This window comes from Blastococcus sp. SYSU D00695 (assembly GCF_054050555.1).
Window position 1 is genome coordinate 56,848 of record NZ_JBJGZP010000014.1, and the last position, 53,700, is coordinate 110,547.

The 53,700-nt window shown below is 76.5% G+C and carries 56 protein-coding genes, 1 tRNA gene and 1 riboswitch (1 of these 58 only partly in view); of the genes, 22 read left to right on the top strand and 35 right to left on the bottom strand.

Annotated features, from left to right (window positions below; genetic code table 11):
• From leuA to ACI781_RS11325, 3 genes are all read right to left on the bottom strand, one after another.
• On the bottom strand, positions 1-330 hold the start of the coding sequence (gene leuA / locus ACI781_RS11315; RefSeq protein WP_456566197.1) for a 2-isopropylmalate synthase. It extends 1,404 nt beyond the left edge of the window; 330 of the gene's 1,734 nt are visible here — the first part of the coding sequence; it begins with the start codon at positions 328-330; its stop codon lies off the left edge, out of view.
• Positions 331-519: 189 nt separating this feature from the next.
• Positions 520-1,149: a helix-turn-helix domain-containing protein gene (locus ACI781_RS11320; RefSeq protein ID WP_456566198.1), complete on the bottom strand. Its 630-nt coding sequence runs from the start codon at positions 1,147-1,149 to the stop codon at positions 520-522.
• 188 nt (positions 1,150-1,337) lie between these two features.
• Positions 1,338-2,957 carry a phospholipase D family protein gene (locus tag ACI781_RS11325; RefSeq protein ID WP_456566199.1) on the bottom strand — a complete coding sequence of 540 codons (1,620 nt, stop codon included), beginning with the start codon at positions 2,955-2,957 and terminating at the stop codon, positions 1,338-1,340.
• Positions 2,958-3,031: 74 nt separating this feature from the next.
• Between ACI781_RS11325 and ACI781_RS11330 the strand changes: the two genes are divergently transcribed.
• The 3 genes from ACI781_RS11330 (at position 3,032) to ACI781_RS11340 (ending at position 6,750) form a co-directional block, all read left to right on the top strand.
• Positions 3,032-4,297: an aspartate kinase gene (locus ACI781_RS11330; protein ID WP_456566200.1), complete on the top strand. Its 1,266-nt coding sequence runs from the start codon at positions 3,032-3,034 to the stop codon at positions 4,295-4,297.
• Positions 4,294-5,337 carry an aspartate-semialdehyde dehydrogenase gene (locus tag ACI781_RS11335; RefSeq protein ID WP_456566201.1) on the top strand — a complete coding sequence of 348 codons (1,044 nt, stop codon included), beginning with the start codon at positions 4,294-4,296 and terminating at the stop codon, positions 5,335-5,337. The genes ACI781_RS11330 and ACI781_RS11335 overlap by 4 nt, the downstream gene beginning before the upstream one ends.
• A 126-nt stretch (positions 5,338-5,463) precedes the next feature.
• The gene (locus ACI781_RS11340; RefSeq protein WP_456566202.1) at positions 5,464-6,750 is read left to right on the top strand and encodes a glycosyltransferase 87 family protein; all 1,287 of its coding nucleotides are present in this window, start codon (positions 5,464-5,466) and stop codon (positions 6,748-6,750) included.
• Here ACI781_RS11340 and ACI781_RS11345 read toward each other — a convergent pair.
• The 5 genes from ACI781_RS11345 to ACI781_RS11365 form a co-directional block, all read right to left on the bottom strand.
• Positions 6,683-8,503, bottom strand: a complete 1,821-nt coding sequence (locus ACI781_RS11345) for a prolyl oligopeptidase family serine peptidase (RefSeq protein WP_456566203.1) — start codon at positions 8,501-8,503, stop codon at positions 6,683-6,685. The genes ACI781_RS11340 and ACI781_RS11345 overlap by 68 nt on opposite strands.
• A gap of 4 nt (positions 8,504-8,507) precedes the next feature.
• Positions 8,508-9,596: a hemolysin family protein gene (locus ACI781_RS11350; RefSeq protein ID WP_456566204.1), complete on the bottom strand. Its 1,089-nt coding sequence runs from the start codon at positions 9,594-9,596 to the stop codon at positions 8,508-8,510.
• Complete coding sequence (locus tag ACI781_RS11355) at positions 9,593-10,918, bottom strand: hemolysin family protein (protein WP_456566205.1); 1,326 nt, start codon at positions 10,916-10,918, stop codon at positions 9,593-9,595. Before ACI781_RS11355 ends, ACI781_RS11350 begins: the two co-directional genes overlap by 4 nt.
• Before the next feature lie 87 nt (positions 10,919-11,005).
• Positions 11,006-11,082: transfer RNA gene (locus ACI781_RS11360), tRNA-Pro, on the bottom strand.
• Positions 11,083-11,145: 63 nt separating this feature from the next.
• On the bottom strand, positions 11,146-12,057 hold the full coding sequence (locus tag ACI781_RS11365) for a metallophosphoesterase (RefSeq protein ID WP_456566206.1): 912 nt from the start codon (positions 12,055-12,057) through the stop codon (positions 11,146-11,148).
• A gap of 52 nt (positions 12,058-12,109) precedes the next feature.
• Between ACI781_RS11365 and ACI781_RS11370 the strand changes: the two genes are divergently transcribed.
• The 4 genes from ACI781_RS11370 (at position 12,110) to ACI781_RS11385 (ending at position 16,863) form a co-directional block, all read left to right on the top strand.
• A complete protein-coding gene (locus ACI781_RS11370; RefSeq protein WP_456566207.1) occupies positions 12,110-12,586 on the top strand; it encodes a GatB/YqeY domain-containing protein in 477 nt (158 codons plus the stop codon).
• A 148-nt stretch (positions 12,587-12,734) separates the two neighbouring features.
• Complete coding sequence (locus ACI781_RS11375) at positions 12,735-13,682, top strand: LLM class flavin-dependent oxidoreductase (protein WP_456566208.1); 948 nt, start codon at positions 12,735-12,737, stop codon at positions 13,680-13,682.
• Positions 13,683-13,744: 62 nt separating this feature from the next.
• Entirely contained in the window at positions 13,745-14,275 is a 531-nt protein-coding gene (locus ACI781_RS11380) for a cupin domain-containing protein (protein ID WP_456566209.1), read from the top strand.
• The gene (locus tag ACI781_RS11385; RefSeq protein ID WP_456566210.1) at positions 14,272-16,863 is read left to right on the top strand and encodes an alpha/beta fold hydrolase; all 2,592 of its coding nucleotides are present in this window, start codon (positions 14,272-14,274) and stop codon (positions 16,861-16,863) included. Before ACI781_RS11380 ends, ACI781_RS11385 begins: the two co-directional genes overlap by 4 nt.
• A 57-nt stretch (positions 16,864-16,920) precedes the next feature.
• Here the strand turns inward: ACI781_RS11385 and ACI781_RS11390 are convergent, their stop codons facing one another.
• From ACI781_RS11390 to ACI781_RS11400, 3 genes are read right to left on the bottom strand one after another with little or no spacing between them, the layout of a single operon-like run.
• Positions 16,921-19,206, bottom strand: coding sequence for a transglycosylase domain-containing protein (locus tag ACI781_RS11390; RefSeq protein WP_456566211.1), 2,286 nt, complete (start codon positions 19,204-19,206; stop codon positions 16,921-16,923).
• 41 nt (positions 19,207-19,247) lie between these two features.
• Positions 19,248-20,465, bottom strand: coding sequence for an ArsA family ATPase (locus ACI781_RS11395; RefSeq protein WP_456566212.1), 1,218 nt, complete (start codon positions 20,463-20,465; stop codon positions 19,248-19,250).
• Positions 20,462-21,457, bottom strand: coding sequence for an ArsA-related P-loop ATPase (locus ACI781_RS11400; protein ID WP_456566213.1), 996 nt, complete (start codon positions 21,455-21,457; stop codon positions 20,462-20,464). Before ACI781_RS11400 ends, ACI781_RS11395 begins: the two co-directional genes overlap by 4 nt.
• Before the next feature lie 77 nt (positions 21,458-21,534).
• Between ACI781_RS11400 and ACI781_RS11405 the strand changes: the two genes are divergently transcribed.
• The 3 genes from ACI781_RS11405 to ACI781_RS11415 are packed head-to-tail and all read left to right on the top strand — an operon-like array spanning position 21,535 to position 22,980.
• Positions 21,535-21,708, top strand: a complete 174-nt coding sequence (locus ACI781_RS11405) for a hypothetical protein (RefSeq protein ID WP_456566214.1) — start codon at positions 21,535-21,537, stop codon at positions 21,706-21,708.
• Between the two features lie 7 nt (positions 21,709-21,715).
• A complete protein-coding gene (locus tag ACI781_RS11410; protein ID WP_456566215.1) occupies positions 21,716-22,189 on the top strand; it encodes a RidA family protein in 474 nt (157 codons plus the stop codon).
• The gene (locus ACI781_RS11415; RefSeq protein ID WP_456566216.1) at positions 22,186-22,980 is read left to right on the top strand and encodes an NUDIX hydrolase; all 795 of its coding nucleotides are present in this window, start codon (positions 22,186-22,188) and stop codon (positions 22,978-22,980) included. The genes ACI781_RS11410 and ACI781_RS11415 overlap by 4 nt, the downstream gene beginning before the upstream one ends.
• Positions 22,981-23,154: 174 nt before the next feature.
• On the opposite strand, the gene ACI781_RS11420 is transcribed toward ACI781_RS11415, so the two are convergent.
• Together ACI781_RS11420 and ACI781_RS11425 are read right to left on the bottom strand one after the other, a co-directional pair.
• The gene (locus ACI781_RS11420; protein WP_456566217.1) at positions 23,155-23,829 is read right to left on the bottom strand and encodes a Crp/Fnr family transcriptional regulator; all 675 of its coding nucleotides are present in this window, start codon (positions 23,827-23,829) and stop codon (positions 23,155-23,157) included.
• Positions 23,830-23,991: 162 nt separating this feature from the next.
• Positions 23,992-24,222, bottom strand: a complete 231-nt coding sequence (locus tag ACI781_RS11425) for a hypothetical protein (RefSeq protein WP_456566218.1) — start codon at positions 24,220-24,222, stop codon at positions 23,992-23,994.
• 147 nt (positions 24,223-24,369) lie between these two features.
• On the opposite strand from ACI781_RS11425, the gene nth reads away from it, so the two are divergent.
• The 5 genes from nth to ACI781_RS11450 are packed head-to-tail and all read left to right on the top strand — an operon-like array spanning position 24,370 to position 28,155.
• Positions 24,370-25,164, top strand: coding sequence for an endonuclease III (gene nth / locus ACI781_RS11430; protein ID WP_456566219.1), 795 nt, complete (start codon positions 24,370-24,372; stop codon positions 25,162-25,164).
• Positions 25,161-25,727: a TlpA family protein disulfide reductase gene (locus tag ACI781_RS11435; RefSeq protein ID WP_456566220.1), complete on the top strand. Its 567-nt coding sequence runs from the start codon at positions 25,161-25,163 to the stop codon at positions 25,725-25,727. The genes nth and ACI781_RS11435 overlap by 4 nt, the downstream gene beginning before the upstream one ends.
• Positions 25,724-26,473 (top strand): NUDIX hydrolase, encoded by a 750-nt coding sequence (locus ACI781_RS11440; RefSeq protein ID WP_456566221.1) that lies wholly within the window; start codon positions 25,724-25,726, stop codon positions 26,471-26,473. The genes ACI781_RS11435 and ACI781_RS11440 overlap by 4 nt, the downstream gene beginning before the upstream one ends.
• The gene (locus ACI781_RS11445; RefSeq protein WP_456566222.1) at positions 26,470-26,964 is read left to right on the top strand and encodes a plastocyanin/azurin family copper-binding protein; all 495 of its coding nucleotides are present in this window, start codon (positions 26,470-26,472) and stop codon (positions 26,962-26,964) included. Before ACI781_RS11440 ends, ACI781_RS11445 begins: the two co-directional genes overlap by 4 nt.
• A gap of 9 nt (positions 26,965-26,973) precedes the next feature.
• Complete coding sequence (locus ACI781_RS11450; protein ID WP_456566223.1) at positions 26,974-28,155, top strand: MarP family serine protease; 1,182 nt, start codon at positions 26,974-26,976, stop codon at positions 28,153-28,155.
• Positions 28,156-28,228: 73 nt separating this feature from the next.
• On the opposite strand, the gene ACI781_RS11455 is transcribed toward ACI781_RS11450, so the two are convergent.
• From ACI781_RS11455 to acs, 3 genes are all read right to left on the bottom strand, one after another.
• Positions 28,229-29,158: an alpha/beta fold hydrolase gene (locus ACI781_RS11455; protein WP_456566224.1), complete on the bottom strand. Its 930-nt coding sequence runs from the start codon at positions 29,156-29,158 to the stop codon at positions 28,229-28,231.
• Positions 29,159-29,172: 14 nt separating this feature from the next.
• On the bottom strand, positions 29,173-29,676 hold the full coding sequence (locus tag ACI781_RS11460; RefSeq protein WP_456566225.1) for a phage holin family protein: 504 nt from the start codon (positions 29,674-29,676) through the stop codon (positions 29,173-29,175).
• Positions 29,677-29,867: 191 nt separating this feature from the next.
• Positions 29,868-31,820, bottom strand: a complete 1,953-nt coding sequence (gene acs, locus ACI781_RS11465; protein WP_456566226.1) for an acetate--CoA ligase — start codon at positions 31,818-31,820, stop codon at positions 29,868-29,870.
• A gap of 155 nt (positions 31,821-31,975) precedes the next feature.
• On the opposite strand from acs, the gene ACI781_RS11470 reads away from it, so the two are divergent.
• A complete protein-coding gene (locus tag ACI781_RS11470) occupies positions 31,976-32,689 on the top strand; it encodes a (2Fe-2S)-binding protein (protein ID WP_456566227.1) in 714 nt (237 codons plus the stop codon).
• 73 nt (positions 32,690-32,762) lie between these two features.
• Positions 32,763-33,614, top strand: a complete 852-nt coding sequence (ygiD, locus tag ACI781_RS11475; RefSeq protein WP_456566228.1) for a 4,5-DOPA-extradiol-dioxygenase — start codon at positions 32,763-32,765, stop codon at positions 33,612-33,614.
• Here ygiD and cobA read toward each other — a convergent pair.
• From cobA to ACI781_RS11530, 11 genes are all read right to left on the bottom strand, one after another.
• Positions 33,611-34,861, bottom strand: a complete 1,251-nt coding sequence (cobA, locus tag ACI781_RS11480) for a uroporphyrinogen-III C-methyltransferase (RefSeq protein ID WP_456566229.1) — start codon at positions 34,859-34,861, stop codon at positions 33,611-33,613. The genes ygiD and cobA overlap by 4 nt on opposite strands.
• Positions 34,858-35,952, bottom strand: a complete 1,095-nt coding sequence (cobT, locus tag ACI781_RS11485) for a nicotinate-nucleotide--dimethylbenzimidazole phosphoribosyltransferase (protein WP_456566252.1) — start codon at positions 35,950-35,952, stop codon at positions 34,858-34,860. Before cobT ends, cobA begins: the two co-directional genes overlap by 4 nt.
• Positions 35,949-37,028: an Rv2231c family pyridoxal phosphate-dependent protein CobC gene (gene cobC, locus ACI781_RS11490; protein WP_456566230.1), complete on the bottom strand. Its 1,080-nt coding sequence runs from the start codon at positions 37,026-37,028 to the stop codon at positions 35,949-35,951. The genes cobT and cobC overlap by 4 nt, the downstream gene beginning before the upstream one ends.
• Positions 37,025-37,384 (bottom strand): cobalamin biosynthesis protein, encoded by a 360-nt coding sequence (locus ACI781_RS11495; protein WP_456566231.1) that lies wholly within the window; start codon positions 37,382-37,384, stop codon positions 37,025-37,027. Before ACI781_RS11495 ends, cobC begins: the two co-directional genes overlap by 4 nt.
• Positions 37,381-38,226, bottom strand: coding sequence for an energy-coupling factor ABC transporter ATP-binding protein (locus tag ACI781_RS11500; RefSeq protein WP_456566232.1), 846 nt, complete (start codon positions 38,224-38,226; stop codon positions 37,381-37,383). The genes ACI781_RS11495 and ACI781_RS11500 overlap by 4 nt, the downstream gene beginning before the upstream one ends.
• Positions 38,223-38,960, bottom strand: coding sequence for a cobalt ECF transporter T component CbiQ (gene cbiQ, locus ACI781_RS11505; protein WP_456566233.1), 738 nt, complete (start codon positions 38,958-38,960; stop codon positions 38,223-38,225). Before cbiQ ends, ACI781_RS11500 begins: the two co-directional genes overlap by 4 nt.
• On the bottom strand, positions 38,957-39,283 hold the full coding sequence (locus tag ACI781_RS11510) for an energy-coupling factor ABC transporter substrate-binding protein (protein WP_456566234.1): 327 nt from the start codon (positions 39,281-39,283) through the stop codon (positions 38,957-38,959). Before ACI781_RS11510 ends, cbiQ begins: the two co-directional genes overlap by 4 nt.
• Entirely contained in the window at positions 39,280-39,966 is a 687-nt protein-coding gene (locus tag ACI781_RS11515) for an energy-coupling factor ABC transporter permease (protein WP_456566235.1), read from the bottom strand. Before ACI781_RS11515 ends, ACI781_RS11510 begins: the two co-directional genes overlap by 4 nt.
• On the bottom strand, positions 39,953-41,362 hold the full coding sequence (locus tag ACI781_RS11520) for a cobyrinate a,c-diamide synthase (protein ID WP_456566236.1): 1,410 nt from the start codon (positions 41,360-41,362) through the stop codon (positions 39,953-39,955). Before ACI781_RS11520 ends, ACI781_RS11515 begins: the two co-directional genes overlap by 14 nt.
• 103 nt (positions 41,363-41,465) lie before the next feature.
• Complete coding sequence (cobO, locus tag ACI781_RS11525) at positions 41,466-42,080, bottom strand: cob(I)yrinic acid a,c-diamide adenosyltransferase (RefSeq protein WP_456566237.1); 615 nt, start codon at positions 42,078-42,080, stop codon at positions 41,466-41,468.
• 1 nt (position 42,081) lies between these two features.
• A complete protein-coding gene (locus ACI781_RS11530; protein WP_456566238.1) occupies positions 42,082-44,154 on the bottom strand; it encodes a putative cobaltochelatase in 2,073 nt (690 codons plus the stop codon).
• 73 nt (positions 44,155-44,227) lie between these two features.
• A riboswitch (cobalamin riboswitch) is annotated at positions 44,228-44,352 on the bottom strand.
• A gap of 105 nt (positions 44,353-44,457) precedes the next feature.
• On the opposite strand from ACI781_RS11530, the gene ACI781_RS11535 reads away from it, so the two are divergent.
• The 4 genes from ACI781_RS11535 (at position 44,458) to ACI781_RS11550 (ending at position 46,758) form a co-directional block, all read left to right on the top strand.
• On the top strand, positions 44,458-44,904 hold the full coding sequence (locus ACI781_RS11535; RefSeq protein ID WP_456566239.1) for a hypothetical protein: 447 nt from the start codon (positions 44,458-44,460) through the stop codon (positions 44,902-44,904).
• Complete coding sequence (locus ACI781_RS11540) at positions 44,901-45,203, top strand: transcriptional regulator (protein WP_456566240.1); 303 nt, start codon at positions 44,901-44,903, stop codon at positions 45,201-45,203. Before ACI781_RS11535 ends, ACI781_RS11540 begins: the two co-directional genes overlap by 4 nt.
• Positions 45,204-45,337: 134 nt before the next feature.
• A complete protein-coding gene (locus ACI781_RS11545) occupies positions 45,338-46,393 on the top strand; it encodes an AbrB family transcriptional regulator (RefSeq protein WP_456566241.1) in 1,056 nt (351 codons plus the stop codon).
• Positions 46,394-46,476: 83 nt separating this feature from the next.
• The gene (locus tag ACI781_RS11550) at positions 46,477-46,758 is read left to right on the top strand and encodes a hypothetical protein (RefSeq protein WP_456566242.1); all 282 of its coding nucleotides are present in this window, start codon (positions 46,477-46,479) and stop codon (positions 46,756-46,758) included.
• Positions 46,759-46,765: 7 nt separating this feature from the next.
• On the opposite strand, the gene ACI781_RS11555 is transcribed toward ACI781_RS11550, so the two are convergent.
• Positions 46,766-47,470 (bottom strand): class I SAM-dependent methyltransferase, encoded by a 705-nt coding sequence (locus ACI781_RS11555; RefSeq protein WP_456566243.1) that lies wholly within the window; start codon positions 47,468-47,470, stop codon positions 46,766-46,768.
• A gap of 45 nt (positions 47,471-47,515) precedes the next feature.
• Complete coding sequence (locus ACI781_RS11560; RefSeq protein ID WP_456566244.1) at positions 47,516-48,091, bottom strand: type II toxin-antitoxin system PemK/MazF family toxin; 576 nt, start codon at positions 48,089-48,091, stop codon at positions 47,516-47,518.
• 151 nt (positions 48,092-48,242) lie between these two features.
• On the opposite strand from ACI781_RS11560, the gene ACI781_RS11565 reads away from it, so the two are divergent.
• On the top strand, positions 48,243-48,440 hold the full coding sequence (locus tag ACI781_RS11565) for a hypothetical protein (protein WP_456566245.1): 198 nt from the start codon (positions 48,243-48,245) through the stop codon (positions 48,438-48,440).
• Positions 48,441-48,458: 18 nt separating this feature from the next.
• Here the strand turns inward: ACI781_RS11565 and ACI781_RS11570 are convergent, their stop codons facing one another.
• The 6 genes from ACI781_RS11570 to ACI781_RS11595 form a co-directional block, all read right to left on the bottom strand.
• Positions 48,459-48,884: a VOC family protein gene (locus tag ACI781_RS11570; RefSeq protein WP_456566246.1), complete on the bottom strand. Its 426-nt coding sequence runs from the start codon at positions 48,882-48,884 to the stop codon at positions 48,459-48,461.
• A 42-nt stretch (positions 48,885-48,926) separates the two neighbouring features.
• On the bottom strand, positions 48,927-49,532 hold the full coding sequence (locus ACI781_RS11575; protein ID WP_456566247.1) for an MSMEG_1061 family FMN-dependent PPOX-type flavoprotein: 606 nt from the start codon (positions 49,530-49,532) through the stop codon (positions 48,927-48,929).
• Between the two features lie 19 nt (positions 49,533-49,551).
• On the bottom strand, positions 49,552-51,072 hold the full coding sequence (locus ACI781_RS11580; protein ID WP_456566248.1) for a cobyric acid synthase: 1,521 nt from the start codon (positions 51,070-51,072) through the stop codon (positions 49,552-49,554).
• On the bottom strand, positions 51,045-51,710 hold the full coding sequence (locus ACI781_RS11585) for a lysophospholipid acyltransferase family protein (protein WP_456566249.1): 666 nt from the start codon (positions 51,708-51,710) through the stop codon (positions 51,045-51,047). Before ACI781_RS11585 ends, ACI781_RS11580 begins: the two co-directional genes overlap by 28 nt.
• Positions 51,711-51,807: 97 nt before the next feature.
• On the bottom strand, positions 51,808-52,101 hold the full coding sequence (locus ACI781_RS11590; RefSeq protein WP_456566250.1) for an ANTAR domain-containing protein: 294 nt from the start codon (positions 52,099-52,101) through the stop codon (positions 51,808-51,810).
• 189 nt (positions 52,102-52,290) lie between these two features.
• Positions 52,291-53,700: aminotransferase-like domain-containing protein (locus ACI781_RS11595; protein WP_456566251.1), on the bottom strand; the 1,410-nt coding region annotated here is incomplete at its 5' end.

Here is a 53,700-nt window from a genome sequence, read left to right on the forward strand (position 1 = left end):
GACGTCGTCGGGGACCAGGTCGTCCTCGATCAGCTGCCGGACGAAGTCGAAGTCGGTCTGGCTGGCCGCGGGGAACCCGACCTCGATCTCCTTATAGCCCATCCGGACCAGCAGCTCGAACATGCGCCGCTTGCGGTCGGGGGTCATCGGGTCGATCAGGGCCTGGTTGCCGTCGCGCAGGTCGACGGCGCACCAGCGGGGGGCGACCGTGGTGGTCTTCTCCGGCCAGGTGCGGTCGGGCAGCGCGATCGGGGTGAACGGCGCGTACCGGTCGAACCGCATCGGCGACGGCTGCTGGGGGGTGCGGGCGTGCGGGTGGTTCTCGTGCATGGCGGGAGGGCTCCTCGAGCGCGGGCTGGACTCAGCTCCGGTGGGCGGTCAGCTGGCGCCGGGGACGCGCTCCGTCGGGGAGGGTGACGTCACGGCAGGACACCGCGGCGAGGGGGCCGACCTAGGAGAGGGCCTCGCCGCGGCGGGTAAGCAGGAGGCTGCCGCGCACCGGACCACCGTAGCAGCGCGTCAGCCGATGTCGCACGCACACGCGCAGCCGTCGATGTGCCGGGGGCGCCCGCTGGCCAGTCCGGTGTCGCAGCTGGACGGGCAGCCGCACACAGGGTCGACCAGCGGCGGCAGGTCCCTTGCGGTCCCGAGCCGCTCCCGTTCGGCGCGCCTCTGCCGACGGGCCGCGTCCTGCCGCGCGGCGTGGCGCTCCTCGGGGGAGTCGCCGGGTCGGGATGCGAGGTGGTCGTCTGGCGTGCCCCGCCGCGCACGGAGGGCGTCCCGCCTGGCTCGGTCCCGGTGGGCGGTGTAGACGGGGAACGGCCGGTCCCTGCGGTACTCCCGGACGTCGACTGCGTCGTCGCCCACCTCGGTGTCCAGGTGCGCGGGGAAGCGCCGCCCGGCGCCGTCGCGGACGGTGCCCGCCGACATGGCCGAGACCTCCCGGCCCTCGGGGTCGAGGAGAGCCAGGCGCAGGCCGGCGAGCGCTGCCGCGGCGACGAGTGTGTCCACGTCGATGCCTCTCGTGCCGGCCTCGAAGGCCGCGACCCCGGACTTGGAGATCCCCAGGCGTTCGGCCAGTTGCCGCTGCGAGAGGTCCGCGAGGCGGCGGATGCGGCGCAGTGCGCCTGCCTGGGCCCAACCGGTCATGCCGGCACACTGACGGCGCTCGGGCGCGGGTGAGCCCCAGTGCGGTCCTGCTGTGGACGGCCCCTGCCCGTCCACAGCAGGAGCGCCGACGACCTCCGGCTCGCTCTGCCAGTGCCCACGGGCAGTGGGCATTGGCAGAGCGGGGGCCCAAGGCGCTGAGGCCGGCGTGGTCCGTGTGCGTGCGGCGGTCAGAACCCGCGTCGTAGGCGGAGCTCGAGCGGCCGGCCGTCGGGGTCGTCGAGGAGGCGGTACACCGGCGTGGCCCACAGCCGGGTGAACAGCGACAACCGCTCGGGATCGTGCCGGCGCAGCCGCCCGCGGGGTCGCGGACCCACCCGGCCACCGGCGTGCCAGGCGTCCAGGGCCTCGGCGGCGGCCTCCAGCGTCGCCACGAACGCGGCGGGGTCGATCAGCGCGTCGTCCTCGGCGCCGTCCGGGTCGCGGTCGGTGTGCTCCCGGGCCAGCCGCAGCCGCAGGTCGCGGGCGAAGACCCGCGCGCCGTCCCCGGTGCCCGAGGGGTCGCGCGGCTCCCGCTCGTCGCGCGTGGTGTCCAGGACGGCGCTGGACAGCTCGCTGTCGTGCGTCCAGGAGCGGCGGTTGAAGTTGTCGCTGCCGACGCTGGCCCAGACGTCGTCGACGACGCAGACCTTGGCGTGCACGTAGACCGGCGTCCCCTCGTGGTTCTCCACGTCGAACACGTGCACCCGCTCCGGGCCCGCCCGCCGGCACAGCTCCAGCGCCTGCCACCGGCCGACGTTCTGCGGCCGCGAGGCGAAGGCGCCGTCCTGGTCGGGCACGCGCGGCACCACGACGACCAGGTGCAGGTCGGGGTGGGCGCGCAGCGCGTCGGCGAACAGTCGGGCCACCTCGGCCGACCACAGGTACTGGTCCTCGAGGTAGATCAGCCGCCGCGCCCGTTCGATCGCCTTGCTGTAGCCGCGCGCCACCGACCGCTCGCCCCTCGGCGCGAAGGGGTACGGCGGGCGGATCGCCGGATAGGTCCGCAGGGTCTGCACGAGCATCGGCCCGCACGGCGGCGGGGGCGGCAGCTGCGGCGGCAGCGGGTCGCCGGTGGTGCGGCTGCGGTGCAGGCGGTCGCGCACCCAGGCGATCGGGTGGTCGGTGTCGGCGTCGTGCGGGTCGTCCCAGCGCTCGCGGAAGACGGTGTCGAGCACGTGCACCGCGGGCCCGCGCAGCTCCAGCTGCACGTCGTGCCACGGCGGGGTCGGCCCGTACACCGCGGCCATCGCCAGCGCCTGCGGGTCCCCGCGGTGCCCGGCGTCGTCACGCCGGCCGTGGCACAGGTCGATGCCGCCGACGAACGCGACGTCGCGCGTGGCGTCCTGGTCGTGGCGCAGGACGACGAACTTCTGGTGGTGCGAGCCGAACCGGCGCACCCGCTGGTCGAGGATCACCTCGCCGCCGCCGTGCTCGACCTCCTTGTCCAGCGCGCGGTTCTCCTCCTTGCTGAACGACGCGCCGTCCACGTGCGAGCGCCACACCAGCCCGCGCACCGTCACCCCGCGGCGCACGGCCTCGGTGAACAGCTGCGCCACCGTGGGGCCGCCCGGCCGCAGCTGCTCGTCGGGGTCGCCGCGCCAGTCGGTGAAGAACAGGTGGTCGCCCTCGTCGAGCGCCTCGACGGCCTCGACGAGCCGGTCGAAGTACTCCGACCCGTGGACCAGCGGGACGCACAGGTTGCCGGTGGTCCACGCGGGCACCGTCGTCGCCGGGTTGCCCCGCTGCGCGCCGCTGAGCAGCCACCGCTCCGGGTCCTCGCCGCTCAAGTGGTCCTCGGGGGCGCCCATCGGGTGATCACAACGCGCCCCGGGCGGGGACGCAACCACGGCGCCCGCCGGGGACGTCGGTAACCTGCTACCCCGTGGCCCTCGTCGTCCAGAAGTACGGCGGCTCCTCCGTCGCCTCCGCCGCGCACATGAAGCGCGTCGCCGAGCGGATCGTGGCCGCCAAGCAGGCCGGCGACGACGTCGTCGTCGTCGTCTCCGCGATGGGCGACACGACCGACGAGCTGCTGGACCAGGCGGCGCAGATCACCGACGCGCCGCCCGGCCGCGAGCTCGACATGCTGCTCACCGCGGGCGAGCGCATCTCGATGGCGCTGCTGGCCATCGCGATCAGCACGCACGGCTACGAGGCGCGGTCGTTCACCGGCTCCCAGGCCGGCGTCATCACGACCTCCAGCCACGGCAAGGCCCGGATCATCGACGTCACGCCCGGCCGGCTGCGCTCGGCGCTGGACGAGGGCTCGATCGTCATCGTCGCCGGCTTCCAGGGCGTCAGCCAGGACACCAAGGACGTGACGACGCTGGGGCGCGGCGGCTCCGACACCACCGCCGTCGCCGTCGCCGCGGCCCTGCAGGCCGACGTCTGCGAGATCTACACCGACGTCGACGGCGTCTTCACCGCCGACCCGCGGATCGTGCCGAACGCCCGGCGGCTGGACACCGTCACCTACGAGGAGATGCTGGAGCTGGCCGCCTCGGGCGCCAAGGTCCTCATGCTCCGCTGCGTCGAGTACGCCCGCCGCTACGGCATCCCCGTGCACGTGCGCAGCTCCTACTCACAGCTCCCCGGCACGACCGTGACCGGCTCGATGGAGGACCTCCCGGTGGAACAGGCGATCATCACGGGCGTCGCGCACGACCGCAGCGAGGGCAAGATCACCGTCTACGGGGTGCCGGACCGGCCGGGCGAGGCGGCGCAGCTGTTCCGCGTGCTCGCCGACGCCGAGATCAACATCGACATGATCGTGCAGAACGTCTCGGCCGAGGCCAGCAAGCTCGCCGACATCTCGTTCACGCTGCCCAAGAGCGACGGTCCGGCCGCGCTGGCCGCGCTGGAGAAGGTCAAGCACACCGTCGGCTACACCGACGTCAGCTTCGACCAGCACATCGGCAAGGTGAGCCTGGTCGGCGCCGGGATGCGCTCGCACCCCGGTGTCTCGGCCCGCTTCTTCGGCGCGCTGGCCGACGCCGGCGTGAACCTGGAGCTGATCAGCACCTCGGAGATCCGCATCTCCGTGGTCTGCCGCGACACCGACGTCGACCTCGCCGTCCGCGCGGTGCACGACGCCTTCGACCTCGGCAGCGACACCGAGGCCGTCGTCTACGGAGGGACCGGACGATGAGCATGCGCCCCCTGAACGTCGGCGTCGTCGGCGCGACCGGCCAGGTCGGTGCGGCGATGCGCGCGATCCTCGCCGAGCGCGACCTCCCGATCGCCTCGATCCGCTTCTTCGCCTCCGCCCGCTCCGCCGGCAGCACGCTGCCGTGGGGCGACGGCGAGATCACCGTCGAGGACGCCGCGACGGCCGACCCCACCGGCCTGGACGTCGCGCTGTTCTCCGCCGGCGCGACCACCTCCCGCGCGCAGGCCCCCCGCTTCGCCGCGGCCGGCGTGGTCGTCATCGACAACAGCTCGGCGTTCCGCAAGGACCCCGACATCCCGCTGGTCTGCAGCGAGGTCAACCCCGGCGACATCGCGAAGGCCACCGGCCGGATCATCGCCAACCCGAACTGCACCACGATGGCCGCGATGCCGGTGCTCAAGCCGCTGCACGACGAGGCCGGGCTGGTCCGCGTCGTCGCCAGCACCTACCAGGCCGTCTCCGGGTCGGGGATCGCCGGCGTGCGGGAGCTGCACTCGCAGGTGAGGGCCGTCGTCGACAAGGCCGACGAGCTGGCCTACGACGGCGGCGCGGTCACCTTCCCCGAACCGCAGAAGTACGTCCGGCCGATCGCGTTCAACGTGCTGCCCATGGCCGGCACGGTCGTCGACGACGGCTCGTTCGAGACCGACGAGGAGCAGAAGCTCCGCAACGAGAGCCGCAAGATCCTCGGCATCCCCGACCTGCGGGTCTCGGGCACCTGCGTGCGGGTGCCGGTCTTCACCGGGCACTCGCTGTCGCTGAACGTGGAGTTCGAGCGGCCGCTGAGCGTGGAGCGCGCCACCGAGCTGCTGTCGGCCGCGCCCGGCGTCGAGCTCTCCGACGTCCCCAACCCGCTGCAGGCGGCCGGCCGCGACCCCAGCTACGTCGGCCGGATCCGGCAGGACCCGGGCGTCGACGGCGGCCGGGGCCTGGCGCTGTTCGTGAGCAACGACAACCTGCGCAAGGGTGCCGCGCTCAACACGGTGCAGATCGCCGAGCTGATCGCCGCCCAGGGCTGACGCGGCGCCGCGGATGTCGCCCCCCGGGCGGGTGCCGCGCCCGCCCTCGGCAGCCCGCACCGGCTCCTCGTGTCCCGTTCACCGGGCCGGGGGGCGCCGTACACGGCGTTCGAGCAGGCTCCGAGGGTGACCCTGCTCGGCGGCAGCCGCAACGTGCCCGCACCCCCGCCCGTCCGGTACCGGGGCCCCCGCCGCTGGGCGGCCGCGGGCGCCGTCGCCGGGCTGGTCGCGGTGGTCGCCGTCGTGTCCGCCTTGGTGCCCGACGACCCCTGGCACGACTTCTTCGGCCTGCGCGTCTACCACGGCGCGGCGCAGTGGTGGGTCGACGGCCGCCCGCTCTACGACTTCCTCTACGGCCGCAGCCCCTACGGCTTCACCTACCCGCCGTTCGCCGCGATCCTGGTCGCGCCGATGGCCGCGCTGCCGGTGGCCGTGGTCGCCGCCCTGCACGCCGGCCTGAACCTCGCCGTCCTCGGCGGGCTGGCCTGGTGGCTGGTCGGCCCGGTGGCCCGCCGCCACGGCCGGCCGGTCGGCTGGACGGTGGCCGCCGCGCTGCCCGTGTTCTTCCTGCTCGAGCCGGTCCGCGACACCCTGGGCTACGGCCAGGTCAACCTGCTGCTGGCCGCGCTCGTGCTGGCCGACGTGGCGGCGCTGCGCCGCGGCTCGCGGTGGGCCGGCGTGGGCACCGGCCTGGCCGCCGCGATCAAGCTGACGCCGGCGCTGTTCGTCGTCTACCTGCTGGTGACCCGCCGCTGGCGGGCGGCCGCGGTGGCGACCGGCACGGCCGCGGCGGCCACCCTCCTGGCGGCCGTCGTCGCCCCGGGGACCTCCTGGCAGTTCTTCACCGACACGCTGTGGCACACCGAGCGGGTCGGGCGGATCACCAAGCCGGCCAACCAGTCGCTGCTGGGCGCGCTGGCCCGCCTCACCGAGCAGGAGGACCCGTCGCGGCTGGTCTGGGCCGTCCTCGTGGTGGCGGTGCTGGCGGTCGCGCTCACCCGCGCCGTCCGCGCCGCCCGCGCCGGTGACGAGCTGGTCGGGGTGACGATCACCGGCCTGGCCGCCTGTCTGGTCAGCCCGATCACCTGGACCCACCACCTGGTGTGGATGGTGCCGGCGCTCGTCGTCCTCGTCGACGTCGCGGCCGGCCGGCCCACGGTGCCCGCCGGCCGGTGGCAGGCGCGGGTGCGGGGCCGGGCCGCCGGGCTGGCGGTCGTCCTCGTGCTGGTCCTGGGCTCGTCGGCCGTCTGGTACACGACCCCGGCGGACGGCGCCGTGCACCTGGTCGCGTCGAACGCCTACCTGCTGCTCGCGCTGGTGCTCGTCGCCGTCCTGCCGGCGCGGGTCACGGCCGCACGTGCCGCAGGGCGAAGTCCAGGGCCAGTGCGACCTGGTGGATCGTCTCCTCGATGACCAGGGAGCCGTGGCCGGCGTCGAACCGGTACACCTCGTGCGGCCGGCCCAGCCGCTCCAGCTCGCCGAGGTAGTTCTCGATCTGCCGGATCGGGCAGCGGGGGTCGTTCGCGCCCGCGACGACCAGCACCGGGGCCCGCACCGCCGCCACGTGGGTGATCGGCGACGACGTCACGTAGCGCTCGCGCACCTCGTCCGGCGAGCCGCCGAACAGGGCCCGGTCGTAGGCGCGCAGCCCCTCCATCTCGTCCTCGTAGGCGGCGAGGTAGTCGGCCACCGGCACCTCGGCGATGCCCGCCGACCACCGCTCGGGCTGGGTGCCGAGGGCCAGCAGGGTGAGGAAGCCGCCCCACGAGCCGCCGGTGATCAGCGAGCGCGCCGGGTCGACCAGCCCCTCGGCGACCAGCGCGTCGTGGACCGCGGCGACGTCCTCCAGCTCCGTGGGCCCGGGCCGGCCGGTCAGCGCGTCGCGCCAGGCGCTGCCGTAGCCCGTGGAGCCCCGGTAGTTGACGTGCACGACCGCGTAGCCGGCGTCGACGTAGGCCGCCCGCCGCGCGCGGTAGGAGTCGTCGTCGGCGGCCTCCGGCCCGCCGTGCACCAGGAACGCGGTCGCGTACGGCGCCTGCCCGGCCGGGCGGACGACGAGGGCGTGCACGTCCCCACCCGGGCCGGGCACCCACCGGTCCTCCAGCGGGTAGGCGGCCGGCGGGGCCTCGCCGGGGGCGGCCAGCACGACCGGGCCGTCGGCGCGGCGGATCACCGGCGGCAGCTCCGCCGACGACCAGGCCAGCTCCACCGTGCCGTCGGGCCGGGCGGTCGCCCCGCGGACGACGCCGCGCGGGGTGTCCAGCCGCTCCAGGGCGCCGGTGGCCAGGTCGTAGCGGTACACCTCGCTGCGGGCGGCGTGGTCGTGGCCCACCAGCAGCGCCGACCCGTCCGGGTACCAGCCGGCGGTCACGTCGCCGGGCAGGTCCAGCACCACCTCGGTCTCGGTGTCGGTGGCGACGTCCCAGACCAGCAGCTCCTCGCGGCCCCGCCGCTCGTGGCCGACCAGCAGCCGGTGGTCCCCGGGCAGCGGGGCGAACTCCAGCGCGTGCAGGCCCAGGCCCTCGCCGTCCCACTTCTCGGCGACCACCGCCGGGCCGTCCAGCGTGGTGTCACCGGTCCGCAGCACGCGCAGCGCCGGGTAGCGCGGGTCGCCGTGCTCGGAGTGCGAGATGACGAGCAGGTCCTCGTCGTAGGCCAGCGCGTCGACCGACGCCGGGTCGGGGTGCCGGTAGACCACGCGCGGGGTGCCGCCGGCCGGGGCGAGCCACAGCTCGCTGCCGTCGTCGGTGGAGCGGCCGACGGCCACCACCGTGCGGCCCAGCTCCAGCCCCGCGGGGTAGGCGGGGCCGACCTCGGGCAGCGCCACCCGGTCCTCGCCGCCGCCGAACGGCTGCACCATCCAGACGCCGAACTCGTCGCCGTCGGTGTCGGCGAACCACCAGATGGTCTCGCCGTCGGGGGAGAGGGTGGCGATCGCCGTCCCGTTGGGCCGGTCGGTGGTCTGCCGGTGGACGTCGGTGGTGCGGTCCCAGGCGTACTGCTCGACGACGCCGCTGACGTCGGAGGCGTACAGGCTGCGGTGCGGCGCCTCGAACGCCCAGTCGGGCAGGCTGACCCGCGGCGCGCGGAACCGGGCCTGCCAGCGGTCGGTGACCTCCGGCGGGAGGGCGGGGGACGGCGGCGCGGCGGGCTCGGGGGCACTCACCGGGTCATCTTCCCCCGGCGCCCGCCCCCGCCCCCGAGCCGGTGCCGCTCCCGGCGGCCAGCTCCACGGCGGCGTCCCGGACGTCGCCGATGAGCAGCTCCAGCACGTCCTCCAGCGCCACGACGCCGGCCGGGGCGTCCGGGGGCCCGACGACGCCCAGGTGCGCGCCCTGGGTCCGCATCTCGGCCAGCACGTCGGGCAGCGCCGTGCCCGGGGCCAGCCGGACCAGCGGCACCACGTCGTCGTCGGGCACCGGCCGGTCCCGCGCCTCGCCCTCGACCCCGAGCGCGTCCTTGACGTGCACGAAGCCGGCCAGCGCCCCGTCGTCGTCGCGGACGGGGTACCGGCTGAACCCGTGCGCGGCCACGACGGCCTCCAGCTGCCGCGGCGTCGTGGACCGGGGCACGGTGACCACCGCGGTCAGGGGCAGGAGGACGTCCTCGACGGCGTGCTGCTCGAAGGTCAGCGCGCCCGCGGCCAGCTCGCCGACCTCCCGGCCCAGCCGCCCCTCGCGCCGTGACTGGGCGATCATGGACCGGATCTCCGCCTCGTCGAAGCTCGCCGCGACCTCGTCGGTCGGGGTGCCGCCGAACAGCCGCACGAAGCCGTTGGCGGTGGCGTTGAAGAACCAGATGACCGGGGTGAGCAGCCGGCAGAAGGTCGCCAGCGGGGGGCCGAGGACCAGCGCGGCGCGGTCGGGGCCGGCGATGGTGATGTTCTTGGGCACCATCTCGCCGAGGACCATGTGCAGCACGGTCACCAGGGCCAGGGAGACGACGAGCGCGATCGGGTGCAGCAGCTCCTCGGGGACGCCGAGGGCGTGCGCGGGCCGCTCGATCAGGTGCGCGACGGCGGGCTCCCCGACCGCGCCGAGGCCCAGGGAGCACAGCGTGATGCCCAGCTGCGCGCCGGCCATCATCTTCGAGACGTCGCGCAGGGCGGCCAGCGTCCTCGTCGCCCGCACCGAGCCGGCCTCGGCGCGGGGCTCGAGCTGGTCGGCGCGGACGGACACCAGTGCGAACTCGGCGGCGACGAAGAAGGCGTTGCCCAGCAGCAGGGCGACGAGGACCAGCAGGGCGAGGGCGTCGTTCACACCGCCACCTCCGCCTCGGCGGTGGCCGGCTCGGGGACCCGCTCGGCGCGCACCCGGGCCACCCGCCGTCCGTCCAGGGTCTCCACGGTCAGGCAGGCACCCGGCACGTCCACCCGGTCGCCGGCGGCGGGCAGCCGCTGCAGGCGCTCGGTGAGGAAGCCGGCGAGGGTCTCGTAGCGGCCCTCGGGGATCGGGATGCCGGTGCGGTCGAGGACCTCGTCGGGGCGCAGCAGCCCCGACAGCAACCAGGAGTCCTCGTCGACCCGCCGCATGGTGCGCAGGGGGCGGTCGGTCTCGTCGGTGATCTCCCCGACCAGCTCCTCGACGATGTCCTCCAGGGTCACCAGGCCGTGCGTGGCGCCCCACTCGTCGACGACGAGCGCGACCTGAAGGCCCTGCTCGCGCAGCAGGTCCAGCAGCCGCTCCAGCTGCAGGGAGGACGGCACCGCCAGCAGCGGGACGGCGAGCTCGCCGGCGGTCCGGGTGTCGCGGTCGGCCTCGGGGACGGCGACGGCGTGCTTGACGTGCACGATCCCGTCCACCTCGTCGAGGTCGGCGCCGTGCACGGGGAAGCGGGAGTTGCCGGACTCGGTGGCGGCGCGGATGACGTCGCTCGCGCTGGCCCGCGAGCTGACCGTCCACAGCCGGGTGCGCGGGGTCATCACGTCGGTGGCGTACTTCTGGCGCAGGTCCAGCGACCGGGTCAGCAGGCGGGCCGCGACGGGGGAGAGGTCGCCCTCCTGCGCCGAGCGGCGGGCCACCGCGGCCAGCTCCTCGGCGCCGCGGGCGCTGTCCAGCTCCTCCCGCGGCTCGATGCCCAGCCGCCGCACGATCGCGTTGGCCAGCCGCTGCAGCGCCCGCACGATCCAGCCGGTGGCGGTGGTGAACGCGCGCATGCCCGGCGCGACGACGGTGGCGACCCGCAGCGGGTTGGCGATGGCCAGGTTCTTCGGGCCGAGCTCCCCGAGCCACATCTGCAGCGCCGTCGCCAGCGCGATCGCCACCCCGTAGGAGACCCCCGGCAGCGCCCCCTCGGGCAGCCCCGCGGCCGCCAGCGGCCCGCGCAGCAGCTCACCGAGGGCGGGCTCGGCGAGGAACCCGACGACCAGGGTGGTGATCGTGATGCCCAGCTGCGCGGCCGACAGCTGGGTGGACAGGCCGCGCAGGGCCGCGACGACGTTCCGCGCCCCGCGGTCGCCGGACGCCGCGGCCTCCTCGGCCCGCCCCCGGTCGACCGTGGTCAGGGAGAACTCGGCGGCGACGAAGAAACCGGTCAGCGCGGTGAGCGCGACGGCGGCGAGGAGGAGCAGCCACTCGGTCATCGGGCTCCCCGGTGCCCGCGGGGAGGGCCGGCCAACCGGCCGGGGCCCGGAAACGGGTCAGGGGCCGCCGATCGGCGGCCCCTGATCTGGTCGGGGTGACAGGATTTGAACCTGCGGCCTCGTCGTCCCGAACGACGCGCGCTACCAAGCTGCGCCACACCCCGAGGCGTGCGTCGACCACTCTACCGCCCCGCCCGGGCGGCCCCGGCGGCGGCCCCGCGGCCGGCTCAGGAGGGGCGCGCGGTGAGGGTCAGCAGCGTGGCCTCCGGCGGGCAGGCGAAGCGCACCGGCGCGTACGGGCTGGTGCCCAGGCCCGCGGACACGTGCAGCCACGTGCCGTTCGGGGAGCCGGGGGAGGGCTGCGCCCAGCGGTGCAGCCAGCGCACCCGCGCCCGGTCCAGGCCGCAGTTGGTGACCAGCGCGCCGAACCCGGGGACCCTCAGCTGCCCGCCGTGGGTGTGCCCGCACAGCAGCAGGTCGTAGCCGTCGGCGGCGAAGCGGTCCAGCACCCGCGGCTCGGGGGCGTGCACGACGCCGATGCGCAGGTCGGCCGAGCGATCGGCCGGCCCGGCGACGTCGTCGTAGCGGTCGCGCCGCAGGTGCGGGTCGTCGAGGCCGGCGAAGGAGATGCGCCGCCCGTCGACGGTCAGCTCGCCCTCCCGGTTCGTGAGGTCCAGCCAGCCGCGGCCGGTGAAGGCGTCGCGCATGTCCTGCCACGGCAGCGGGTCCCCGTGCACGCGCTTGTGCTTCTTCTTGAAGTACTTGAGCGGGTTCTTCGGCTTGGGCGCGTAGTAGTCGTTGGACGACGTCACGAACACGCCGGGCACGTCGAGCAGCCCGTCCAGCGCCCGCAGCGTCGGGGAGACGGCGTCGGGCCCGGCGAGGTTGTCCCCGGTGTCCACGACCAGGTGCGGGCGCAGCCCGGCCAGCCCGGCCAGCCACTCCTGCTTGGAGCGCTGCCCGGCGGTCATGTGGATGTCGGAGACGTGCAGCACCCGCAGCGGCGCCGAGCCCGGCGCGAGCACCGGGACGTCGAAGCGGCGCAGCGTCCAGCGCGTCCGCTCGTACAGGCCGGCGTAGCACAGGGTGGCCGCTCCGGAGGCGACTGCCGCGGCGGGGACGGCGGTGTACCAGCGCATGACCAGCCAGGGTACGGGCCGCTCCGCGGGGTGGCCGTGTCACGCTGGACGCGTGCCTGCCGAGCCCGGACCCGCCGCTGACCACCTCAAGGACCGCCTGCGCGCCGACCTCACGTCGGCGATGAAGGGCCGCGACGAGCTGCGGACCGCCACGCTGCGGATGGTGCTCGCCGCGGTGAGCGCGGAGGAGGTCGCGGGCAAGGAGGCCCGCGAGCTCTCCGACGACGAGGTGCAGGCCGTGCTGCGCCGCGAGGCCAAGAAGCGCCGGGAGGCGGCCGAGGCCTTCGCCGGTGCCGGCCGGCCGCAGCAGGCCGAGCGGGAGCGGGCCGAGGAGGGCGTGCTCGCCGGCTACCTGCCCGCGCAGCTCGAGGACGCCGACCTCGCGGCCCTGGTCGCCGACGTCGTCACCAGCACCGGCGCGACCGGGATGAAGGACATGGGCCGGGTCATGGGCGCGGCGGCCGCCGCGGTGGCCGGCCGTGCCGAGGGTTCGCGGGTGGCCGCGGAGGTCCGCCGCCAGCTCGGCTGACCGTCTCGTCGTCGTCCGGCGGGGTGAACCCTCACGTCATGGGGGCGGAAGTCCTTCCGGCGGCCGGGCCGGGGTGTCAGGGTGTCCGCCGCCCGTCGCACGACCCCGGAGGGACCTGTTGGAGCTGAACTGCGCGTTCGCCACGAGTGTGGCGACGCCCGATCACATCGCCTGCGCCGAGGAGCTGGGCTACGAGCGGGCCTGGTGCTACGACTCGCCCAGCATCTACGCCGACGTCTGGATGGCTCTCGCGCTCGCCGCGGTGCGGACCTCCCGGATCCGGATCGGGGTGGGCGTCGTGACGCCGCACGTCCGTCACGTCGTCGCCAACGCCACCGCTACGGCGCACCTGGCCACGCTGGCGCCCGGCCGGACCGACCTCGTCGTCGGGTCCGGGTTCACCAGCTCGGCACTGATCGGTCGCCGGTCCTCCCGGTGGGCCGACGTGGAGACCTACGTGCTGGCACTCCGGGCGCTGCTGCGCGGGGAGGCCGTCGAGTGGGACGGCTCGCTGGTGCAGCTGCTGCACTCGGCGTCCTCGGGGGTCACGGTGCCGGTCGAGGTCCCGGTCTGGGTCGCCGCGCACGGGCCGAAGGGCTACGCCGTGGCCGGCCGGGTCGCCGACGGGATGGTCACCAACCCGCTGCACGGTGACCAGCGGGTGCCCTTCGACGGCCCCTGCTCGATCACCTTCCAGGGCACGGTCCTGGACGACGGCGAGTCGCCGGACTCGCCGCGGGTACTGGCCGCCGCCGGTCCCGGCGCGGCCCTCAGCCTGCACATGGGCGAGCACGGGCCGCTGGCCGGGGACCCGCGCCTGACCGGGCACAGCGCCGAGCTGGCGGCCGTCCCTGCCGAGCGCCGGCACCTGGAGACCCACCGCGGTCACCTGATCGAGGCCAACGAGATCGACCGCCGGTACCTCGACGGCGACCTCGTCGTGCGGACGACGGTCACCGGCCGGCGCGACGAGGTGGCCCGCCGCCTCGAGGGCCTGCGCGACGCGGGTGCCACCGCGGTGCTGTACCAGCCGGCCGGCCCCGACATCCCCCGCGAGCTGCGCACCTTCGCCGAGGCCGCGCGCCTCGTGGGCTGAGTCCCCGCGCGCCGGGGGCCTCCCCCGGACCCCCTCCCCGAACCCCCGATCCAGGAGTCCCCATGAACGTCCGTCGTGTCGTCACCGGAAACGTCGAGGGCCGCGCCACCGTCGTGGCCGACGGCCGGCCGCCCCGCACCGACGAGATCACCGCCGTCCCCGGCTTCGTGTCCTCGCTCGTGTGGGCCACCGACCCCGACCGGCCCGCCACCTCCGAGGACCCGACCGCCGCGGTCACCACCTTCGTGCCGCCGCCCGGCGGCACGCGGGTCATCCACCTGACGCTGCCGCCGGACTCCGTCTACGGCTCTCCGGCCTTCGACCCGGCTGCGGCCGCCCAGCAGCAGCTGGCTGCCTCGCCGGGGCTGGCGGAGCTGTTCGAGCCCGACGCGCCCGGCTTCCACACCACGCCGACCGTCGACTACGGGGTCGTGCTCTCCGGGCGGGTCGCGCTGGAGCTCGACGACGGCGCCCTGACCGAGCTGGCCCCGGGCGACGTCGTGGTGCAGAACGGAACCCGGCACGCGTGGCGCAACCCCGGCGACGAGCCGGCCCACATGCTGTTCGTCCTCACCGGCCCCGTGGAGCGGTGACCCCGCGCGCCGGCCGGCCGGTCGCGCCGCCCACCCCGGCGGACGCCGACGCCGGCCTGCTCGCCCGGCTGGCCACCGTGATCGCGGCGCAGCCGGAGGAGGTCGCGCTCTCCGACGGCCGGCGGTCGGTCACCTTCGGCGAGGTCGCCGTCCTGGCCGCCCGCACCGCCCGTGCGGTGGCGCGGCTGGACCTGCGGCGGTGGTCGCCGGGGGTGCCCGACGACCGGGTCGACCCCGTCGCGGTGCTGGCCGCGCACCGGGTGGAGACGGTCGCCGCGGTGGTCGGCGTCATCGCCGCCGGTGCACCGGTCGTCGTCCTGGACCCGGCGCTGCCCGACGCGCGGCTGGCGCGTTACCTCGACCGGTCGGGCGCCCGTGCCGTCGTCCACGACGAGGAGCACGCCGACCGTGCCCGCGCGCTCACCGCGGGGACCGGCGGCGCCACGGCCGTCCCGCTGCCGGTCGGCGACGACGGGGACGTCGCGGCGGACGAGCGGGCGCGGCACGGGCAGCTGGTGCCGGCCGGCTCGGCGGCGCCGGACGTCCACGCCCCGGCCGCGCTCGTCTTCACCTCCGGCACGACCGGTCGGCCCAAGGGCGTCGTCTACGACCACCGCCTGTTCCCGCGGAGCGCGTACAACGTGTCCGTCCGCGACGGCACGTACGGCGCCGACGACGTCCTGGCCTGCGTGCTCCCGCTGGGCTTCTCCGCCGGGCTGGACCACACCCTCGCCGGTCTGCAGGTCGGGGCCCGCCAGCACATGCGCGACCTGCGCCGGGCCGGGACGGCGGACGTCGTCGCGTGGCTGGAGTCCACCGGTGTCACCGTGCTCAACACGACCCCCTCGATGGGCCGGGCGCTGGTGGCGGCCGTGCCGCCGGGGGAGCGGCTGTCCTCGCTGCGGGCGCTGACCCTGACCGGGGAGGCCATGCACCACAGCGACGCCGCGGCGCTGCGCGCGGTGCTCCCGGTGGACTGCGCGCTGAGCAACCGGTGGGGCGCCAGCGAGACCGGCCTGGCCACGGTCAACCCCCTCCACCCGCCCGCCGGGACCGGCGCCGCCACCGGCCAGCTCCCCGTCGGGTGGCCGGTCACCGGGGTCGAGCTGACCGTCGTGCCCGCCGAGGACGCGCCGGCCGCGGCGGAGGGGACGGGCACGGTCGCCGTGACCTCGGCCTACATCGCTCGGCGGTACTGGCGCGACCCGGAGAAGACGGCGGCGGCGTTCACCGAGCTCCCGGACGGGCGTCGGCGGTTCCTGAGCGCCGACGTCGGCCGCCTGGACGAGACCGGCTGCTTCCTGCTGCTGGGCCGCCGTGACCACAGCGTGAAGATCCGCGGGTACCTCGTCGAGCCGGGGGAGATCGAGGCGGCGCTGTACGCGCTGCCCGACATCCGGGAGTCCGTCGTCGTCGGGGACGAGTCGGGCGCGCGGACCCGGCTGGTCGCCTACGTGGTCTCGACCGCCGAGCGCCCGGCGGCCGCCACGGTGCGGGCGCAGCTGCGCGAGGTGCTGCCGGCCTGGATGGTCCCCGAGACGGTGGTCTTCCTCGACGCGCTGCCGCGCACCGAACGGGGCAAGGTCGACCGCGCCGCCCTCCCGCCGGCCCCGGTCCTGGTTCCCGGCGGGACCCCGCCGCGGACGGACTGGGAGGTGGTGGTCGCCGACCTCTGGGCGCGCGCCCTGCAGCTGCCGGAGGTGGGCGTCCACGACGACTTCTTCGAGCTCGGCGGGGACTCGTTGACCGCCGAGGAGCTGATGGCCATGGTCGTCGACGAGCTGGGCGTCGAGGAGCGTGCCGTCGACTCGCAGGCGCTGCTCGCCGCGGCGACCGTGGCCGAGTTCGCCGAGCGGCTGCGCCGTCCGCCTGCGCGGCGGCACCCGACCCTCGTGCGGGTCCGGGCCGGCGGCGGGGCGCCGCCGGTGTTCTGCTTCGCCGGAGGCGGGGGGCTCGGGCTGGCCTTCCTGCCCCTGGCGCGGCACCTGGACCCGGCGGTGCCCGTGTGGGGCCTCCAGGCGCGCGGGCTGGAGCACCGGGCGGTGCCGGACTGGTCGGTGCGGGCCTCCGCCCGCCGCTCGGTGCGGGCGCTGCGCACCGTCCAGCCGGTAGGTCCCTACACGCTCGTGGGGCACTCCTTCGGCGCCGTCCTGGCCCTGGAGGCCGCCCGCCAGCTCACGGCGGCCGGGGAGACGGTCTCCGCGCTGGTCCTCGTCGACGCCCTGCCGCCGGGCAGCCGGGAGGAGCTCCCCCCGCGCTCGGTGGTCGCGCGGCTGCGCGGACTGGCGGGCCTGGCGGCGACCGGTGTGGTGTCCCGGCGAGCGCGCCAGTACGGCCGGTTCCACCGCCAGGCGCAGGTGCTGACCGCGCGCTACCGCCCCGACCCCTGGCCGGGACGGGCGCTCGTGCTCGTGGCCGACGGCCCGGAGCAGGTGAGCCGGGCGGACTGGGGGCGGTTCCTCAGCGGGGAGTGGGAGGTGCGCACCGTGCCCGGTGACCACCACTCCGTGCTGCGCGACCCGCACGTCTCGTCCCTGGCGGCCGTGGTGACCGAGGTGCTGGCCGACCGCGCGATCGCCCACGGCTGACAGCCGGTGCGCCCGTCACCGGCCGGGTCACCCGGCCGGTGAGCGGCGCCCACCCGGTCAGGCCGGGGGCTGGCCGCCGCCGTTGTCGGGGTTGCCGTTCCCGGGCCCCGGGTTGCCTCCGGGCGCGGGGTCGCCTCCCGGCGCGGGGTCGCCTCCGGGCGCGGGGGGCGTGCCCGCGGGAGGCCCGGCCGGCGGCGGGGTGGTGCTGGGCGCGTCCTGCCGCGGCGCCGGGGTGTTGGTCGGCCGCGGGGGAGCGGGGGCGACGTAGCCCTGCCCGCGGGTGCCCGCCGCGACGGCCGGGTCCGGCGGCGGGAACGCCGCGTTCGGCTGGCCGGCCAGCACGGGGGTCATCGCCGCGGAGAAGATCTGCGCCGGCAGGCCACCGCCGTGCCCGCCGACGTCGGTCTGCTCCTTCGGGTTGTAGTACATGACGCTGACCGCGTACTGCGGGGTGATGCCGACGAACGTCGCGGAGTTGTTGTTCTGGATGGTCCCGGTCTTGCCCGCGATGTCGTGGCCGGGGACCCGGGCGCGGCGGCCGGTGCCGTCGTCGACGACGTTCAGCATCATGTTCGCCAGCGTGTTCGCCACGCCGGGGGAGATCGCGCCGGGGTTGCAGGAGTTACCGGTGACCAGCGGCTGGCCGTCGTCGCCGGTCAGGGGCTGGCCGGCGCGGTCGAGGACCTGGGCGACCGGCGTCGGGTCGCACTGGGTGCCGCCGGCGGCGATCGTCGAGTAGGCGCTGGCGATGTCGAGCGGGCTCGTCGCGACCGGCCCCAGCGTGAACGACCCGAGCTCGTTCTCGGCGACGTACCGGCCGAAGTCGTCGCACTCGTTCTGGCACTCGGCGAGGTTCTGCGGGTGGTCGAAGTGCATGCCCATCGCCTGGGCGGTCTCGACGGGGCCCTGCACGCTGCCGAGCGCGTCCTCCAGCGCCACGAAGTAGGTGTTGGAGGACGCCGTCAGCCCGGTGGTCATGTTGTACGTGGCGGCGTAGCCGGCGTTGTCGTTGCGGACGACGTACGGGGCGCCCCGGGTGCCGCCGTTCTTCTTGTAGACCCGCGACGTGTACGGCTGCGGCGCGTTGATCGTGTAGGTGGCCCCGTAGCCGGCCGACAGGGCGGCGGCGGCGGTGAACACCTTGTAGGTCGAGCCCGCACCCGCGCCGGCCGTCACGTTGAGGACGACGGACTCGCAGTCGGGGTCGCTGCAGCCGTAGCGCCGGTTGGTGGCCATCGCCAGCACGTGCCCGGTCCCGGGCTCGACGGCGGTGAGGATGCCGGCGAAGGGGTCGCCCATCGGCACGTTCTGCAGGACCGCCTGGTCGCTGGAGGCCTGCAGGTCCGGGCGCAGCGTCGTCTGGATGGTCAGCCCGCCGTTCTCCAGCGTGTCCTGGCTGATCCCCAGCGTGTTCGTCAGGTAGTCGAGCAGGTAGGCGCAGAAGAAGCCGCCGATCGAGGCGGAGATGCACCCGTTGGGCGGGTTCTGCCCCTGGACGACGGTGACCGGCGTGCCGGCGATCTCGTCGTGCTGCGCCTGGTCGATGTGCTCCAGCGCGAGCATGCGGTCGAGCACCTGGTCGCGGCGCACCTGCGCGTTCTGCGGGTTGTTGATCGGGTCGTCGTTGGTCGGGCTCTGCACCAGCCCGGCCAGCATCGCCGCCTGCGGGAGCGTCAGGTCGACGGCGTTCACGCTGAAGTACTTCTGCGCGGCGGCCTGGACGCCGTAGGCGCCGTTGCCGAAGTACACGATGTTCAGGTAGCGGGTGAGGATCTCGTCCTTGGAGTAGGTCTCCTCCAGGGCGAGCGCCAGGCGGGCCTCGCGCAGCTTGCGCGAGACCCCGGCGGTGCCGTCCTGCTCGATGGCCGCGGTGCGCTCCTCGGCGCTGCTCGCGGTCTCCAGCAGGGTCTGCTTGACCAGCTGCTGGGTGATCGTCGAGCCGCCCTCGCGGACCCGGCCCGCGGCCAGGTTGGTCACCAGCGCGCGCAGCGTGCCCTGCACGTCGAGCCCGTTGTGCTCGTAGAAGCGCGAGTCCTCGATGTCGACCAGCGCCTGCTTCATCACGTCGGCGATCTGGTCGCTGGTGACGACGGTGCGGTTGTGCTCGTAGAGCTCGGTGATCAGCTGACCGTCGGCGGCCAGCACGCGGCTGTTGCCGGCGGGCGTGGCGTCGGTCAGCTCGACCGGCAGGGCGTCGAGCAGGGACGCGGAGTTGCGGGCCGCCAGGCCGGTGCCGCCCACGAAGGGCAGCATCATGCCGGCGGTCAGGGCGCCGGCCAGGACGATGGCGCCCGCGAGCTTCGCCAGCACGACGGCACGCTTGGGGGCAGCTGTAGTCGACATCGCCGACGAATGTACGGTGCCGCGCCCCCGCGACGCCCGGATCAGGCGCGGCGCGCGGGCAGCACCCGTGTGCGGGGCACGCCGGTCGGCGTGTCGCCGTCCGGGCCGGTCAGCTCGGCGGCCATCACCCGCAGCCCGTCGAGGTCGTGGACGTCCCCGGCGGCGGCCGGGACCGCCCGGACCGCGACCTCCGGGTGGGCGCTGGTGAAGCGGTCGGCCAGCCGCTGCTCGCGGGCGGCCAGCTGCATCCGCTCGGCGTGCACCCGCAGCGCCCCGGCGGCCAGCTCCGCCCCGTCACCGCCGGCCTCGGCGACCTCCTCGGCCGCCGCCTCCGCGCGGGTGGCGCTCAGGGCGGTGCTCGCCGGCGGGTGGGTGCGGTTCAGCACGAGGCCCGCCAGGGGCATGCTCTCGGCCGACAGCCGGTCGACGAAGTAGGAGGCCTCGCGCAGGGCGTCGGGCTCGGGCGTGGCCACCACGACGAAGTACGTGCCCGGCCGGCGCAGCAGCTCGTACGTGGCGGTCGCGCGCTCGCGGAAGCCGCCGAACATCGTGTCCAGCGCGGCCACGAACGCGGAGATGTCGCGCAGCAGCTGACCGCCGAGGATCTTGCTGATGATCCGGCTGAACACCATGAAGCCCGCCCCGACCAGCCGCATCCCGGCCCGCCCACCGGCCCGCGCGGGGGCGGTCAGCAGCCGGATCATCGTGCCGTCGAGGAAGCGGCCCATCCGGTTGGGCGCGTCGAGGAAGTCCAGCGCGGACCGCGACGGCGGGGTGTCGACGACGATCAGGTCCCACTTCTCCGAGGCCCGCAGCTGCCCCAGCTTCTCCATCGCCATGTACTCCTGCGTGCCCGCGAAGGACGACGACAGCGACTGGTAGAAGGGGTTGGCCAGGATCTGCTCGGCCCGCTCGGGCGTCGAGTGCGCGGCGACGACGTCGTCGAACGTCCGCTTCATGTCCAGCATCATCGCGGAGAGCTCGCCCGCGGCCCCGGGGACGTCGACCCGCCGGGGCTCGTTGTCCAGCTCCTCCAGGCCCAGGGACTGCGCCAGCCGCCGGGCCGGGTCGATGGTGAGGACGACGACGGTGCGCCCCGCCTCCGCCGCGGCCAGCGCCAGGGCCGCCGACGTCGTCGTCTTCCCGACCCCGCCGGCCCCGCAGCACACCAGGATGCGGGTGGCGTCGTCGGCGATCAGCGCGGCGAGCTCCAGCGGCAGGGCCGCGCGCGCGCCCGCCTGCCGGGGTGGAGCGCTCACGCCGCCACCTCCGCCGCGGCCAGGTGCTCCTCGAGCCGCCCGGCGAGCTCGTACAGGCAGGACAGGTCCATCGGCCCGGTCAGCAGCGGCAGCTCCACCGTCGGCCGGCCCAGCGTCTCCACCTCGCCGCGCAGCGCGTCCTGCGCGGCCCACCGGCGGGCGTGCTCGACCGCCTCCCGGGCGAGGGCGTCGGCCAGCGCCGGCCCGTCGGGCAGGTGGGCGGCGGCCAGGGCCGGCGCCAGGTCGCCACCGGTCAGGCGGCCGGCGGCGGCGTCGGCCAGGCCGGCCCTCGGCAGCACCGGCTCGGTCGCCATGTTCACGATCACCGAGCCGACCGGCAGCCCGGCGGCGGTGAGGTCCGCGATCGCGTCGGCGGTCTCCTGCACCGGCATGTCCTCCAGCAGCGTCACCAGGTGCACCGCCGTCTGCGGGGACTTCAGCACCGCCATCACGCCGTCGCTCTGCGTCTTGATCGGCCCGGACCGCGCGAGGCCGGCCATCTCGCCGGTGACGCCGAGGAAGCGGGTGATCCGGCCGGTGGGCGGGGCGTCGACGACGACGGCGTCGTACACCCGGTGCCCGTCGCGGCGGCGGGTCACGGCCTCCTTGATCTTCCCGGTGAGCAGCACGTCGCGCAGGCCCGGCGCGATCGTCGTCGCGAAGTCGATCGCGCCCATCTTCCGCAGTGCCCGGCCCGCGCGACGGAGGTTGTAGAACATCTCGAGGTACTCGAGGAGGGCCTCCTCGACGTCGATCGCGAGCGCCTTGACCTCACCGCCGCCGCGCGCCACCGCGACCCGGCGCTCCTCGTAGGGCAGCGGCGGGGTGTCGAACAGCTGCGCGATCCCCTGCCGGCCCTCGGTCTCGACGAGCAGCACGTGCCGGCCGTCGGCGGCCAGGGCCAGGGCGAGGGCGGCGGCCACGGTCGTCTTGCCGGTCCCGCCCTTGCCGGACACCACGTGGCAGCGCACGGGGAAGGGATCGGTGGTCACCGGACCAGCGTAGGAGCGGACGGGGAGCGCTGCTCCCCGCGCCTCGGCGGCCGGGCGCTGCGCTAGCGTCGGCTCCCATGAGCGAACCGGCCCGCCAGCGGTGGGAGTACGCCACCATCCCCCTGCTGATCCACAACACCAAGGCGATCCTGGACTCGTGGGGGGTCGACGGCTGGGAGCTGGTCACCGTGCTGCCCGGGCCGGGCGGCGCCGAGCAGCTGGTCGCCTACCTCAAGCGCCCGGCGAGCTGAGCGCGCCGTGACCGCACCCCCGGCCCGGAGCTGGACCGCGCGGCTGACCGAGCTCGGCATCCGGCTGCCCCCGGTGGCCGCACCCGTCGCGTCCTACGTGCCGGCGGTCCGCTGCGGGCAGCTCGTCTTCACCTCCGGCCAGCTGCCGTTCGTCGAGGGGGGCCTGCGGCGTACCGGCAAGGTGGGCGGCTCCGTCGACGTCGAGGACGCCGCCCACGACGCCAAGGTGTGCGCCCTCAACGCGCTGGCCGCCGTCGACGACCTGGTCGGGCTCGACTCGGTGGTGCGCGTCGTCCGCGTGGTCGGCTACGTGGCCAGCGCCGAGGGCTTCACCGGCCAGCCGCGGGTCGTCAACGGCGCCAGCGAGCTGCTGGGGAAGGTCTTCGGCGAGGCGGGGCAGCACGCCCGCAGCGCCGTCGGCGTCGCCGAGCTCCCCCTGGGGGCGCCCGTCGAGGTCGAGCTCACCGTCGAGATCCGGTGACCGGCGCCGCGACGCCGCGCCAGGCCGCGACGGTCCTGCTGGTGCGCGACGGGAGCGCCGGCCTGGAGGTGTACCTGCTGCGGCGCACGCGGGGGATGCCCTTCGCCGGCGGGATGACCGCCTACCCCGGTGGCGGCGTCGACCCCCGGGACGGCGACGTCGACGTGGGCTGGGCCGGTCCGCCGCCGGCGGCGTGGGGCACCGCCCTGGGGTGCGACGAGCGCCTGGCCCGCGAGCTGGTCTGCGCCGCGGTGCGGGAGACGTTCGAGGAGGCCGGCGTCCTGCTCGCGGGGACCGCCGACGCCGTGGTGCCGGACGTGTCCGGCGACGACTGGGAGGACCAGCGGCAGGCGCTGCTGCGCCACGACCTGTCGCTGGCCGAGCTGCTCGCCTCGCGCGGGCTGGTGCTGCGGTCGGACCTGCTGCGGCCCTACGCCCACTGGGTCACCCCACCGGGCGAGCCGCGGCGCTACGACACCAAGTTCTTCGTCGCCGCGCTGCCGACGGGGCAGGAGGCCCGGCACGTCTCGGGCGAGGCCGACGAGGCGACGTGGATGACCCCGCCGGCGGCGCTGCACGAGGCGGCGACCGGGCTGCGGCCGATGCTCCCGCCCACGCAGCACACGCTGACCCAGCTGGAGCGCTACCCCGACGTCGCCGCCGTGCTGGCCGGTGCCCCGCCGGAGCCGCTGCACTCGATCATGCCGCACATGGAGCGGACGCCCGAGGGCATGTGGGCCGTCCTGCCCGACGGCACCCGCATCCGGCTGGTGGTGCCGCTCCCCTCGTGACGCTCCGCGTCACACCGCGGCCAGGTGCCGTCCCCGGGCTGCGCCGAGCCGCACGCGGCGTCCCGATCGGGGACCCTCCGGGGCCCCGCGATCGTCCGCCGAGCCGCGGCGGGGCGTCGTGGACGCGCGAGAGGCCGGGCACCCCACGGGTGCCCGGCCTCTCGTCTCGCGGCCCTAGCGGGCGCGGCGGCGCAGCCGGTCCTCGTCGAGGACGACGACGGACTTGCCCTGCAGCTGGATCCAGCCGCGGTGCACGAAGTCGGCCAGCGCCTTGTTGACCGTCTCGCGGGAGGCGCCGACCAGCTGGGCCAGCTCCTCCTGCGTGAGGTCGTGCTTGACGCGCAGGCCGTCGGTCTCCCGGCTGCCGAAGCGGTCGGCCATCTGCAGCAGCGCCTTGGCCACGCGGCCGGGGACGTCGGTGAAGATCAGGTCGGCGACCGAGTCGTTGGTGCGGCGCAGGCGACGGGCCAGGACCTGGAGCAGCTTCTCGCCGATCTCCGGGTGGCTGTCGATCCACGGCCGGAGCACCGACTGCGGCATGCGGGCCAGCTTGACGTCGGTCACCGCGGTCGCGGTCGCCGTCCGGGGCCCGGGGTCGAACACCGACAGCTCGCCGAACTGGTCGGACGGGCCCATCACGGCCAGCACGTTCTCGCGGCCGTCGGGGGAGCGCTTCGACAGCTTGATCTTCCCCGAGACGACGATGTAGAGGCTGTCGCCCGGCTCGCCCTCGTTGAACACGACCCGGCCGCGCGGCAGGGTGATCGTCTCCAGGCGGCTGATGACCGGCGTCACGGCCTCCTCCGACAGGCCCTGGAAGAGCCCGGACTGGGCCAGCACCTCGTCCACTACAAGTCCTCTCGACCGATCTCTCGGCACACACCGCGTTCCGCACCGGCACCGGCCGCGCGGGCAGTGGTCACCGATCTCGCAGCGAGTCTAGTGGTGCTGTGCGACCGGTCACCCGATCGGTGCCAGGGGCAGCACCCCCGACGGGTGAGCCGGGAGGGCTCAGACGAGCGGCGGTGTGGCGCGCTTCACCCGGCGACGGCGCCAGCGGCCCATGGCCCGGCGGACCCCCGAGTTGGTCAGCGTCTCGAGCTCACCGACCGAGGCGGTGTCGACGAAGTCGGCGACCTCCCGCCGGCCGGCGGGCCGGCGCAGCGGCTCCTCCACACGCTCCATGACCAGCAGGAAGGCGATCAGCAGCGGCGGGAACAGGATGACGACGAGGGCGACCACCGGTTCCTCCTCCTCCGGTCGACGGGGACCACTGCGCGGGCGTCGCGCGTCCCCGGTTACCCCTGGTTCGGGCCTCCATGCCCGGGGCGTGCCGCCGGCGATGCTCTCACGTCCGGGTCGTCGGTGCCGCCGCCTACCCTCGATCGCGTGTCCTCGCCGGCCTACGCACGTCCCGTCCCGCCCCGACCAGCGCCGGCCCGTCGGGCGGCGGCCCGCGGCGGCGAGCCGTTCGACCCGGAGGAGACACCGCTGGCGCGCACCCGCCGGGAGCGTCGGATGGCCCGCGAGCTCGCGGTGATCCACCCCGACGCGCACTGCGAGCTCGACTTCACCGACGCCTTCGAGCTGCTGGTCGCCACCGTCCTCTCCGCGCAGACCACGGACAAGACCGTCAACAAGGTCACCCCGCGGCTGTTCGCGCGCTACCCCGACGCGGTCGCGCTGGCCGGCGCGGACCGGGCCGAGCTGGAGGAGATCCTGAAGCCGACCGGCTTCTTCCGGGCCAAGGCCAACTCGGCGCTGGGCCTGGCGCAGGCCCTGGTCGAGCGGTTCGACGGGGAGGTCCCCGGCCGGATGGCCGACCTGGTGACGCTGCCCGGCGTGGGCCGCAAGACGGCGAACGTCGTCCTCGGCAACGCCTTCGGCGTGCCCGGGCTGACCGTCGACACGCACTTCGGCCGGCTGGTCCGGCGCTTCGGCTGGACGGCGGAGGAGGACCCGGTCAAGGTCGAGACCGAGATCGCCGAGCTCGTCCCCAAGCGCGAGTGGACGATGTTCAGCCACCGCGTGATCTTCCACGGGCGGCGGGTCTGCCACGCCAAGAAGGCCGCGTGCGGCGCCTGCGGCCTGGCCCGCTGGTGCCCGTCCTACGGCATCGGTCCCACCGACCCGGAGGTCGCCGTGACGCTCGTCAAGACACCCGCCGCCTCGGACACCGAGTGAGGCGGGCCCTCGCCGCGGTCACCCTGGCGGCCGCCGTCCTGACCGGGTGCACCTCCGGCGGCGACTCCGCCCCCGAGCCGTCGGCGTTCGAGGACACGGTCCTCGGCGCCTGCGCCGACCAGCCCGACCGGCCAGCGGCCGGCGACGAGACGATGCCCGACCTGCGGCTGGACTGCCCCGGCGGCGGCACTCTCGATCTCGGCCGGGCGCCGGGGGCCCCGACCGTGGTGAACCTGTGGGCGAGCTGGTGCACCCCCTGCCGGGAGGAGCTCCCGCTGGTGCAGGGGCTGGCCGACCGCGCCGGCACCGCACTGAACGTGGTGGGTGTCATCAGCAGGGACGGCGCCCCGCAGGCGGAGTCCTTCGCCGAGGACGCCGGTGCCACCTTCCCGTCCGCCTTCGACGGTGACGGCGAGCTCATGGCCCAGCTGGGCGCCTCCGCGCTGCCCTACACCTACTTCCTCGACGCCGACGGCGGCATCGCCTTCGTGAAGGTCGGGCCCGTCGACTCCGTGGACGAGTTCGCCGCCCTGGTCGCCGAGCACCTCGGGGTGCGGGTGTGACCACCGCGGACCTGCCGGAGTTCCTGCAGCGCCTGCTCGCCCGCGCCGACGAGCTCCCGCTGCGCCACCGCCGCGACCAGCGCACGGCCACCGCCCGCCGCTCCGCCGTCCTCGTGCTGTTCGGGGAGGGCCCGCACGGGCCCGACGTGCTCCTCATCGAGAAGTCCGCGCACCTGCGCACGCACGCCGGCCAGCCGGCCTTCCCCGGCGGCGGTGCCGACCCCGGCGACGACTACCCCGTCGGCACCGCCCTGCGGGAGGCGCAGGAGGAGGCCGGCGTGGACCCGGCCGGGGTGCGGGTGCTGGGCACCCTGCCGGAGCTGTTCCTCGGCCCGTCGGACAACCTCGTCGTCCCGGTCGTGGCGTGGTGGGAGGAGCCCTCGGAGGTGCTCGTCGGGGACCCGCAGGAGGTGGCCCGCGTGGCGCGGGTGCCGCTGGCCGACCTCGTCGACCCGGCCAACCGCTACCGGCTCAGCCACCCCGCCGGCTACATCGGCCCGGCCTTCGCCGTCGCCGACATGGAGGTGTGGGGCTTCACCGCGGGCGTGCTGGACGCCGTCCTCGAGGCGGCCGGGCTGGCGCGGCCGTGGGACGTGCGCGACGTGCGCCCCATCGACCTGGAGCGGACCCGGCCCGGCCGGGTGCCCGGCTCGGTCGACGCCGGCGGCACGGAGGACGCCGCCGCGCCGACGGTCGCCGAACAGGCGCCGGGCGCAGCTGCGGCGCGTACGGTTCGCGGGCGATGAGCGGCAGCGACACCACCGTCCCCCTCCCCGGCCGCGCGGCCCGGCCCCGCGTGCGGACCGCCGCGATCGCCCTCGGGGTGGTCCTGTCCCTGGCCGCCTGCGGCGGGGGCGACGGCGGGAGCGACGGGGACGGCGGGAGCGGGTCGTCCTCGGCCGCCGGTCCCGCCCTCGGGACGGTGACGACGGCGCCCGACGGCGTCCAGGAGGTCACCATCGAGACCCCCGAGGACTTCGTGTTCGAGCCCGACGGCTTCACGGTCGCGCCGGGCCGGGTCCGGGTCACCGTGCGCAACTCCGCCGCGCAGATGGTGCACAACTTCCGCTTCACGCCCGGCACGGGTCCGGCCACGATCGACGCCGGCATCGACCTGCTGCAGCCGGGGGAGGAGGAGACCGTCGAGTTCGAGGTCTCGACCCCCGGTGACTACCCCTTCGAGTGCAGCTTCCACGTGCAGCTGGGGCAGGTCGGCACGATGACGGTCGCGGGGTGACCTGAGGCCGTGTCCCTCGTCGACGTCGTCGTCATCGTCCTGGCGCTGGCCTTCGCCTTCTCCGGGTTCCGGCAGGGCCTGCTGGTGTCGGCGGCGTCGTTCCTGGGGTTCTTCGGTGGCGCGGTCGTGGGCGCGCAGCTGTCCGGCGCGGTCGCCGACAGCGTCGACGCCTCACCGGTGGCGCGGGTGTTCGCCGCGCTGGTCGTCGTCCTCGCGGGTGCCCTGCTCGGGCAGCTGCTCGCCGGCGCGATCGGCCGGGCGGTCCGCAGCCGGGTCACCTGGGAGCCGGCCAAGGTCGTGGACTCGGTGGCCGGCGCGGCGCTGTCGGCGGTCGCGGTGCTGCTCGTGGCCTGGATGGTCGCCACCCCGCTGGCCACCGCGCCGTTCCCGGAGGTGGCCAGCCAGGTCCGCCAGTCGGCGCTCGTGCGGGCGGTGGACGCCAGCGTCCCCGACGGCGTCCGCGCGGTGTACGACCAGCTGCGCGAGGCGATCGAGCGGCGCGGCCTGCCCGACGTCCTGGACCCGCTCACCCCGACCGAGGTGCGCGAGGTGCCCGCGCCGGACCCGGCGCTGCGCGACAGCCCGGTGGTCGCCGGCGTGCAGGGGTCGGTCGTGCAGATCCGCGGGGTCGCCGCCTCCTGCTCCCGCCAGATCGACGGCTCCGGGTTCGTCTACGCCCCCGGCCGGGTGATGACGAACGCGCACGTGCTCGCGGGCGTCAGCGGGCCGGTGGTCACCGCCGAGGGCGAGGAGTACGAGGCGACGCCGGTCTACGTCGACCCGGAGATCGACGTCGCCGTCCTCGACGTGCCGGGGCTGCCACAGGTGCCGCTGACCTTCGCGGCCGAGCCCGTCGACGTCGGCGCCGACGCGATCATCATGGGCTACCCGGGCGGTGGCGGGCTGTTCGTCGGGCCGGCGCGGGTGCGCGACCGCGGCGAGATCAGCGGCCCCGACTTCCGCGACCAGCAGACCGTCCAGCGCGACGTCTACGCGCTCTACGGCGAGGTCCGGGCGGGCAACTCCGGCGGCCCGCTGTTCGACAGCCAGGGGCACGTGCTCGGCGTGGTCTTCGCCTCGGCCATCACCGACCCGACCACCGGCTACGCGCTCACCACCGAGCAGGTCGCGGCCGCCGCCCAGGCCGGGCGCACCGCGACCGCCGCCGTCGACACCGGCCCCTGCGAATGAAGGACCACCCTTCCCCCCACGCCTCGCGAGCTCGGCGCGGGCCCCTGAAGGGTGGCCGTTCCAGCGCGCAGGTCTAGCTCTTCGTCCACTCGACGATCGCGGCGGTCACCTCGGCAGGGAGCTCCTCCTGCGGGAAGTGGCCGATGCCGGGCAGCGACCGCAGCTCGTAGGCGCCGGCCACGTAGCGGCCCGAGCCGGCCGCGGTGGCCGGCAGCACGCAGGTGTCGGCGTCGCCGTGCAGCTGCAGCGTCGGGGCCGTGATCGGCGCCGACATCCGCCGCGCGTAGCGCAGCCCGTCGGGGCGCAGCTGCGAGCGGCCGGCCCAGCGGAGGTACTCCATCGACCCGTACGCGGCCTGCGGGATGCGCGCGGCCGACCGGTACCGGTCCACGGCCTCGGCGAAGTCGGCGGTCTGCGTCCACGCCGGCCCCGACCAGGAGCGCATCAGGTGCGCGACCGGGTCGTCGTCGGTCCGGGTGAGCCGCCGCTCGGGCAGCCGCGGCAGCTGCGCGCCGAGGAAGTAGCGGAAGGCCCGCCGCTGCGCCGCGTCCGCCATGCCGGCCCGCAGCCGGCGCGGGTGGGCCATGGACAGGACGACGAGCCGCCGCACGCTGCGCGGGTGCAGCGCCGCGACGGTCCAGGCCACGAGGGCCCCCCAGTCGTGGCCGACCAGCACGGCGTCGCGCTCGCCGAGGGCGCGGACCAGCGCGGCGACGTCCGCGGCCGCCGTGGGCAGGTCGTAGCCGCGCGGGGGCTTGTCGCTGGCGCCGTAGCCGCGCAGGTCCGGGGCGACGGCGTGCAGCCCGGCGTCGGCCAGGGCCGGCAGCTGGGCGCGCCAGGCCCACCAGAACTGCGGGAAACCGTGCAGCAGCACCACCAGCGGGCCCGAGCCCGCCTCGGCCACGTGCAGCCGCACGCCGTTGGCCGACAGGTCCCGGTGCGACCACGGCCCCGGCAGCAGCACGCTGGTGGCGTCGGGCGGCTCCTCGGCGGGAGTCGTCACCGGGGCGCCGGGGCTCAGACCAGGTAGCTGTCGGGACCGCGCTTGGTCACCTGGCCGCCCGGAGCGACGACCGGCAGGTCGCGGCGGCGCTGGCCGGGGGCCTCGCGGTGCATGACGTCGGGCAGCTCGCGCAGCGACTCCAGCGTGCGCTCGGGCTTGTCGATCCGCTTGACGAAGCGGCGGCCGACGACCGCGGTGACGCCGGCGAAGACGACGAGGATCCCGAACACGACCAGGAACGCCGCCCACCGCCACAGCCAGACGTCGAGCAGCTCGGCGAGGAAGAAGAAGAAGTAGATGCCGGCGAACACCAGCAGGACCGCGGCGGCGCCGAACGCCGCCCCGCCGATGGCGGCCTTCTTCGCCGACTTCCCGATCTCGGACTTGGCCAGCTCGATCTCGCTGCGGACCAGCGTCGAGACGTCGGCCATCGCGCTCTGCACGAGCGTGCCGATCGAGGGCTCCTCGGCGCCGGTGGGCCGTGCCCCGGGGTGGGGCGTGGATGCGCTGTGGGCCACGAGTGGCTCCTCCTCGGTCGGGCGGCGGCCCTCGGCCGCCGCGTTCTCTCCCGGTGATCGTGCCGGATGCCCGTCGCGCGCGCGTCCCGGTGTCCCCCCACGGGGGTGCGAGGCAGGGGAGGCGATCCCCCCGTCCCGGGCTCCAGGACCGGGGGGATCGCCTCCCATGCCTCGAGGAGGGCGGTCCTGCCTCAGTCCTCGGAGGCCGAGGACGCGGGCAGGTTCTCCTTGATCAGGTTCATCACCGAGGAGTCGGTCAGCGTGGTGACGTCGCCCAGCTCCCGGTTCTCGGCCACGTCGCGCAGCAGGCGACGCATGATCTTGCCCGACCGGGTCTTGGGCAGCTCCTGCACCACCATGATCTGCCGCGGCTTGGCGATCGGGCCGATGTCGCGCCCGACGTGGTTGCGCAGCGTCTGCACCAGCTCGTCGCCGGAGTCGGTGCCGCTCTCGCGGAGGATGACGAACGCGACGATGCCCTGGCCCGTGGTCGGGTCGCTGGCGCCCACGACCGCCGCCTCGGCGACCGCGGGGTGCCCGACCAGCGAGGACTCGACCTCGGTGGTGGAGATGCGGTGGCCCGACACGTTCATGACGTCGTCCACCCGGCCGAGCAGCCAGATGTCGCCGTCGGCGTCCTTCTTCGCGCCGTCCCCGGCGAAGTAGACCTCCTTGCCGAACCGCGACCAGTAGGTGTCGACGTACCGGTCGTCGTCGCCCCAGATGGTGCGCAGCATCGACGGCCACGGGGCGGTGAGCACCAACAGGCCGGTGGAGTCGTCGCCGAGCTCGTTGCCCTCGTCGTCGACGACCTTCGCGCTGATCCCGGGGAACGGCGTCTGCGCCGAGCCGGGCTTGAGGTCGGTGACGCCCGGCAGCGGCGTGATCATGTGCGCGCCGGTCTCGGTCTGCCACCAGGTGTCCACGATCGGGCAGCGGCCGCCGCCGATGTGCTCGTGGTACCAGAGCCACGCCTCGGGGTTGATCGGCTCGCCGACCGACCCGAGCACCCGCAGCGAGGTGAGGTCGAAGCCGGCGGGGATGTCCTCGCCCCACTTCATGAAGGTCCGGATCACCGTCGGCGCCGTGTAGAGGATCGTGACCCGGTACTTCTCGATGAGCTCGAACCAGCGGCCGCGGTGCGGCGTCTCCGGCGTCCCCTCGTACATGACGCTGGTGGCCCGGTTGGCCAGCGGGCCGTAGACGATGTAGCTGTGGCCGGTCACCCAGCCGACGTCGGCCGCCGTCCAGTAGACGTCGCTGTCGGCCTTCAGGTCGAACGTCGCCCAGTGCGTGTAGGCGACCTGGGTGAGGTAGCCGCCGGAGGTGTGCAGGATCCCCTTGGGCTTCGCCGTCGTGCCCGAGGTGTACATGATGTAGAGCGGGTGCTCGGCGTCGAAGGCCTCGGGCGTGTGCTGGTCGGACTGCCGGTCGACGACGTCGTGCCACCACAGGTCGCGGCCCTCGGCCCACTCGACGTCCTGCTCGGTGCGGCGGACGACGAGCACGTTGCGCACGGCCGGGCTGCGGCCCACGGCGTCGTCCACGGCGGGCTTGAGCGCGCTGGGGGCGCCGCGGCGGTAGCCGCCGTCGGCGGTGATCACCAGCACCGCGCCGGAGTCGTCGAGGCGGCTGGCCAGCGCGTCGGCGGAGAAGCCGCCGAACACCACCATGTGGACGGCGCCGATGCGGGCGCAGGCGAGCATCGCGATGACCGTCTCGGGGATCATCGGCATGTAGATGGCGACCCGGTCACCCGCGTTCACCCCCAGCTCCACCAGCGCGTTGGCGGCCTTGCAGACCTCGCGGGTGAGCTCGGCGTAGGTGATCGTGCGGGTGTCGCCCGGCTCGCCCTCCCAGTGGTAGGCGACCTGGTCGCCGTGGCCGGCCTCGACGTGGCGGTCCAGGCAGTTGTAGGCGACGTTGAGCTTCCCGCCGACGAACCACTTCGCGAAGGGCGGGTTGCTCCAGTCGAGCACCTCGTCCCACTCCTGCGCCCAGCTCAGCCGCTGCGCCTGGGTGGCCCAGAACGCCAGCCGGTCGCGCTCGGCCTCGGCGTACACGTCCGGCCCCACGTTGGCCTGCGCGGCCAGTGCTGCGGGCACCGGGAACCGGCGGCCCTCCACCTCGGTCGACTCGCTCATCGGTCCCTCCCTCGAAGGACCCCGCTGCCCCCGCGCGCTCGGCACGGGCCTCGGCAGCGAGGCCGACGGACTGCTCCGGGCACACCGTATGGCGCTGCGGCCCCCGCGGCGACGGTGCTGCAACGTGCTGCAGCGGTCCCCGCCAGACTGGGGCGGTGACGGACGGCGGTCAGGCGGCGGTGGCGGCGCGGGTCCCCGGGGCCGGCGCCCTCGGGCTGGTCGCCCCGCCGGTCGGGACGGTCGTCCCCGGGCCGCTGCTCGCCGACGCCGCGTGGACGGCGGAGCGGGTCGACGAGCTGGGGCTGCGGTACCGCGGCGGCGACCGGCGGGTGCTGGCCACGGTGTGGTGGTACTCCCTGTCGGCCGTGCTGGTGACCCCGGCGCTGGCCGGGCTGGTCACCGGCGTCCCGCTGTCGGCCCGGTTGCCGGACCTGGCGGTGACGCTGCTCGCCGGCGGCACCCCCGTGGCCGCGGTGTCGGCCGGGCGGGGCGGGGACGTGGCGGCGGACCTGCGGGAGACGCTCGGCGCGGTCGTCGGCGCGGTCGCGACCGCGGAGGGCCTGCGCCCGGCGCCGCTGTGGGCGGTCGCGACCGACTCGATCGCCAACCGGCTGCTCGCGCTCGGCCGGGCGCGGGGCGACGTGCCGGCGGCGACGGCGCTCGCCGGGCCGCTGGCGGCCGCGGTCGGCCCGCCGCTGCCCGCCCCGCGATACGTCGACGTCGGGCCGCGGGCGGTGCGGTTCACCCGCCGCGCGTCCTGCTGCCTGCTGTACCGGCTGCCGGGCGAGGCGACGTGCACCTCCTGCCCGCGGCGGACGCCGTTCGAGCGGCAGGTGCTGCTGGAGGACACGGCCGAGCGGATCCCCTGAGCGGCCGCCGGCGGCGCGCAGGTGCGGGAGCCTGGGCAGTCTGGGTAGGGGCGGGGAGACCCCGGGAGGCGACATGACCCTGATGCCGGCCGCGTTCATCGGCCACGGCAACCCGATGAACGCCCTGGAGCGCAACCGCTACACCGAGGCCTGGGCGACGTTCGGCCGCTCGGTCCCGCGCCCGCGGGCGGTGCTCGTCGTCTCCGCGCACTGGTACGTGCACGCGACCGCCGTCACCGCGATGCCGCGGCCGCGGACCATCCACGACTTCTTCGGCTTCCCGCCCGCCCTCTTCGACGTCGAGTACCCCGCGCCCGGGGCGCCGGAGCTGGTCGAGCAGGTCGCCGACCTCGTCGAGCCCACCTGGGTCGGCGCGGACCTGGACAGCTGGGGCATCGACCACGGGGCCTGGTCGGTGCTGCGCCACGTGTTCCCCGACGCCGACGTGCCCGTCGTCCAGCTGTCGGTCAACGCGCTCAAGCCGGCCGAGTACCACCTGCAGCTGGGGGCGGCGCTCGCCCCGCTGCGCGAGGACGGCGTGCTGGTGGTCGGCAGCGGCAACGTGGTGCACAACCTCGGCGGCGTCAGCCGCGCCCTGCCCGACGCCGGCTTCGACTGGGCGCAGCGCTTCGACGAGGCCGCGCGCGAGCTGATGACCGGGGACCCGTCGGCGGTCGGGCGGCTGGACGGGCACCGGGACTTCGACCTCGCCGTCCCGACGCCCGACCACTTCCTGCCGCTGCTCTACGTCGCCGGCCTGGCCGGCGCCACGGGGACCGCCGCGGACGTGCTGGTCGACGGCTACGCCTACGGGTCGCTGTCGATGACGTCCTACACGGTGGGGGCCGACGTCCCCGACGCCGCCGGCAGCGGGTTCGCCGCGCCGCTGCCCGACGACCCGCCGCCGGACGGCGCCAACATCTAGGCCCGCCCGGCGCCCAGCCCCACGACCTCGCCCACGACCCACACCGCCGGCGGCCGGATCGCCTCGTCGGCGAGCGTCCGCGCCAGCCCGGCCAGGGTGGTGCGGACGACGCGCTGGCCCGGCGTCGACCCGTCGGCGACGACCGCGACGGGCGTGGCGGGGTCCCGGCCGTGCTCGACGAGCGCGGCGGAGATCCGCGGTGCGGTGTCGACGCCCATGAGGACGACGAGCGTGCCGCGCAGCCGCCCCAGCGCCGCCCAGTCGACCAGCGAGGCGGGGTGGCCCGGCGGCACGTGCCCGGAGACGACGACGAACTCGTGGGTCAGCCCGCGGTGGGTGACCGGGATGCCCGCCAGCGCGGGGACACCGATCGCCGAGGTCACGCCGGGGACGACCTCGACGGGCACGCCCGCGGCGGCGCAGGCCTCGACCTCCTCCATGCCGCGGCCGAAGACGAACGGGTCGCCGCCCTTGAGCCGGACCACCCGCTTGCCGGCCAGCGCCCGGTCGACCAGCAGCTGGTTGATCTGCTCCTGGGCCATGGAGCGGCCGCGGGGCAGCTTGGAGGCGTCGATGACCTCGACGTCGGCGGGCAGCGAGGCCAGCAGCGACTGCGGCGCGAGGTGGTCGGCGACCACGACGTCGGCCTGCGCGACCGCGTGCTGGCCGCGGACCGTGATCAGCTCCGGGTCGCCGGGGCCGCCGCCGACCAGCACCACGGTGCCGGCGGGCCGGCCGTCGCGGGTGCGGCCGGCGGTGTCGCGGATGCTGCCGTCGGCCAGCCCGGCGAGCACCTGGTCGCGGACGCCGACGGCGCGCTGCGGGTCCCCGCCGCCGTGCACGCCGACCACGAGGTCGCCGTGCCGGCCGACGGCCGGGGTCCACACGCTGGAGACGGCGCGGTCGTCGGCGCGGGCGCAGAACACGCGCAGCGAGTCGGCCTCGGCGGCGACGGCCGCGTTCACCTCGGGATCGTCGGTGGCGGCCACCGCGTACCAGGCGCCGGCGAGGTCGCCGGGCTCGTAGCGGCGCGCCAGCCAGGTGACCGCGCCGGGGGCGACGAGCGCCTCCAGCGCGGGGGTGACCTCCGGGCTGACGAGCACGACGTCGGCGCGGGCCTCGAGCAGCCCGGCGACGCGCCGGTGGGCGACCCGCCCGCCGCCGACGACGACCACGCGCCGGCCGAGCAGCCGCAGCCCGACGGGGTAGACGACCCCGCTGCCGGGGTCGACCGGGGTCGCGCTCACTTCTCCGTGACCCCCGCGGAGTCGAAGGTGGCGACGTCGCTCAGCGCCCGCGCCGCGCTGGCCACCAGCGGCAGCGACAGCAGCGCGCCGGTGCCCTCGCCCAGCCGCAGGTCCAGGCCCAGCAGCGGCCGCATGCCCAGCGCCTGAAGGGCCAGGGCGTGCCCGGGCTCGGCGGAGCTGTGGCCGGCCAGCGCGAACTCCAGCGCCGTCGGGCACAGCGCGGCGGCGACCAGCGCGGCCGACCCGGCGATCACGCCGTCCAGCAGCACCGGCACGCGGGCGGCGGCGGCGCCGAGCACGAACCCGGCGATCGCCGCGTGCTCCAGGCCGCCGACCTCGGCCAGGGCCGCCAGCGCCTCCTCGGGCGTGCCGGGGCGGCCGGGCACCCGCGCCACGGCGCGCTCGACGACGGCGACCTTGCGGGCCAGCGTCGGGTCGTCGACGCCGGTGCCGCGGCCGGTCGCCGCGGCAGCGGGCGCGCCGGTGAACGCGCTGACCAGCGCCGCCGAGGCGGTGGTGTTGCCGATGCCCATGTCACCGGTGACCAGGCAGCCGTGGTCGGCGGCCAGCGAGGTGGCCACCTCGATGCCGGCCTCGACCGCGCGCCGGGCCTCGTCGAGGGTCATGGCCGGGCCGGTGGCGAGGTCGGCGGTGCCCGCCCGGACCTTCGCGCTGCGCAGCCGGCCGCCGGCCTCGACCGCGTACGGCGTGGCGACGCCGACGTCCACCACGACGACGTCGGCACCCAGCTGCGCGGCGAAGGCGTTCACCACGGCGCCGCCGGCCAGGAAGTTGGCGACCATCTGCGCCGTCACCTCCTGCGGCCACGGGGTGACGCCCTGGGCGTGCACGCCGTGGTCGGCGGCGAAGACGGCGACGGCGGCCGGCGCCGGCAGCGGCGCGGGGCACCGGCCGGCGATGCCGGCCAGCTGGGCGGCGACGTCCTCGAGCACGCCGAGCGAGCCCGGCGGCTTCGTCATGCGGTCCAGCCGCTCGCGGGCGGCGCGCTCGGCGGCGGCGTCGCGCGGCGCGACGGCGGCGACGGTGGCGCCGAGCAGGGTGCCGGGGAACGGGGTGGGGTCGGTGCTCAGGGGATCTCCTCCAGGACGGGGGGTGCGGTCCGCGCCGTCGGGGACGCGTCGATGATCGCAGCGAGGTCCGCGGCGAACGCACGGGAGGTCCGCGGGTCGCGGACGGCGACCCGCAGGTGGTCGGGGCCGAGGCCGGGGAAGGTGTCGCCGCGGCGGACGGCCCAGCCCCGCGCCCGCAGCTGCGCGCGCACCCGCTCGCCGCCGGCCACGCGCAGCAGCACGAACGAGGACCGGGGCTCGCCCACGACCTCGACCCCGGGCGGGAGCGCGCCCAGCAGCGCGTCGCGGTGGGCGGCCAGCTCGGCGGCGGCGGCGCCGGCCTCGGCGCGGGCGGCGGGGGTGGTGCACGCGGCGAGCGCCGCCAGCGCCGGCGTGGACACCGGCCAGTGCGGCTGGGCGGCGGCCAGCGTGGCGACCAGCTCGGCCGGGCCCAGCGCGTAGCCCACCCGCAGGCCGGCCAGGCCCCAGGTCTTGGTGAGGCTGCGGACGACGAGCAGCCCGGGCAGGTCCCGCCGCGCGGCCAGCGACTCCGGCTCGCCGGGCACCGTGTCGGCGAACGCCTCGTCGACCAGCAGCACCCGGCCGGGGCGGGCCAGCGCCGCGACGTCGGCGGCGGGGTGCAGCACCGACGTCGGGTTGGTCGGGTTGCCCAGCACGACCAGGTCGGCGTCGGCGGGCACCGCGGCCGGGTCGAGCCGGTGGCGGGGGGCGTCCAGCAGCAGCCGCTCGACCGGGTGCCCCGCGGCCCGCAGGGCGGCCTCGGGCTCGGTGAACGAGGGGTGGACGACGACGGCGCGGCGCGGCCGCAGCGCCCGCGCGACCAGCACGAACACCTCGGCGGCGCCCGCGGCGAGCAGGACCTCCGCCGGCGGCCGGCCGTGCGCGGCTGCGACCGCGGCGCGGGCGGGACCGGCGTCGGGGTAGGCGGCGGCGCCGTCCAGCGCCCGGTGCAGCACCTCGCGCAACCACGGCGGCGGGGTGTCGGCGCGGACGTTCACGGCGAGGTCGACGAGGCCGGGGGCGAGCTCGGCGTCCCCGTGGTGGTCGAGGTCGTGCCGGTCGGGGTGGGCGTTCACGGGCGGGCCACCGCCACCGTCACGCGGCCGTGCACCGTCCGGCCGACGACGAGGGTGCCGCCGGCGAGCAGCGCCGCGGCCTCGGCGACCGACGGCGTGCCGATCGCCGCGGCGACCCGCGCCGACACGGTGGGCACCGGCACCCGGGCGAGCACCTCGGCCGGGTGGCCGGTGAGCGGCCAGCCGCGGGCGGCGGCGGCCGCGACGACGCCGGGCTCGGCGGCCCGGCGGTCGACGGTGGCCAGACGGACGTCGCGCGCGCCGTCGGGCAGCACCGCGTCGACGGCGGCCAGCACCTCCTCGGCGGTCACGCCCGGTCGGGCACCGACACCGACCCGGACGGTCCCCGTGGTCACGTGACCACCCCGGGCCGGTCGGGCAGCGCGGCGAGCAGCTCGGACGCGTCGCGGGGGAGGGCGCCGTCGGGCAGCAGCCCCAGCTCCCGCAGCCGGGCGCCGACGGTCAGCGCCCACGGCCGGTCCAGCCGGGCGCGGGCGAGCAGGGCGTCGTCGCCGAGCACCGCCGCCGGCGCGCCCTGCACCACCCGCCGGTCGACGACGACGGCGACCTCGTCGGCCCAGCGGAGGGCCAGGTCGACGTCGTGGGTGCTCATGACGACCGTCGTCCCGGAGTCCTGCAGCCGGGTGAGCGCGGACAGCGCCTCGGCGACCGCGGACGGGTCCAGCCCGGCGGTCGGCTCGTCCAGCAGCAGCACGCAGGGGCGCATGGCGACCGCGCCGGCGATCGCGACACGCTTGCGCTCGCCGTAGGACAGCTGGTGGGTGGGGCGCGCGGCCAGCCCGTCGACGGCGAGCAGCGCCAGCGCCTCGGCGACGCGGGCGCGGACGGCGTCCTCGGGCAGGCCGAGGTTGAGCGGGCCGAAGGAGACGTCCTGGGCGACGGAGGCGCTGAACAGCTGGTCGTCGGGGTCCTGCAGGACCAGCTGCACCTCCTGCCGGTGCTCGCGCAGGCCGCGGCGGGTGTGCCGCAGCGGCGCGCCGTCGAGCAGGACCGCACCGGCGGTGGGCTCCAGGGCCCCGGACAGGCAGCGCAGCAGCGTCGTCTTGCCCGAGCCGTTCGCGCCGAGCACCGCCAGCCGGCGGCCGGCGGGCACGGCCAGCGAGGCGCCGTCCAGCACCCGCCGGCCGCGCTCGTAGCCGACCACGAGCCGGTCGGCGGCCAGGGACCGGTGGCTCACGGGGCGACCACCAGGGACGCCGCGACGATCCCGGCGAGCAGCGTGACCGAGCAGGCCAGGAACGCGCGGGAGGAGGGCAGCACCTCGGGCAGCACCCGCAGCCCGGTCTCCAGGCCGCGCCCGGCCAGGCCGTCCTGCAGGCGGCGGGCCCGGTCCCAGGAGCGGGTGAGGACGGCGGCCGCGAGCGCGCCGGAGGAGCGCCAGGACCGCCGCCACGACGAGTAGCCCATCCGCGCGGTCTGCGCCTCGCGGATCGTGCCGAGGCTCTCCAGCAGCACGAACAGCAGTCGGTAGGTCACCGACGCCACCTCGACCACCGCCGCCGGCACCCGCAGCCGGCGCAGCGCGGGCAGCAGGTCGGCCATCGGCGTCGTGGTGGCCAGCAGCAGCACCGCGGCGCCGCCGGCGAGGGCGTGGCCCACCAGCGAGCCGGCGCGCGCGGCCGCGTCGGGGGCCCAGCCGAGCCCGCCGTCCAGCGAGACCACCGAGGTCAGCGCGCCGATCACGACGAACGCCAGCGGCCAGCGCACGGCGCGGGCGAAGGTCGCGGCCGGGACCCGGGCCGGGCCGAGCGCCAGGACGACGGCGGTGGCGCCGACGAGCACGCTGCCCGGCCAGGCGGGCAGCACGAGCGCGCACACCACCAGCCCGGCGCTCAGCAGCAGCTTGTCGCCGGGGGAGCGCCGCCGCCAGGCACTGGACCAGGCGGCGTCGTCGACGGCGAGACCGGTCACGGGGTCTCGGCGGGGTCGGGGATCGGCGGGGGAGCCGCCGTCCGCGCCGCCTGGCGCCGCCCGCGCAGCCGGCCGACGACGTAGCCGAGCACCGCGCCGCCGAGGGCCGCCTGCAGCGCGAAGAGCCCGGACTCGACCTCCGAGGACCCCGGCGAGAACAGCGAGTCGAACCAGGGGGTGTACCCGGTCTCCTCGATGACCTCGGTGGCCTGGCTGTCCGCGCCGGCGTACTCCGAGGAGCCGCCGTCCAGCAGCAGCGGAACGGCGAACAGCGCGACGACGGCCAGGACGAGCGCGACGGTGACCAGCGTGCGGCGGCTCATCGGGCCCCCTCCTGCTCCGGGACCGGGCGCAGCAGGCCCAGCCGTTCGAGTTCGGGCCGGGCGTTGGTGGTCAGCACCCGGAACAGCAGGACGCCGAGCAGGCCCTCGCCCAGCGCCAGCGGGATCTGGGTGACGGCGAAGACCCCGAGGAACTTCGCGGCCGCGCCGGCCAGGCCGCTGCCGGCGTCGGGGAAGGCCAGCGCCAGCTGCAGCGCGGTCGTCACGTAGGTGGCCAGGTCCGCGACCACCATCGCGACGAAGACGCCCGGCAGCAGCCCGCCGCCCAGCCGGCGGGTGAGCCGGTAGGCGCCGTAGCCGGCCCAGGGCCCGACGACCGCCATGGAGAAGGCGTTGGCGCCCAGCGTGGTGAGCCCGCCGTGGGCCAGCAGCAGCGCCTGGAACAGCAGCACCACCGTGCCCAGCAGGGCCATCACCGGCGGCCGGAAGAGCACCGCGCCCGCGCCGGTGCCGGTCGGGTGGCTGGAGCTGCCGGTGACAGAGGGCAGCTTGATCGCGCTCAGCACGAACGTGAACGCGCCGGCCGCGCCGAGCAGCAGCGTGTTCTCCGGCTTCTCGCGCACCTCCCTGACCACGGCGCGCGCCCCGTGGACGACGAACGGCGCGGCGGCGACGGTCCACCCGACGGCGTGCAGTGGCGGCAGGAAACCCTCAGCGATGTGCATGGTGCTCCGTCCGGTCGATCGTGCGGGTCGGCTGGGAGGAGCCCGCGCAGGAGGTGACGAACCGGGCGGCCAGCGAGGGGCTGCCGGCCCAGTGCAGGTGCAGGTAGGAGGCGTGCACGGACCCGGCCGCGAAGCCCTCGGCGGTGGCGCCGGCGGGGCCGGACCACTGCCAGGCGGGGATCGCGCCGGCGCCGGGCGTCGCCGCCGTCCGGTGGAACTCGTGCCCGCGCACCCGGGTGCCGGCCGCGGCGAGCACGGAGTCGGTGGGGGCGACGGCGGCGCGGTAGCCGAGGGTCAGCCGCGGGGCCATCGCCGTCGACACGTCCAGGACGCCGCACATCGGGTGCCCGTCGAGCTCGCGGGCCAGGTAGAGCAGTCCGGCGCACTCGGCGGCGACCGGCAGGCCGCGGGCGGCGTGCGCGGCGACGTCGGCGCGCAGGGAGGCGTTGGCCGACAGCTCCGCGGCGTAGACCTCGGGGAAGCCGCCGCCGACGACGAGCCCGGCGGTGCCCTCGGGCAGGGCCTCGTCACGCAGCGGGTCCACGACCACGACCTCGGCGCCGGCCGCGGCCAGCAGCTCGGCGTTCTCGGCGTAGCCGAAGGTGAAGGCGGGCCCGCCGGCGACGGCGATCCGCGGCCGGCCGGGGACGACGTCGACCTCGGCGGCGGGGTCCCACGGTGCGGCGTCCAGGTCGCCGGTGGCGCGGGCCAGCGCGAGGACGGCGTCCAGGTCGACCCCGGCCGCCACCACCTCGCCGAGCCGGCGCACGGTGTCCAGCGCCTCGGCCGACCGCTCGGCGGCGGGCACCAGCCCGAGGTGGCGCGACGGCGTGCCGACGGCATCGGTGCGCGGGACGGCGCCCAGCACCGGGACCCCGGCGCCGTCGAGCGCCTCGCGCAGGATCGCCTCGTGCCGGGGGCTGCCGACGCGGTTGAGCACCACGCCGCCCAGCCGCACCGCCGGGTCGAAGGTTGCGAAGCCGTGCACCAGCGCCGCGACGCTCTGCGCCTGGGCGCTCGCGTCGACCACGAGCACCACGGGGGCCTGCAGCAGCCGGGCGACGTGCGCGGTCGAGCCGAAGCCGGGGGCGACGTGCGGGTGGCTGGCGCCGTCGAACAGGCCCATCACGCCCTCGACCACGGCGACGTCCGCCCCGCGGGAGCCGTGCAGGAACAGCGGTGCGATCCGCTCCTCGCCGACCAGCCAGGGGTCGAGGTTGCGGCCCGGGCGTCCGGCGGCGAGGCCGGCGTACCCGGGGTCGATGTAGTCGGGGCCGACCTTGTGCGGGGAGACGGCCAGGCCGCGGGCGGTGAGCGCGGCGACCAGCCCGGTGGTGACCGAGGTCTTGCCCGCCCCGCTGGTGGGCGCGGCGACGACGACGCGGGGGGTGCTCACGCCGCCGCTCCCTCGGTGATCATCGGCAGGTGGCTGTCCCCGCCGGCGTGTCGGGCAGCCACCTGCCGATGATCAACACGACCCGGGGTGCGCCGGGCGGGGGTCACCACTCGATCCCCCGCTGGCCCTTCTGGCCGGCGTCCATCGGGTGCTTGACCTTGGTCATCTCCACGACCAGGTCGGCGGCCTCGACGAGCGCCGGGTGCGCGTCCCGGCCGGTGATCACCACGTGCTGGGTGCCCGGGCGGTGCGTGAGGGTCTCGACGACCTCGTCGACGTCCACCCAGCCCCACTTCATCGGGTAGGTGAACTCGTCGAGCACGTAGAAGCGGTGCGCCTCCGCGGCGAGGTCGCGCTTGATCTGCGCCCAGCCCTCGGCGGCGTCGGCGGCGTGGTCGACGTCGGTGCCCTGGCGGCGCGACCAGCTCCAGCCGCTGCCCATCTTGTGCCAGACGACCGGGCCGCCCTGGCCGGTCGTGGCGTGCAGCTCGCCGAGCGCGGTGAGCGCCGTCTCCTCGCCGACCCGCCACTTGGCGCTCTTGACGAACTGGTAGACCGCGACCGACCAGCCCTGGTTCCACGCCCGCATGGCCATGCCGAACGCGGCGGTGGACTTGCCCTTCATCTCGCCGGTGTGCACGACCAGCAGCGGCCGGTTGCGGCGCGCCTTCGTCGTGAGCCCGTCGTCGGGGGTGACGGCGACCTTCCCCTGGGGCACCTCAGGCCGCCTCTCGCACGGCGCGGACGGTGCCGGCCAGGCTCTCGGCGGCCAGCTCCTCCAGCCGCAGCGTCTGCGCGTCCAGGTGCGCCCCGAGCTGCGCGGCCAGCCCGAGCCGCACCGGCCCGGACTCGCAGTCGACGACGACGCTCGCCGTCTCCGCCGCGGCCAGCAGCCGCGCCGCGCGGGAGGCCTGCCCGAGGGCGTCGGTGCCGCGCGCGCCGGTGGCCCGGCCGTCGGTGACGACGACCAGCAGCGGACGGCGCTGCGGCTCGCGGATCCGCTCCACCCGCAGCACCTCGTGCGCGCGCAGCAGCCCGGCGGCCAGCGGGGTGCGCCCGCCGGTGGGCAGCTCGCGCAGCCGGGCGGCGGCCGCCTCGACCGACCAGGTGGGCGGCAGGGCCAGCTCGGCGTCCCCGCCGCGGAAGGTGACCAGCCCGACCTTGTCCCGCCGCTGGTAGGCGTCCAGCAGCAGGGACAGGACGGCGCCCTTGACCGCGCTCATGCGGGCCCGCGAGCCCATCGAGCCGCTGGCGTCGACGACGAACAGGACGAGGTTGCCCTCGCGCCCCTCCAGCGCGGCCTGGCGCAGGTCCTCGCGGGCGACCCGCAGGCCTGGGCCGGAGCGACCGCGGGCGTGCTGGTGCGGGGCGGCGGCGAGCACCGTGTGGACCAGGTGCAGGCGGGTGACCGGGCCGGCCGGGCGGGTCGAGCCGACGACCCGGCCGCGCTCGGACCGCGCCCGCGACCGGCGGCCGGCCGCGCCCGCGCCGATGCCGGGGACCTCGAGGCGGCGGGTGCGGAACGGGTCGGCGGCCTCGACGGCGGCCCGCTCGGGTGCGGGGGCGGCGGGGGTCTCGGTCGCCGCGGCGTCGTCCTCGCCGGGCATGGGAGGCCTTCCCCCGGTCTCGGCGGCCGGAGCACGGGGATCGCTTCCCATGCCCTGACCGGTCGCGGGGTCGGGGGACCCGTCCGGGGTGTCGCCGCCGTCGGGGCCGTCGGGGATGTCGTCGCCGGGACCGCCGCCGGCCCCGGGGCCGTCGTCGTCCGGGTCGGTCGGGTCCTCGGGGCGGGCGTCGGACAGCGCCTGCTCGAGGGTGTCCTCGTCCAGGCCGGGCGCGTCGAACGGGTTGCGCCTGCGGCGGTGGGGGAGCGCGAGGCGGGCGGCCACCCGCACGTCGTCCTCGGTGACGGCGTCCCGCCCGCTCCACGCCGCGTGCGCGATGGCGGCGCGGGCGGTGACCAGGTCGGCGCGCAGCCCGTCGACGTCGAAGGCCGCGCAGACCGCGGTGACCTGACGCAGCGCGCCGTCGCCCAGCGCGACGTGCGGCAGCCGCGCCCGGGCCTCGGCGATGCGGGTGGCCAGCGCCGACTCCTCGGCCGCCCAGGTGGCGGCGAAGCCGGCCGGGTCGGCGTCGGCGGCGAAGCGGCGGCGGACCACCTCCGCGCGCTCGGCCGGGTCCCGCGGCGCGGCGACCTCGACGGTCAGCCCGAACCGGTCGAGCAGCTGCGGGCGCAGCTCGCCCTCCTCGGGGTTCATCGTCCCGACCAGCAGGAACCGCGCCGCGTGCCGCACGGACACGCCCTCGCGCTCCACGTAGGCGGTGCCCATCGCGGCGGCGTCGAGCAGCAGGTCGACCAGGTGGTCGTGCAGCAGGTTGACCTCGTCGACGTAGAGCACGCCGCGGTGGGCGGCGGCGAGCAGGCCCGGCTCGAAGGCCTTCACGCCCTCGGTGAGCGCCCGCTCGAGGTCCAGGGAGCCGACGACGCGGTCCTCGGAGGCGCCGACCGGCAGCTCCACGAGCCGGGCGGGTCGGGTGCCGGCCGGGGCGCCGGCGTCGTGCGGACCGTCGGGGCAGGCCGGGTCCGGTGCGGCCGGGTCGCAGGCGAAGCGGCACCCGGTGACGACGGCGACCGGCGGCAGCACCGCGGTCAGCGCGCGCACCGCCGTCGACTTGGCCGTGCCCTTCTCGCCGCGCACGAGCACCCCGCCGATCGCGGGGGAGACGGCGTTGAGCAGCAGGGCCAGGCGCATGTCGGCCATGCCGACGACGGCGCTGAACGGAAGGCTCATGGAGTGCTGGCGAGCACGACACTCGTCCTCTCCCCGGGTGTCCACGCCCGGAGGTGGCAGGGACGACGGCGGGAGTCTCCTGGCTCCCGGATCAGCGCCCGGCCCCGGCCTTCCCGCCCCGGGGGGCAGTGGCACGCGAGGGGGTCGGACTCCCCGGTCACAGTGGCGGGACCGCGCCGGAGTCTCACCGGGCTTCCTCCACTGCCGTCGCTGTGGCGCGGCCATCACACCACGGCGGCGGGCCGTGCCGACAGCCAGGCCGTCACTTGACGATGTGGAAAGTGACCGTGCACTCTTTCCGACATGGAAAGCAACGGCATCGACCGGGACACCGCCGCGGCCCAGCTGGCCGCCCTGCGCGCCGACCGCGTGGCGCTGGCCGAGCGCGCCGTCGCCCCCTGGTGGTACGACGTCGCGCTGGGGGTGCTGCTCTTCGCGTTCCTGGCCTCCTACGCGTTCGACTCGCTGTGGGTGACCTTCCCGGCGCTGGTCCTCTTCGCCGCCGGGCTCGGTGCGCTCGTGGCGGCCTACAAGCGCATCACGGGGATCTGGGTGAACGTGACCTGGCCGGTCATGGCGGTGTGGGCCGGCATCGTCCTGGTGGTCCTCGTGCCGGCGTTCGTGCTCGCGGAGGGCTTCGGCCAGCACTGGGTGATGGTCGTGGCCGGGGCGGTCCTCGGCCTCGCCGTCGTCGCCTTCGGGCGCTCCTACGGCCGCCGGTTCGCCGCCGAGCTGCGGAGCGGTCTGTGACGGCGGGCGCGGACACGGCGCCGCGGTTCGACGCGGTCATCCACCCCCCGCCCCGGCTGCAGATCTGCGGGCTGCTCGCCGCCGTCGACACGGTGGAGTTCGCCACCGTGCGCGACACCGTCGGGGTCAGCGACTCCGTCCTCTCCAAGCACGTGAAGCAGCTGGAGGAGGCCGGGTACGTGCGGGCGCGCAAGGCCACGGTCGCCTCCCGCCAGCGCACCAGCCTGGCCCTCACGGCGGAGGGACGGCGGGCCTTCGACGCCCACGTCGCCGAGCTGCGGCGGATCGCCGGGGTCTGACCCCGGCCGCGGGCGGAGCGACGTGCGGTCGCGGCGAGTCCTCGCCCCGGGACCCGCCACGACCGCACACTGCTCGCCCGGGAGTCGCCGCCCCGTGCGGCCCGCCCGGCGCCGGGGCGGGCAGAGTGACGCCGGTGAGCGCAGTGCGGCGGTGGGGTGACCTGGCCGCCGTGGCCGTCGGGGCCGCGGTGGCCACGTCCGTCCTCGACCTGCTCGGGCTGCCGTCGGCGGCCCTGTTCGGCGGGCTGCTGGCCGGGCTGGTGCGCGGGCTGGCCGGCCACCGGCGGCTGGAGCTGCCCCGCCCGGTGACGCTCGCCGGGCAGGCCACGCTCGGCGTCTCGATCGGCTCGCTCGTCGACGTCGACACGCTGGCCGCCCTGGGCGCCGACTGGCTGCCCGTCCTGCTGGTGGTGCTCGGCACGCTCGCGCTGAGCCTCGTCGCCGGCGTGCTCCTGCGCCTGGTGCCGGGGATCAGCCCGGTCACCGGCGCCTTCGCCATGATCGCCGGGGGGGCCGCCGGGATCACCGCGATGGCCCGCGACCTGGGCGCCGACGACCGCATGGTCGCCGTCCTGCAGTACCTGCGGGTGCTGCTCATCGTGCTGCTCATGCCGCTGGCCGCCACCGCCGTCTACGGGGCGGCTCCGGGGTCGGGCACCGCGCCCGCGGACACCGGGGGACCGGGCTGGCCGGCCGGGCTCGCCCTCACCCTCGGCTGCTCGGTCGGTGGGGTCCTGCTCGCCCGGCTGCTGCGCATCCCGGTCCCCGCGCTGCTGGGGCCGCTGCTGGTGACCGCGGCGCTGGACCTGTCGGGCCTGTCCGGCGGCGCGCAGGTGCCGCCGCTGCTCGCGGCGGCGGCCTTCGTGGTCATCGGGCTGACCGTCGGGCTGAACCTCGACCGGGCCGGCCTGCGCACCATCGGCCGCGCGCTCCCGCCCGCCCTGGCCATGATCGTCGGGCTGATCGTGGCCAGCGCCGGGCTGGGCGTCGCCCTCGCCGCGGCCACCGGCGCGAGCCAGCTGGACGCCTACCTGGCGACCACCCCCGGCGGGCTCTACGCCGCCCTCGCGACGGCGACGGACGGCGGCGCCGACGCCACCTTCGTGCTGGCCGTCCAGGTGCTGCGGCTGTTCGTGATGCTCGGGACGGCCCCGCTGGTCGCCCGGGTGCTGCGGGGTCGCGCGCCCTGACCGGGGACGGCCACCCGGATGTGGCGACCCGACGGTGTGGACGGCGGTCACCGCCGGGCCGCGGGGCGCCTACCCTCGACCGGGTGTCCGACGCGACGGAGGGGAGCGAGCTGCCCGTGCAGGAGGCGACCGACGACACGGTGCTGCTGTTCGTCGGCGGCCCGCTCGACGGCCGCGTCGAGGTGCGCCCGGCGCGGCACGGCGACCCGCTGCCGACGGTGACCCACGTGCACCTGCACGACGGGCCGAAGGTCGTCAGCCGCTACGACCTGCAGGAGCTGCCCGGTGCCGCCGGCGTCTACCACCTGCGGGCGCCCGCCCGGGGTGGCGCGCCCGGCCGCGGTCGTGGGGGGTCCGCCGGCTGACGGGGCGTCAGGCCCGGCGCAGCACGAAGGCCCAGTAGGCGTACTCGTCGGGGTGGTCGCGGCGCAGGTCGATCTCCGCCCGGTGCGGCGCCAGCGCCGCCGGGTCGACCCCGGCGGCGGCCAGCTCGGCCAGCCGGGCGGCCATCGGCCCGTAGTAGGCCGCCCAGTCCGAGTCCGGCAGCTCCCGCACGGCCAGCACCTCGTAGCCGGCGGCCTCGGCGGCCGACGCCGTCTCCCCGGCCGAGCGCATGGCCGGGTAGGCCGACCAGAACTCCCGGACGGCGGCGGACGGCGGCACGCCGGTCCAGCCGGCGTCGGTGAGGACGAGCACGCCGCCCGGGGCCAGCACCCGCCGCCAGGAGACCAGGGCCTCGTCCACCCCCATCGCGTAGGCGGCGCCCTCGGACCACAGCAGGTCCACGGCGCCGTCGGCCAGCGGCAGCGCGGTCATCGAGGCCTGCACCGGGGCCGGCCACCCGCCGGTCGCGCCCGCGCGCAGCCGGTCGAGGAACGGCCGGTGCAGGTCGAGGCCGACGACGTCGAGGCCCTCGCCCGCGAGTACCCGCGCCGACACGCCCGGGCCGCACCCGACGTCCACCGCGCGCCGGCCGGGCAGCGGGCCGGCCAGGCGCAGCAGCGCGCGGGTGGTCGCGTCGGAGCCGACGCCCTCGCGCGGCAGGTCGCGGTGCACGGCCCAGAAGACGTCGTCCACGGGCTCCAGGCTGCCGCCGCCGTCAACCGGTCCCGGGTGCCGCGGCTACCAGCCCTGCGTCCGGCGGGCGGCCGCCACCACCTCGCCGAACAGGTCGCGGTCCAGGGCGGCGCCCTCCCGGCGGACGTCGGTGGGCTCCAGCAGCAGGAGGCGGTCCAGCCGGACCTCGCTGGGGCGGCCGCGGCTGTCCCAGGCGCCGGACCCGACGTCCATCCAGGCCCGGCCGTGGCGTGCCTCGTCGGCGGCGTCCCGGTCGTGGTCCTTGCTGGTCAGCATCAGCCCGAGCAGCGACGGGCCCCGCCGGCCGATGACCAGCACCGGCCGGTCCTTGCCGCGGCCGTCGCCCTCGTCGTAGGGCACCCAGGCCCAGACGACCTCGCCCGGGTCGGGCCGGCCGTCGTCGTGCGCGCGGTAGGCGAGGTCGACGTCCCCCGGGTCGCCGGGGACGTCGCGCACGCCCGCCCCGGGCGCCGGTGCGGGCGCGGAGCGGGGGGCCGGCCGGGCCGCCCGCCCTGGCCGGGCGGGGGCGTCCGTGCGGTCGCCGCGGGGGCGTGCGGGGCGGGTCGCGGCGTCGAGCACGGTGCGCAGGAACCCGGCCAGCCGCCGTCCGGAGAAGGCCATGCCCGCACGGTACGGACCGCCGGACCGGGCGTCCCAGATGTCACTCGTGACACATCGGCATCAATCGGTCACGGATCTGGTTCGGAACGCCGACAGCGGGGCACCATGTCCCTCGGGACGGTCGGGGGGCCGTCTCCGAGAGGAGAGGCCCATGACCTCGGCCGAGCCCGTGCCGCCACCGTTCCTCCGACCGCGCGAGGTGAAGGCCAGCGTGCTGGCCGCCTTCCAGCTCGTGGAGGACGCCCGCTACCTCGGGAAGGGACGGCGGAGCAGACGGGACCGGACCCGGGCCGCGGCCGAGCGGACGGTCGCCTCCCGCCGGCTGGCCCGCGACATCCGCGCCGGCTGACGCCCCGGCCGGTCGACGTCAGGCCACGCAGAACTCGTTGCCCTCGGGGTCGGCCATCGTAACCCAGCGGAACGGGCCCTGACCGGCCCGCCACAGCTCGCGCGCGCCCGCCGCGGTGAGCCGGGCGACCTCGGCCTCGCGCCGCTCATCGCCCACCCGCAGGTCCAGGTGCACGCGGTTCTTGCCGGACTTGGGTGCGTCGTCCCGCTGGAACAGCACCCGCGGGCGGCCCGGGTCGGGCGAGCGCAGCGCCGCCCCGCTGCGCCAGACCAGCGCGCCCCGGTGCTCGGTGGTCTCCTCCTCGCGGGCGTGCCCCTCCGCCACCATCCGGGCGATGAACGCCGCGTCCTGCGGCTCCACCTCCCAGCCCAGCGCCTCGGCCCACCAGTCGGCCAGCCCGTGCGGGTCGGCGCAGTCGATCGTCACCTGGAACTCGGTCGCCATGGGCCCGCAGGCTAGGGCAGGCCCCCGACAGGACCGCCCGGTTCAGAGCTCCGGGAGCAGGCCCGCCCGCAGGACGTCGTCCGGCGGCAGCGGCGCGGGCAGCCGGCAGTGGTCGCGGAACACCTGGCCGATCGGCGGGAAGTCCCCGCGGCCGCCCCAGCTGTCGGGCGCCCACAGCCCCGACCGGATCAGCGACTTGGCGCACTGGAAGTACGCGCGCTGCACGTCCACGACCAGCACCGACAGCGGCGGCCGGCCGAACTCGGTGAGGTCCAGGCCGAGGTCGTCGGGGCCGACGAGGGTCGCCGTCCCGTACACCCGCAGCACCTCCTCGATGCCCGGCACCAGGAACATCAGCGCCACCCGCGGGTTGGCGACGACGTTGCGCAGGCTGTCGACCCGGTTGTTCCCCGGCCGGTCGGGCAGGGCCAGGCGGTGCTCGTCGAGGACCTTCACGAAGCCCGGCTCACCGCCGCGGGGGGAGACGTCGGGCCACCCCTCGGCGTCGGCGGTCGCGAGCGTCGCCCACGGCGAGATCTCGACGAACGCCCGGCAGTGGGCGTCGACCCGGTCGATCACCTTGTCCAGCGGGATCCGGTTGGGCGCGCGGTAGGCGGCCAGCGGCCCGGCGGCCGGGGGAGTGCTCACCCCCGAGACGGTAACCGGCTCAGCCGACCGTCCCGGCCGGCAGCAGCGGCAGGCCCGCCGGGGGGCCCGACTCCAGCAGCCGCCACAGCGCGTCGGTGTCGGCGTGCTCGGCCACGAGGTCGCCGAGGGCGTCCAGCCGGGCCTCCCGGGCCGCGGCGAACGACGTCGCCGGCGCCGGCACGAACCGCCGGCCCGCCGCGCGCGCCACCTCGGCCAGGAACGCCCGCCGGAAGTCGTCGTCCTCCAGCGCGCCGTGCCAGGTGGTGCCCCACACCGACCCGGCGCGGGCGCCGTCCAGGAACGGCTCGGCCGAGGTGTCCACGCGCACCTGCCCGTGGTGGATCTCGTAGCCGCGCACCGGCCGCCCGTAGGCGGTCCCCACCGGGCGGCCGAGCGTCTTCTCCCGCGCGAAGACGACGTCGGCGGGCAGCAACCCCAGCCCGGGCACGGCCCCGGCCCGCGACTCGACCTCGTCGGTGATGGTGCGCGCCAGCATCTGGTGGCCGCCGCAGATGCCCAGCACCGGCCGGCCCTCGGCCGCGCGGCGCGACACCGCGTCGGCCAGCCCGGTCTCGCGCAGCCAGCGCAGGTCCGCGACCGTCGAGCGGGTGCCCGGCAGCACCACCAGGTCGGCGTCGGCCAGCTCCTCGGGCCGGGTCGCGTAGCGCACCAGCACCCCCGGCTCGGTGGCCAGCGCGTCCAGGTCGGTGAAGTTGGACAGCCGCGGCAGCCGGGCCACCGACACCCGCAGCACCTCCTCGCCGTGCGGCGGCCCCGCCGAGGAGACCCCGGTGGGCACCCCGAGCGAGTCCTCGACGTCCAGCGCCGCCCCGGGCAGCCACGGCAGCACCCCGAGGGTGGGCCGGCCGGTCAGCCGCGTGAGCTCGTCGAGACCGGGGGAGAGCAGCCGGGCGTCCCCGCGGAACTTGTTGACCAGGAACCCGGCGACCAGCCGCTGGTCGGCCGGCGGCATGAGCGCGACCGTGCCGTACAGGGCGGCGAACACCCCGCCCCGGTCGATGTCGCCGACGACCACCACCGGCAGCTGCGCGGCGGTGGCCAGGCCCATGTTGGCGATGTCGTCGGCCCGCAGGTTGATCTCGGTGGGGGAGCCGGCGCCCTCGCACACGACGACGTCGAAGCGGGCCCGCAGGTCGGCCAGGCTGCCGAGCACCTGCTCCAGCAGCGCCGCCTTCATCGGCCGGTAGGACAGCGCGGTCACGTCGGCGACCGGGCGGCCCAGCACCACCACCTGCGAGGAGTCGTCACCACCGGGCTTGAGCAGCACCGGGTTCATCGCGGCCTCGGGCTCCACCCGCGCCGCGGCGGCCTGCATGACCTGCGCCCGGCCGATCTCGGCGCCGTCGGGCGTGACCATCGAGTTGTTGCTCATGTTCTGCGCCTTGAACGGCGCCACGGAGACGCCCTGGCGCACCAGCCACCGGCAGATCCCGGCGGTGACGACGGACTTCCCCGCGTCGGAGGTGGTGCCGGCGACCAGCAGGCCGCCGCTCACGCCGCCTGGCGCGGGTCGCCCCACCCGGCCTTCTCCTGCCCGGAGAGCTCGGCGATCGCGGTCATGATCCGGTCGGTGACCTCGCGGCGGACCCGGCCGTTGCGGGCCTGGCCGCGGTGCTCGGGGAAGGTCAGGGGGGCGCCGAAGGTGACCGTCACCCGGTGCGGGCGCGGCCAGGTGGCGCCCACCGGCTGCACCCGGTCGGTGCCCGACACGGCGACCGGGACGACGGGGCAGTCGGCGGTGAGGGCGAGCCAGGCGACGCCGGTCTTCCCGCGCGCCAGCCGGCCGTCGCGCGACCGCGTGCCCTCGGGGTAGATGCCGAACGCGTCGCCGTCGTGCAGCACGCCCAGCGCGGTGTCCAGCGCCGCCTGCGCGGCCCGGTGGGTCTCCCGCTCGACCGGCAGCGCGCCGAGGGCGGTGAACAGCGTGCGGGTGGACCAGCCGCCGATCCCCGGCGTCGTGAAGTACTCGGCCTTGGCCAGGTAGCGCACCCGTCGCGGCGCGGAGAGCGGGATGACCATGCTGTCGATGAAGGACAGGTGGTTGCTGGCCAGGATCACCGGCCCGGTGGCCGGCACGTTCTCCTGCCCGCTGACGCGGGTGCGGAAGAGCGCGCGGGACAGCGGGCGCAGGACGAACCTCGCGAACCCGTAGAGCACGCCGCGCCTCCCTCGTCGGCCCGGCGTGGACGACCGGGGCACCCGGCAATCCTGCCGGGTGCGCCCGCGCCGCCCGAACGCAGGTCCGCGGGCGCCGTCAGCCGGCGCGGCGCGGCGGGACGACCTCGTGCAGGGCGGCCTGCACGTCCGCCGGCAGCCGCGCGCGGCCGCAGGCGGAGTCGGCGAGGGCGACCGCGAGGTCGCGCACCTTGCGGTGGGTCGTGCTGGAGATGTGGGTCAGCAGTGCGAAGGCGACCTGCTCGGTGCACCCGGTCAGGAGCATCAGGATGCCCTTGGCCTGTTCGATGACCGCCCGGCTGGACATCGCCGTCCGCAGCTGGACGACCTCGAGCTCGAGGGCCTGCACCCGCCCGTCCGGGGCGGGCGGCATGGTCGCTGCAGGTGGACGGACGGGGCGGTGGGTCGGTGCGGGGGCGCTGCTCATCGGTGGGCTCCACGGGAGTGGTGCGGGAACCGGCGTGCGCCGGCGGGGCCGTGGTCTCGACCGCTCGGCTGCGGCGCGCCGGAGGGCTGTCCGCGACCTGACCGTAGCCGCCGGCCGGCAGGTCTGCAGCCCGGCTCACACCACGGCGAGCGAGCGCCCCGCCGCCGGCCGGTCGGCACCGCCGCGGACCGCCGCCTCGGCCTGCACCAGCAGCTCCACCGCGCGCCGCAGCTGGTCGGCGGGGCGGGTGAAGGGCAGCCGCAGGTGGTCGTCGAAGGCGTGCCCCGTGCCGAAGGCCCGCCCCTCGGCGAGCAGCAGCCCCAGCGGCGCGGCCGCGGCGACCAGGGCGGCGGAGCCGACGCCCGGCGGCAGGGTGCACCACAGCGACAGGCCGCCGTCGGGGCAGGGCACGGTCCAGTCCGGCAGCCGCCGGGCCAGCTCCGCGCGCAGCAGGTCGCGCCGCTCGCGCAGCGCCGCCCGGCGCGGCCCGAGGACGGCGTCCAGGTCGCGCACGAGCGTGGTGGCGGCGAGCTGGTCGAGCACGCCGACCGACAGCTGCCGCCGCCGCAGCGACTCCGCGAGCTGGGCGACCAGCGCCGCGTCGGCCCGCACCCAGCCGATCCGCAGCCCGCCCCAGACGGTCTTGGACAGCCCGCCGACGGTGACGGTCGCGGCATCGGGCAGGCCCGCGGCGAACGGGGGGAGCGGGCCGCCGTCCAGGTACAGCTCCGCGCTGATCTCGTCGACGACGGACAGGACGCCGTGCTGCCACAGCGTCGCGGCCAGCCGGCGCCGGCCGGCCGCGCTCAGCCGCGCCCCGGTCGGGTTGGAGGAGTCGGGCATGAGGAACGCCAGCCGCGGGCTGCTCTGCCGCGCCGCCAGCTGCGCCGCGCCGACCACGGCGTCGGGGTCCGCGGCGTCCACCGGCACCGGCAGGCAGCGCCCGCCGTGCGCCTCGACCGCGCCGAGGGCGCCGGGGTAGGTGGGGTGCTCGACCAGCACGCGGTCGCCGGGCTGCAGCAGCGTCTCCAGGACCAGCGCCGTGGCGTCCCCCACCCCGGCGGTGACCAGCACCTGGTCGGCGTCGGTGGGCAGCCCGCGCGCGGTGAACCGGTCGGCCACGGCGGCGCGCAGCTCCGGCAGCCCGCCGCTGGCGTAGCCGTGCCCGGCGGCGAACGCGGGGAGCGCCTCCAGCGCCTGCCGGTAGGCGCCGGTCAGCTGCGGCGCGGCCTCGGGGGCGGCGTGCGCCAGGTCCAGGTAGCGCGGGTCGGTGTTGGGCGCACCCCAGCCCGGCCCGGACCCGGGCAGCTCGGTGACGGTCCCCGAGCCGTGCCGGGTGGTCGCGTGCCCGGAGTCGCGCAGCTCCCGGTACGCGGAGGCGACGGTGACCCGGGAGAGCCCGAGGGCGGCGGCGAGCTCCCGCTCGGGGGGGGGGGGGGGGGGGGGGGGGGGGGGGGGGGGGGGGGGGGGGGGGGGGGGGCGCCGGGCGGGGGGGGGGGCCGCGGGGGCGCGCGCCGCCGCCCCCGCCCCGCCCCGCGCCGCCCG

Excerpts from the sequence above, each read along its gene's own strand:
- ACI781_RS11320 (WP_456566198.1), bottom strand. The coding sequence starts at position 1,149 with ATGACCGGTTGGGCCCAGGCAGGCGCACTGCGCCGCATCCGCCGCCTC.
- ACI781_RS11325 (WP_456566199.1), bottom strand. The coding sequence starts at position 2,957 with ATGGGCGCCCCCGAGGACCACTTGAGCGGCGAGGACCCGGAGCGGTGG.
- ACI781_RS11335 (WP_456566201.1), top strand. The coding sequence starts at position 4,294 with ATGAGCATGCGCCCCCTGAACGTCGGCGTCGTCGGCGCGACCGGCCAG.
- ACI781_RS11355 (WP_456566205.1), bottom strand. The coding sequence starts at position 10,918 with ATGACCGAGTGGCTGCTCCTCCTCGCCGCCGTCGCGCTCACCGCGCTG.
- ACI781_RS11365 (WP_456566206.1), bottom strand. The coding sequence starts at position 12,057 with ATGCGCTGGTACACCGCCGTCCCCGCCGCGGCAGTCGCCTCCGGAGCG.
- ACI781_RS11380 (WP_456566209.1), top strand. The coding sequence starts at position 13,745 with ATGAACGTCCGTCGTGTCGTCACCGGAAACGTCGAGGGCCGCGCCACC.
- ACI781_RS11390 (WP_456566211.1), bottom strand. The coding sequence starts at position 19,206 with ATGTCGACTACAGCTGCCCCCAAGCGTGCCGTCGTGCTGGCGAAGCTC.
- ACI781_RS11405 (WP_456566214.1), top strand. The coding sequence starts at position 21,535 with ATGAGCGAACCGGCCCGCCAGCGGTGGGAGTACGCCACCATCCCCCTG.
- ACI781_RS11445 (WP_456566222.1), top strand. The coding sequence starts at position 26,470 with ATGAGCGGCAGCGACACCACCGTCCCCCTCCCCGGCCGCGCGGCCCGG.
- acs (WP_456566226.1), bottom strand. The coding sequence starts at position 31,820 with ATGAGCGAGTCGACCGAGGTGGAGGGCCGCCGGTTCCCGGTGCCCGCA.
- ygiD (WP_456566228.1), top strand. The coding sequence starts at position 32,763 with ATGACCCTGATGCCGGCCGCGTTCATCGGCCACGGCAACCCGATGAAC.
- ACI781_RS11510 (WP_456566234.1), bottom strand. The coding sequence starts at position 39,283 with ATGAGCCGCCGCACGCTGGTCACCGTCGCGCTCGTCCTGGCCGTCGTC.
- ACI781_RS11515 (WP_456566235.1), bottom strand. The coding sequence starts at position 39,966 with ATGCACATCGCTGAGGGTTTCCTGCCGCCACTGCACGCCGTCGGGTGG.
- ACI781_RS11530 (WP_456566238.1), bottom strand. The coding sequence starts at position 44,154 with ATGAGCCTTCCGTTCAGCGCCGTCGTCGGCATGGCCGACATGCGCCTG.
- ACI781_RS11535 (WP_456566239.1), top strand. The coding sequence starts at position 44,458 with ATGGAAAGCAACGGCATCGACCGGGACACCGCCGCGGCCCAGCTGGCC.
- ACI781_RS11560 (WP_456566244.1), bottom strand. The coding sequence starts at position 48,091 with ATGGCCTTCTCCGGACGGCGGCTGGCCGGGTTCCTGCGCACCGTGCTC.
- ACI781_RS11565 (WP_456566245.1), top strand. The coding sequence starts at position 48,243 with ATGACCTCGGCCGAGCCCGTGCCGCCACCGTTCCTCCGACCGCGCGAG.
- ACI781_RS11570 (WP_456566246.1), bottom strand. The coding sequence starts at position 48,884 with ATGGCGACCGAGTTCCAGGTGACGATCGACTGCGCCGACCCGCACGGG.
- ACI781_RS11590 (WP_456566250.1), bottom strand. The coding sequence starts at position 52,101 with ATGCCGCCCGCCCCGGACGGGCGGGTGCAGGCCCTCGAGCTCGAGGTC.